This is a genomic window from Ornithinimicrobium sp. CNJ-824 (assembly GCF_001942405.1).
Classification (GTDB): Bacteria; Actinomycetota; Actinomycetes; order Actinomycetales; family Dermatophilaceae; genus Ornithinicoccus; species Ornithinicoccus kibberensis.
The window spans coordinates 1-56,417 of record NZ_MKKA01000055.1; the positions used below are offsets into that span (position 1 = coordinate 1).

General features: G+C 72.0%; 46 protein-coding genes, 4 tRNA genes and 6 pseudogenes (1 of these 56 running past the window's edge). 28 read left to right on the plus strand and 28 right to left on the minus strand.

Going from position 1 to position 56,417, the window contains the following annotated elements:
- The first annotated feature begins 997 nt into the window (after nucleotides 1–997).
- Both BJF81_RS12930 and BJF81_RS12935 read left to right on the plus strand, forming a co-directional pair.
- Entirely contained in the window at nucleotides 998–1,453 is a 456-nt protein-coding gene (locus BJF81_RS12930) for a hypothetical protein (protein ID WP_075958695.1), read from the plus strand.
- 102 nt (nucleotides 1,454–1,555) lie between these two features.
- Entirely contained in the window at nucleotides 1,556–2,215 is a 660-nt protein-coding gene (locus tag BJF81_RS12935; RefSeq protein ID WP_075958696.1) for an alpha/beta hydrolase, read from the plus strand.
- Nucleotides 2,216–2,532: 317 nt separating this feature from the next.
- On the opposite strand, the gene BJF81_RS21610 is transcribed toward BJF81_RS12935, so the two are convergent.
- Nucleotides 2,533–3,216 (minus strand): ImmA/IrrE family metallo-endopeptidase, encoded by a 684-nt coding sequence (locus BJF81_RS21610; RefSeq protein WP_083664216.1) that lies wholly within the window; start codon nucleotides 3,214–3,216, stop codon nucleotides 2,533–2,535.
- Entirely contained in the window at nucleotides 3,176–4,894 is a 1,719-nt protein-coding gene (locus BJF81_RS12945; protein WP_143780851.1) for an HD domain-containing protein, read from the minus strand. The genes BJF81_RS21610 and BJF81_RS12945 overlap by 41 nt, the downstream gene beginning before the upstream one ends.
- Before the next feature lie 1,214 nt (nucleotides 4,895–6,108).
- Here BJF81_RS12945 and BJF81_RS21615 point away from each other — a divergent pair.
- Complete coding sequence (locus BJF81_RS21615; protein ID WP_202817493.1) at nucleotides 6,109–6,432, plus strand: helix-turn-helix domain-containing protein; 324 nt, start codon at nucleotides 6,109–6,111, stop codon at nucleotides 6,430–6,432.
- Nucleotides 6,433–6,865: 433 nt separating this feature from the next.
- Nucleotides 6,866–7,087: a helix-turn-helix domain-containing protein gene (locus BJF81_RS12955; protein ID WP_075958700.1), complete on the plus strand. Its 222-nt coding sequence runs from the start codon at nucleotides 6,866–6,868 to the stop codon at nucleotides 7,085–7,087.
- On the opposite strand, the gene BJF81_RS12960 is transcribed toward BJF81_RS12955, so the two are convergent.
- The 3 genes from BJF81_RS12960 to orn all read right to left on the minus strand — a co-directional run bounded on the left by BJF81_RS12960 (nucleotide 7,084) and on the right by orn (nucleotide 9,207).
- Entirely contained in the window at nucleotides 7,084–8,268 is a 1,185-nt protein-coding gene (locus BJF81_RS12960; protein ID WP_075958701.1) for a tyrosine-type recombinase/integrase, read from the minus strand. The two genes, BJF81_RS12955 and BJF81_RS12960, sit on opposite strands and share 4 nt — an antisense overlap.
- Before the next feature lie 173 nt (nucleotides 8,269–8,441).
- Nucleotides 8,442–8,514: transfer RNA gene (locus BJF81_RS12965), tRNA-His, on the minus strand.
- Between the two features lie 90 nt (nucleotides 8,515–8,604).
- Nucleotides 8,605–9,207 (minus strand): oligoribonuclease, encoded by a 603-nt coding sequence (orn, locus tag BJF81_RS12970; RefSeq protein WP_075958702.1) that lies wholly within the window; start codon nucleotides 9,205–9,207, stop codon nucleotides 8,605–8,607.
- A 45-nt stretch (nucleotides 9,208–9,252) separates the two neighbouring features.
- On the opposite strand from orn, the gene BJF81_RS12975 reads away from it, so the two are divergent.
- Nucleotides 9,253–10,440, plus strand: a complete 1,188-nt coding sequence (locus BJF81_RS12975; RefSeq protein WP_083664219.1) for a PrsW family intramembrane metalloprotease — start codon at nucleotides 9,253–9,255, stop codon at nucleotides 10,438–10,440.
- Between the two features lie 3 nt (nucleotides 10,441–10,443).
- On the opposite strand, the gene cysM is transcribed toward BJF81_RS12975, so the two are convergent.
- Complete coding sequence (gene cysM / locus BJF81_RS12980; protein WP_202817494.1) at nucleotides 10,444–11,358, minus strand: cysteine synthase CysM; 915 nt, start codon at nucleotides 11,356–11,358, stop codon at nucleotides 10,444–10,446.
- Nucleotides 11,359–11,438: 80 nt separating this feature from the next.
- Nucleotides 11,439–11,514 (minus strand) — tRNA-Arg (locus tag BJF81_RS12985).
- A gap of 51 nt (nucleotides 11,515–11,565) precedes the next feature.
- On the opposite strand from BJF81_RS12985, the gene tyrA reads away from it, so the two are divergent.
- From tyrA to BJF81_RS13000, 4 genes and pseudogenes are all read left to right on the plus strand, one after another.
- Complete coding sequence (tyrA, locus tag BJF81_RS12990; protein WP_075958703.1) at nucleotides 11,566–12,702, plus strand: bifunctional chorismate mutase/prephenate dehydrogenase; 1,137 nt, start codon at nucleotides 11,566–11,568, stop codon at nucleotides 12,700–12,702.
- A 280-nt stretch (nucleotides 12,703–12,982) separates the two neighbouring features.
- A pseudogene (locus BJF81_RS21130) lies at nucleotides 12,983–13,057 on the plus strand (hypothetical protein); the annotation flags it as partial.
- Between the two features lie 215 nt (nucleotides 13,058–13,272).
- Nucleotides 13,273–14,505: an ABC transporter gene (locus BJF81_RS12995; RefSeq protein ID WP_237770238.1), complete on the plus strand. Its 1,233-nt coding sequence runs from the start codon at nucleotides 13,273–13,275 to the stop codon at nucleotides 14,503–14,505.
- Nucleotides 14,502–16,151, plus strand: a complete 1,650-nt coding sequence (locus tag BJF81_RS13000) for a YfjP family GTPase (protein ID WP_075958704.1) — start codon at nucleotides 14,502–14,504, stop codon at nucleotides 16,149–16,151. Before BJF81_RS12995 ends, BJF81_RS13000 begins: the two co-directional genes overlap by 4 nt.
- 33 nt (nucleotides 16,152–16,184) lie before the next feature.
- On the opposite strand, the gene BJF81_RS13005 is transcribed toward BJF81_RS13000, so the two are convergent.
- Nucleotides 16,185–16,574 (minus strand): DUF2237 family protein, encoded by a 390-nt coding sequence (locus BJF81_RS13005; RefSeq protein WP_075958705.1) that lies wholly within the window; start codon nucleotides 16,572–16,574, stop codon nucleotides 16,185–16,187.
- Between the two features lie 176 nt (nucleotides 16,575–16,750).
- Between BJF81_RS13005 and BJF81_RS13010 the strand changes: the two genes are divergently transcribed.
- From BJF81_RS13010 to BJF81_RS13020, 3 genes are all read left to right on the plus strand, one after another.
- Complete coding sequence (locus BJF81_RS13010) at nucleotides 16,751–17,272, plus strand: single-stranded DNA-binding protein (protein WP_075958706.1); 522 nt, start codon at nucleotides 16,751–16,753, stop codon at nucleotides 17,270–17,272.
- A 67-nt stretch (nucleotides 17,273–17,339) separates the two neighbouring features.
- On the plus strand, nucleotides 17,340–19,022 hold the full coding sequence (gene ettA, locus BJF81_RS13015; protein ID WP_075958707.1) for an energy-dependent translational throttle protein EttA: 1,683 nt from the start codon (nucleotides 17,340–17,342) through the stop codon (nucleotides 19,020–19,022).
- Nucleotides 19,023–19,114: 92 nt separating this feature from the next.
- Nucleotides 19,115–20,038, plus strand: coding sequence for a pseudouridine synthase (locus tag BJF81_RS13020; protein ID WP_083664240.1), 924 nt, complete (start codon nucleotides 19,115–19,117; stop codon nucleotides 20,036–20,038).
- 3 nt (nucleotides 20,039–20,041) lie between these two features.
- Here BJF81_RS13020 and BJF81_RS13025 read toward each other — a convergent pair whose 3' ends face one another.
- Nucleotides 20,042–20,251, minus strand: coding sequence for a hypothetical protein (locus BJF81_RS13025; protein WP_075958708.1), 210 nt, complete (start codon nucleotides 20,249–20,251; stop codon nucleotides 20,042–20,044).
- A gap of 58 nt (nucleotides 20,252–20,309) precedes the next feature.
- Between BJF81_RS13025 and BJF81_RS13030 the strand changes: the two genes are divergently transcribed.
- Entirely contained in the window at nucleotides 20,310–21,017 is a 708-nt protein-coding gene (locus BJF81_RS13030) for a hydrolase (RefSeq protein ID WP_075958709.1), read from the plus strand.
- Nucleotides 21,018–21,032: 15 nt separating this feature from the next.
- Here the strand turns inward: BJF81_RS13030 and BJF81_RS13035 are convergent, their stop codons facing one another.
- The 4 genes from BJF81_RS13035 to BJF81_RS13050 form a co-directional block, all read right to left on the minus strand.
- Nucleotides 21,033–21,884, minus strand: coding sequence for an acyl-CoA thioesterase (locus tag BJF81_RS13035; RefSeq protein ID WP_083664221.1), 852 nt, complete (start codon nucleotides 21,882–21,884; stop codon nucleotides 21,033–21,035).
- Between the two features lie 128 nt (nucleotides 21,885–22,012).
- Nucleotides 22,013–22,648, minus strand: a complete 636-nt coding sequence (locus BJF81_RS13040; protein ID WP_075958828.1) for a LutC/YkgG family protein — start codon at nucleotides 22,646–22,648, stop codon at nucleotides 22,013–22,015.
- Nucleotides 22,645–24,111, minus strand: coding sequence for a LutB/LldF family L-lactate oxidation iron-sulfur protein (locus BJF81_RS13045; RefSeq protein ID WP_075958829.1), 1,467 nt, complete (start codon nucleotides 24,109–24,111; stop codon nucleotides 22,645–22,647). The genes BJF81_RS13040 and BJF81_RS13045 overlap by 4 nt, the downstream gene beginning before the upstream one ends.
- 113 nt (nucleotides 24,112–24,224) lie before the next feature.
- Nucleotides 24,225–24,980 carry a (Fe-S)-binding protein gene (locus BJF81_RS13050; protein ID WP_075958710.1) on the minus strand — a complete coding sequence of 252 codons (756 nt, stop codon included), beginning with the start codon at nucleotides 24,978–24,980 and terminating at the stop codon, nucleotides 24,225–24,227.
- Between the two features lie 92 nt (nucleotides 24,981–25,072).
- Here BJF81_RS13050 and BJF81_RS13055 point away from each other — a divergent pair, with 92 nt between their 5' ends.
- Genes BJF81_RS13055 through BJF81_RS17655 form a run of 3 tightly spaced genes read left to right on the plus strand, consistent with a single transcriptional unit; the run spans nucleotide 25,073 to nucleotide 26,975 of the window.
- Nucleotides 25,073–25,822: a FadR/GntR family transcriptional regulator gene (locus BJF81_RS13055; protein WP_075958711.1), complete on the plus strand. Its 750-nt coding sequence runs from the start codon at nucleotides 25,073–25,075 to the stop codon at nucleotides 25,820–25,822.
- Nucleotides 25,819–26,322, plus strand: coding sequence for an acyl-CoA thioesterase (locus BJF81_RS13060; protein ID WP_083664223.1), 504 nt, complete (start codon nucleotides 25,819–25,821; stop codon nucleotides 26,320–26,322). Before BJF81_RS13055 ends, BJF81_RS13060 begins: the two co-directional genes overlap by 4 nt.
- On the plus strand, nucleotides 26,319–26,975 hold the full coding sequence (locus BJF81_RS17655; protein ID WP_075958712.1) for a hypothetical protein: 657 nt from the start codon (nucleotides 26,319–26,321) through the stop codon (nucleotides 26,973–26,975). The genes BJF81_RS13060 and BJF81_RS17655 overlap by 4 nt, the downstream gene beginning before the upstream one ends.
- A 342-nt stretch (nucleotides 26,976–27,317) precedes the next feature.
- Here BJF81_RS17655 and BJF81_RS21135 read toward each other — a convergent pair.
- Nucleotides 27,318–27,509: pseudogene (locus BJF81_RS21135) on the minus strand (ArsR/SmtB family transcription factor); the annotation flags it as partial.
- A gap of 57 nt (nucleotides 27,510–27,566) precedes the next feature.
- Between BJF81_RS21135 and BJF81_RS13075 the strand changes: the two are divergent.
- Nucleotides 27,567–28,868, plus strand: coding sequence for an MFS transporter (locus tag BJF81_RS13075; protein WP_342447145.1), 1,302 nt, complete (start codon nucleotides 27,567–27,569; stop codon nucleotides 28,866–28,868).
- 21 nt (nucleotides 28,869–28,889) lie between these two features.
- Nucleotides 28,890–30,236, plus strand: a complete 1,347-nt coding sequence (locus tag BJF81_RS13080) for a hemolysin family protein (protein ID WP_075958713.1) — start codon at nucleotides 28,890–28,892, stop codon at nucleotides 30,234–30,236.
- On the opposite strand, the pseudogene BJF81_RS13085 reads toward BJF81_RS13080, so the two are convergent.
- The 3 genes and pseudogenes from BJF81_RS13085 to BJF81_RS13095 form a co-directional block, all read right to left on the minus strand.
- Nucleotides 30,233–31,986 (minus strand): annotated as a pseudogene (locus BJF81_RS13085) (glycoside hydrolase family 13 protein). The gene BJF81_RS13080 and the pseudogene BJF81_RS13085 overlap by 4 nt on opposite strands.
- Before the next feature lie 90 nt (nucleotides 31,987–32,076).
- A complete protein-coding gene (locus BJF81_RS13090; RefSeq protein ID WP_075958714.1) occupies nucleotides 32,077–32,538 on the minus strand; it encodes a globin in 462 nt (153 codons plus the stop codon).
- A 51-nt stretch (nucleotides 32,539–32,589) separates the two neighbouring features.
- Nucleotides 32,590–33,486, minus strand: a complete 897-nt coding sequence (locus BJF81_RS13095) for a mechanosensitive ion channel family protein (RefSeq protein ID WP_075958715.1) — start codon at nucleotides 33,484–33,486, stop codon at nucleotides 32,590–32,592.
- Nucleotides 33,487–33,672: 186 nt separating this feature from the next.
- On the opposite strand from BJF81_RS13095, the gene malQ reads away from it, so the two are divergent.
- The gene (gene malQ, locus BJF81_RS13100) at nucleotides 33,673–35,808 is read left to right on the plus strand and encodes a 4-alpha-glucanotransferase (protein ID WP_075958716.1); all 2,136 of its coding nucleotides are present in this window, start codon (nucleotides 33,673–33,675) and stop codon (nucleotides 35,806–35,808) included.
- 296 nt (nucleotides 35,809–36,104) lie between these two features.
- On the opposite strand, the gene pepN is transcribed toward malQ, so the two are convergent.
- Nucleotides 36,105–38,675, minus strand: a complete 2,571-nt coding sequence (pepN, locus tag BJF81_RS13105) for an aminopeptidase N (RefSeq protein ID WP_075958717.1) — start codon at nucleotides 38,673–38,675, stop codon at nucleotides 36,105–36,107.
- Nucleotides 38,676–38,794: 119 nt separating this feature from the next.
- Here pepN and BJF81_RS13110 point away from each other — a divergent pair, with 119 nt between their 5' ends.
- Together BJF81_RS13110 and BJF81_RS13115 are read left to right on the plus strand one after the other, a co-directional pair.
- A complete protein-coding gene (locus BJF81_RS13110) occupies nucleotides 38,795–39,436 on the plus strand; it encodes a mycothiol-dependent nitroreductase Rv2466c family protein (protein WP_075958718.1) in 642 nt (213 codons plus the stop codon).
- A 51-nt stretch (nucleotides 39,437–39,487) separates the two neighbouring features.
- Nucleotides 39,488–39,954, plus strand: a pseudogene (locus BJF81_RS13115) (ribose-5-phosphate isomerase).
- A gap of 75 nt (nucleotides 39,955–40,029) precedes the next feature.
- On the opposite strand, the gene BJF81_RS13120 reads toward BJF81_RS13115, so the two are convergent.
- From BJF81_RS13120 to BJF81_RS13130, 3 genes and pseudogenes are all read right to left on the minus strand, one after another.
- Nucleotides 40,030–40,284, minus strand: a complete 255-nt coding sequence (locus BJF81_RS13120; RefSeq protein ID WP_075958719.1) for an antitoxin — start codon at nucleotides 40,282–40,284, stop codon at nucleotides 40,030–40,032.
- A 117-nt stretch (nucleotides 40,285–40,401) separates the two neighbouring features.
- A pseudogene (locus tag BJF81_RS13125) lies at nucleotides 40,402–40,959 on the minus strand (SIMPL domain-containing protein); the annotation flags it as partial.
- A gap of 74 nt (nucleotides 40,960–41,033) precedes the next feature.
- A tRNA-Gly gene (locus BJF81_RS13130) sits at nucleotides 41,034–41,104 on the minus strand.
- An 86-nt stretch (nucleotides 41,105–41,190) separates the two neighbouring features.
- Between BJF81_RS13130 and BJF81_RS13135 the strand changes: the two genes are divergently transcribed.
- Nucleotides 41,191–41,267 (plus strand) — tRNA-Pro (locus tag BJF81_RS13135).
- 71 nt (nucleotides 41,268–41,338) lie between these two features.
- Entirely contained in the window at nucleotides 41,339–42,745 is a 1,407-nt protein-coding gene (gene tig, locus BJF81_RS13140) for a trigger factor (protein ID WP_075958721.1), read from the plus strand.
- Nucleotides 42,746–42,836: 91 nt separating this feature from the next.
- Here the strand turns inward: tig and BJF81_RS13145 are convergent, their stop codons facing one another.
- On the minus strand, nucleotides 42,837–43,769 hold the full coding sequence (locus tag BJF81_RS13145) for a DMT family transporter (RefSeq protein ID WP_075958722.1): 933 nt from the start codon (nucleotides 43,767–43,769) through the stop codon (nucleotides 42,837–42,839).
- 147 nt (nucleotides 43,770–43,916) lie between these two features.
- Between BJF81_RS13145 and BJF81_RS13150 the strand changes: the two genes are divergently transcribed.
- The 3 genes and pseudogenes from BJF81_RS13150 (at nucleotide 43,917) to clpX (ending at nucleotide 46,683) form a co-directional block, all read left to right on the plus strand.
- Nucleotides 43,917–44,525, plus strand: coding sequence for an ATP-dependent Clp protease proteolytic subunit (locus tag BJF81_RS13150; RefSeq protein ID WP_075958723.1), 609 nt, complete (start codon nucleotides 43,917–43,919; stop codon nucleotides 44,523–44,525).
- A gap of 70 nt (nucleotides 44,526–44,595) precedes the next feature.
- Nucleotides 44,596–45,258: an ATP-dependent Clp protease proteolytic subunit gene (locus BJF81_RS13155; RefSeq protein WP_075958832.1), complete on the plus strand. Its 663-nt coding sequence runs from the start codon at nucleotides 44,596–44,598 to the stop codon at nucleotides 45,256–45,258.
- Nucleotides 45,259–45,413: 155 nt separating this feature from the next.
- Nucleotides 45,414–46,683 (plus strand): annotated as a pseudogene (clpX, locus tag BJF81_RS13160) (ATP-dependent Clp protease ATP-binding subunit ClpX).
- A 4-nt stretch (nucleotides 46,684–46,687) separates the two neighbouring features.
- Here clpX and BJF81_RS13165 read toward each other — a convergent pair.
- The 5 genes from BJF81_RS13165 to valS form a co-directional block, all read right to left on the minus strand.
- Nucleotides 46,688–47,227: a hypothetical protein gene (locus BJF81_RS13165; protein WP_075958724.1), complete on the minus strand. Its 540-nt coding sequence runs from the start codon at nucleotides 47,225–47,227 to the stop codon at nucleotides 46,688–46,690.
- Between the two features lies 1 nt (nucleotide 47,228).
- Nucleotides 47,229–48,611 carry a DUF58 domain-containing protein gene (locus BJF81_RS13170; protein WP_075958725.1) on the minus strand — a complete coding sequence of 461 codons (1,383 nt, stop codon included), beginning with the start codon at nucleotides 48,609–48,611 and terminating at the stop codon, nucleotides 47,229–47,231.
- Nucleotides 48,608–49,579 carry an AAA family ATPase gene (locus tag BJF81_RS13175; RefSeq protein WP_075958833.1) on the minus strand — a complete coding sequence of 324 codons (972 nt, stop codon included), beginning with the start codon at nucleotides 49,577–49,579 and terminating at the stop codon, nucleotides 48,608–48,610. Before BJF81_RS13175 ends, BJF81_RS13170 begins: the two co-directional genes overlap by 4 nt.
- A 573-nt stretch (nucleotides 49,580–50,152) precedes the next feature.
- Nucleotides 50,153–50,887: a DUF4129 domain-containing protein gene (locus BJF81_RS13180; RefSeq protein ID WP_075958726.1), complete on the minus strand. Its 735-nt coding sequence runs from the start codon at nucleotides 50,885–50,887 to the stop codon at nucleotides 50,153–50,155.
- A 9-nt stretch (nucleotides 50,888–50,896) separates the two neighbouring features.
- Complete coding sequence (gene valS, locus BJF81_RS13185) at nucleotides 50,897–53,614, minus strand: valine--tRNA ligase (protein WP_075958727.1); 2,718 nt, start codon at nucleotides 53,612–53,614, stop codon at nucleotides 50,897–50,899.
- A gap of 155 nt (nucleotides 53,615–53,769) precedes the next feature.
- Here valS and BJF81_RS20410 point away from each other — a divergent pair, with 155 nt between their 5' ends.
- Both BJF81_RS20410 and BJF81_RS13195 read left to right on the plus strand, forming a co-directional pair.
- A complete protein-coding gene (locus BJF81_RS20410) occupies nucleotides 53,770–54,522 on the plus strand; it encodes an alanine:cation symporter family protein (RefSeq protein WP_269087338.1) in 753 nt (250 codons plus the stop codon).
- Nucleotides 54,468–55,715 (plus strand): alanine/glycine:cation symporter family protein, encoded by a 1,248-nt coding sequence (locus BJF81_RS13195; RefSeq protein WP_269087339.1) that lies wholly within the window; start codon nucleotides 54,468–54,470, stop codon nucleotides 55,713–55,715. The genes BJF81_RS20410 and BJF81_RS13195 overlap by 55 nt, the downstream gene beginning before the upstream one ends.
- Before the next feature lie 122 nt (nucleotides 55,716–55,837).
- On the opposite strand, the gene BJF81_RS13200 is transcribed toward BJF81_RS13195, so the two are convergent.
- Nucleotides 55,838–56,417, minus strand: the final stretch of a protein-coding gene (locus BJF81_RS13200; RefSeq protein ID WP_075958730.1) for an FAD-binding oxidoreductase. The gene runs 791 nt beyond the window's last position; 580 of the gene's 1,371 nt are visible here — the last part of the coding sequence; its start codon lies off the right edge, out of view; its stop codon occupies nucleotides 55,838–55,840.

Genomic DNA, 56,417 nt, shown 5'->3' on the forward strand with positions numbered 1-56,417 from the left:
GCACAAGACCATCCTCGCCGCGCTCGACCTACCCGAGCCCCGCCGCTACCACGACTTCACCACGAGCTGACCGAGCAGCCCCCAGCCCGGCCCTGCGAAGTCCGGCCGGAAGCCTGTAGTAACACGACCCTCGCCCGCCCGAGGTCCACTATCCCGCGCCATCACTGGGAACCTCGCCGATCCGCATGCCTACTATCTGCGGAACTCCGGGTACGACCGGCGCGAACTCGACCGTTCCTGCTGCTCCCAGTGCTCCAGGCTGCATGCCTCGCTGCAAAAGTTCCAGTTCACAGACACGCCGCCGCAGTTCCGACATTCCGTCGTCCAGTCCTCAGAGTCATCTTCAGCGACACTTGATGCCTTGCGAAAAAAACCCACCCTTCCACCCTTCATTGGATCGCCAGATCGCTCCTGCCCAGTCGACGCCGACTCGGCACATCAGGTGCAGTTGCAGCCTATCTCCTATGCGCATCGCGTGCCCAGCATGCGAAGGCAGCACGCAAGTGGCCACCCCACCCACTAACTCTCCCAGATGCACGTCCTGCGGAGAGACAGCTTCCAGCGCCTGATGATCGCGCTCGGGCGGTCCCCATGCACCGCCATGCCCGGACCTCTACAGTCACCATATGACTTGTCCCACCTGTGGAGACTCTCTCATCGCGATGCGGAACGACGACCCCGCATACGGGCCGGCAGTGCTCTACTTCTGCGAGACCGCTGGCGCCGCCCACATCCCCTACGGATGGCAGCCTGAAAGCCGCCGCTGACCCCGTTTTAAGGTGAGGACGCAGCCTGTGCGCCAGCAACTCGAGGGCCCGCAGCGGCATTTCCGGATGGTTGCCGAGCTCGGCTGGAGTGACTACCCATAAGGGCGTGGAAAGGCGAAGGTCACCCCGGCGTCGTCCTGCGCCAGCTCCTACTGCTGAGCCTGCTGCCGTTCAAGCGCGCGTGGCGCCTCGTCCGCTAGTGTCCGTGTATGGCACGCAGGGTCGCAGTCGTGGGGTTGGCGCTGGCCGTTCTCGGCAGCCTTCTGATGGTGTGGGGACAACCCCCGTTGCGGGTCGCCCGTACGGTCCCGGTCGACTATCTCAGCAACTTCGTGCTGGCTTTATTGCCTATCGTCGGCAGGCTTCTTGCCTCGGTTGGGGCCGTGACGATCGCGTTCGCCGTGTTGATCAACGTCACCGGGCGATCACCTGTCACTGTACGTTCGAGACTGCTGCTCGTGGCGGGCTTTGCTCTTGTGCTCGTGGCGATGCTCGCTGAGGCGGGCCTGGTCTCGTACTTCATGAACGTTGATCGGATCCGCATGATGCTGGCCGTGGTGAGCGTTACAGCACTGGCACAGGCGGTGGGCGCCGCCCTGCTCTCGCTATGGCTGACCGGGCTCCTAACAGCGCATGTTCCCCTCGCACGTCAGCCCGTGGGAGCAAGGGACATTGCTGCTCGTTGACGAGTCCGCCGTGGAGGGGAAACTGGCCCGCCTTCGAGCGGACAGCGGCAGAACAGGGCGTGCCTGGGTGGATGACGAATGACTCGGACTACTGTCTCTTCAGTGAGGTACTACGTGCATGGAGCTGGTCGCTCTGGCGCGCAGGCATGGCCTGAGCAGGCGGCTGAGACGGCGGTCTTCGCCGACCACGGATCGGCGGGCAGCGCCGCCGAGAAGGCAGCAGCGGTAGGACAACAGGCACCCGCTACTCCCTATGCCGTCGTCGCTCATTCCCTTGGTGCCGTGATAACCGTGCTCGCCATGCGCGGGCACAACCTGTCTCCATCACACCTCGTACTCGTGGAGCCGGCACTTTACGACATCGCACGCGGGAACCCAGCCATTGAGGCGCACATCGAACCGATGACCCGTGCACGCGACAGGGCCAAGAAGGGAGATCTGTTCGGCTACTGGCAGATCGTCAAGCCGATGCTGTTCGGCAAGACCGCCACGGGCGACGCCTGGGATAAAGATCAAGAAATCGCGGCGCGGTTCGCCAGCTTGGAAGCGCCGTGGGGCCACCAGATCGACCCAGCCTTCGCCCGTTCCGTGCCGACTCTGGTCCTCACAGGTGGCTGGAACGACGAGTACGAGGCCATCGCCACGGTCCTCGCACAGGCGGGTGCGTCCACGGTGGTCCTCACAGGCAAAGACCACCGGGTCCAAGATCACCCTGACTTCCACGCGACCGTCGAAGCCTTCTTGGCAAGCAACCGCTGGTGACCGAACGCCGCCCCTCTGGGTGCGGCAAGGACGTGTCCATCAGCACCGCGAGACCCAGCAGGTGTAGCGCCCCGCGTGCTTCAGGCGGCAAAGTCGGACGAGCGTAGCCGTCCTCCACGCGGCAGTTCCGGATGCCACTGCTGCTTCGCGAGAGGCTCGCTGTTCGGCCAGTCTCGGGTGACGTTGATCGCCAGATCTGGAGACATTTACTAGTGGCTGCCTTGTTCCGCATATGTGCATGGCTGATGCAGCTCTTTTTGCAAATAGGCACTTGTCTACTTCTGGCCCCTCGGGCGCCCTTCAGCTTCGTTAGGAGATCAAAGTGAGGTGGACAGCACCACCAATTGACGATCCGCGCCAAGAGCAATTTCTCCCCGCGGAGGGCGACCTCCCTGGGCGCCTCTAAGCCTTTTCCCGCACGACCAGATGACCTCAACTGGGTCGCCGGCGTTATCCATACGCCAACATTCCACACGAACAGATGGCATCAGTTGGCAGACCCGTCTCGTAGCCGCCTCTACTGATGCATCACAACTTCGTGCCAACTCAATCAACCCCTGGGCGAGTGCGACTGGCGACCCCGCGAGTGGTACGTGCTCTTGAATTACGTTACGTGGAAAGAGTATCGCACCCGCCACGTAATCACTGGCGCGCTCCGAGCGCTGCGCGTCATAAGGAACCACATGGGGCCACGTATTACATATATGGTGGCCCAGTTCGTGGGCAATGCTGAATCGCTCACGGTGGGTAAACTCCGTAGGAGTTCCTCCACGCCAGGTGTCCTGGAGGAGGATTTCACCTTCCGCGGCGTTCAGCACCGCCTCGCCCGATGAGAGCTGTGATCGCCTTATAGCAAGTCCAAGGCGCAAGGCCATCGCCTGTAAATTGACTGGAGCTTCTTCGGGCCTGAGCATCCGAAGAAGTAGGTCCAGCGGCTGAAGGGGCGTTGCGCTCACGTTCTCAGGCTCCGTTAGGAAATAGTGCTGGCATCCCCGAAGCATAACGCGCCCATGGGGTGGATCGACTTCGAGCCGCAGTATCGTACTCGCGGTAAGTCCCCAGTTCGAGACCCCGCGCCCTGGCTACTCGCGCGCGGAGGTCTCGCCAATGTTCCTCATCGCTACTTGACCAGCGTTTCAGGGCGAGGAGCGCAACGTCTCGAAATGCCTGATTGGCGCGCATTCCCTTGAGTTGCGAGATGGCGGCGTTGCTGAGAAGGACCTCGAAGCGCTCGAGCGATTCGAAACGTTGCTGCTGTGAGCGAAAATACACGTCTATTATCGCTTCGACGGACGGGTCCGCCTTTTCTTCGTCCGCACGTCCCTCTTGGATGACCGGAAATGCGTCACCATCTAGGCGCAGCCACAAATTTGGGTCTTTATGCCCGGGCTTGACGCCACTGGAATATATCACGACGTCGCCCGGGACTAGGCCGAAGTCTGCTTCTAAACGACGCGCGAACGCTGTCCGCGGAGTTGCGCCAGACGGGCCGGAGAAGAGCTTCACTGCATTGCGGAACCGGTCGGGCTCATAACTGGGAGAAAGTGAGAACTCGGTCTTATGCAAACGACGCAGAACGATAAGATCGAGCAACTCCAACACTTGCTCGTGCTCCAACATGGTCTCGTCGTCAAGTTGAGGTGAAGTCGCGAGACGTCGTCGGATCACGTCGTCTACCAACCTCAACATGCCGTCCTCATCGGCATACTCAGAGCAGCTGAGCCTCTCAACCTCGGCCAGATCGATTTCCGCGAGAACGCCTGTGGTGGCAAAATGCCCGAGGACTCTATCCAACATTGCCGCAGAACTGGATTTTGCGGGATGTCTGTAAACCACTTGAGTCATCTCGAATCGACTCCCCAGTAGGGCAGCGACCGCAGTCGCAGCATCCTTCTTGTATCGACGTTGATAGCCGAGGTCTACTACAATCCTCGCCGCGGATTCGCCTGTGTTTTCGCCGGGAGGGATGCATGGGAGCAGGTATTGCAGCAGGCGCGGGTTGTATGACCCTGCTTCGATGCCTGAAGAATGTTGGTCCCGCCGTAGGTAGTCAATCACGTCTGCAGAAACGGGCCCGACAAGGAGTTCCCTACAGAGCCCGACCCGGAATCGCCCTTCGTCGTAACGACCGGGCTGGACTCTTGCATCTTTGGCTGTTAGCTCCAGAACCAGGTCAAGAACTTTCACACTGCGTCTGACCACTTTGCTGCGCACGCTGCCGTATGTCCTTTCGAGCAGTGTCTCAAGCGGCCAGCCCACAAGAAGGCGTTCGGAAACTTCGCTCATTCGTGGACGTTCTTGTGATAGTGGTCGATAGGATTCCATGCGGGCCACCAGACGCATCCGCTCCAAGGAGTCATGGCCCCGGAGCAAGCCCAACTCATCTTCGAGCGTGTGTCCGTACGGTAAGTGCCCGACGTCGTGAATCAAAGCGGCCAGCCGAACGAAGACGCGCTCCTCTTCGGTGAACTGACGCCCCAGTCGCCATGAAGACATAGGATAAGACTTCCGCGAATCAGCAGCAATGTTGGCATCCATTGAATCCATGAGCAGAGTCGCGGCCTGCAGGGTTCCCAACACGTGTGGGAAGCGCGAATGCTCGGCAGCCGGAAACACATGATTCGCACCGCCGAGCTGCGCGACGCGTCTCAATCGTTGGACGGCGGGGTGGTCATACACAGCCCTCTCTGCTGGACTGCACCTAATGAAGGAGTACGGAGGGAGCGCGATCTCCTCCACCGTGGCGTCATGGAGAAGCGGATCACCTTGGAGCTGGCTGCGTGCTCGTAGCGCTTTGCGCCGGCGCTGAGGGCATCGCGCCGTCCAGTGGGCACTTCCCGGGCAAGAGTAGGCTCCGGCATGCTCGCGACCTCCGTGGCGTAAGGTGTCCGACTGTAGTCACGCTACAGAGGCACGTCTATAACGTCGGCGCAGGCTCCCTGTTTCCCGGCGCGTCCACCGTCGGCCCTCGGCGTCAGCAAAACTGACTCGGACGCCAAAGAGCCGGGGGTTCACTCGGTCGGAGCCGTGAGCCGGGTGCTTGAAACGGAACTCCGTGCATTCTCCTGGTCCGATCCGCCAAGCAAGCGTCTCCTCGAGCGGCCAGGCCCCACTTGCGGCCGTGACCTGCACCTGCACGTCGAACACTGGTCGGGGGCCTCTGTTGTGAACTTGGACGCCAGTCTCGCTGCCAACGTAGGCGTCCACCTGACTAGCGTCTCGCCGACGTCTGTCACGCACTTGGTGCGCCAGCGTCACAACCGACACGAGGAGTGCTGCCAGCGCGAGGACGGCCAGGATCCAGTCAGGCCACGTACCGTAGGGCACGGTGGAAGGCGAAGACATGTCGTTCCCAACTGGTCGACGGGCCAGGAGTATGTCAATCTTGACATGACCGATCGAGGGGAGCAAGATGGGTTGGCAGTGGACCTCGCGGCAGCTGAGCGGAGGGGTGAACGTCATGGAGTCGGCTGTCTTGGCATGCATGGACCGCAGTGCAGACCAGGGCGGGTCGCGCAAGGCGGCAGGGCAGGCCTTCGTTGGTCACCTGGACGCCATTGCCCGAGTTGGACCAGCCGCGGCCATACCGACGCAGGGCGTTAGATGGTCGTACCTCGACGTCCCGCCCCCGCTCCAGCTGTATTGGGCGGTGGATCCGAGGTGTACGCGCCAGCTGTGCTTGGTCGCCCTCGATTGGCGCTGGTGTGACGACCAACCCAGCGGTCGCGCCAAGTCCCACGAAGAATGCATCGATGTCGCCGCCCGGCGCTTGACGGAGTTGCTCCCTTCTCAAGACAGGAAATGACATGTCCGGTCTCACCGATTTGATTAACAGGCACGGTTTGGACGAAGGTGAAGGCTCAGCGCAAATTCGCGCCGTTAGAGTGAGTCGGATGCTGGTCGAACACCTAGCGCGCCTGCGCGAGGAGGCGGGCGTCACCCAGGCGGCGCTAGCTCTCCGCATGGGAACAGACCAGGCGGCGGTAGCCAAACTGGAGTCTCACAGACACGACCCCCGCCTATCAACTGTGTTGCGCTATGTTGCGGCGCTTGGAGAACCGGGTAGCCAACTGCTAGGCCTTCTCGAAGGCGTCGCGGATGACCGCTCGGAGGAGGGCAGCGAACATAGTACGGATGGCCACATTCACCTACATGAGAAGAAGCCTCGCACCCGCCCGGGGATGATCCCAACTATCGCTCGTTCGCGTCGCCGATAGACACTGCTGAACGGTCATACGTATCTCGAACTACCGCCAAGAACTAGGGTCCAGCGTCTCGTTTGGTCAGCGACGTTTGCTCGAAGCCCCGGCTCGAACGCGGGGGTCCGTTCACGTCCGTCAAGTCGAGCTTCTGGCGCGACCCGTTCCACCGGCGTGGGAGGCGCGACGCATCCTGTCGCGGTCGCCGTGACATCCGCAACTTGGCGTGGCAACGATGTAGGGACCCTCGGCGCGCGCCGATCACCTACATATGCCTGAGGAGCGCGCGCTCATCGGCGTGACAGCGATGTACCGACCCTCGGCGCGCGCCGATCACCGACATATCCCTGAGGAGCGCGCGCTCATCGGAGGTTCCGGCCTCTTACGCACCGCGTACTCCTTGGGATCGTGCATGTGAGACCCTGGGTCGCTGTCAGCCGCTTTAGGAGGCATGAGCAGGCACACTTCCCAGGCGGGCACCGCACCCAAGCGACAGTTCGAGTCTCTCTCCCAGGCGGCCGAGCGGACCGGGCTAAGTACCTACACGCTCCGGCGCAGGATTGCGGACGGCCGGTTGCCGGCATACCGCAGCGGGTCTCGCATCATCCGGGTCGACCCTGACGACGTCGACAAGCTGCTGACTCGCATCCCGGCGGTCACCCGGCGCGGCTAGAGGGCGATCTGCTGGCTCAGCCGCTTGGTCAGGGCCCTGTCCCGAGCGGCGCTCGCGTGCTGGTACCGCAGGGCGACCGTGACATCTGTGTGGCCTCCTCTGTACAGCAGCTCTGCCAGAGTCGCCCCCTGCACGGCGTAGGCACTGAGTCCGGTGTGCCGCAGACTGTGGAAGTGGAAACCCGGCCGTCCCGCCTTGTCCCTGGCCTCCCGCCAGTGGCGGTCCAGCGTGGACTGGCTCACCCGTGTGCCTTTCGGACCGCATACGACGGGATCCGCGGCCTGTGGGCCAGTGAAGGTGTCGAGATGGTGGGCCAGGTCCGGTAGGAGCGCAGCCGGAATGGCGATGCTTCGTGTGCTGTCCGCCTTGGGTGGGGTCAGGGCCCCCGCCTGGCTGTTCCATTGTCGGCGTACGTGCAGGGTGGCCTGGTCAGGGTCCTCCAGGTGCTCGAGGTCGCGACGTTGCAGGCCGAGCACCTCACCCATCCGCAGCGCGCACCATGCGGCCAGTGGAACCGCGATGCGCAGATGCTCCGGCATGGCCTCGGTCAGCGCCCGCACCTCGTCAGGGGTCGCTACGTCCCCCTGCGCATCTTCGGGCCGGACGCGACGATGCTTGGGCACCTCTGGGAAGGAGAACGTCTGGAGGCCGCCGGCGCGTGCCTTCACGGCAGCGTTGATGCAGGACCGCAGCACGATCGCGCTGTTGGGGGCGACGCCGTTCCTGCGGGCACCCGCGTGCCGCTTGCTCGGCAGGCGGGCGAGCGCGGCCAGGTGATCGGCCACGAGATCGGTGGTGAGGTCGATGAGCCGCACGTCCCCGAGCTGGGGGAGGACGTGGTTCTTGAGCACGGACCGGTACGCGACGATCGTCCCCTTGGACCTGTCAGGATTGGCTTCAAGGGAGCGCAGCCACTGTTCCGACCATTCCCTCAGCGTCATGCTCTCTGCTGCGGCACGCTCAGCTTCGGCTCGCTGTGCGGCTCGACGGGCGGCGGGTGGTACGAAGATGCCTCGGGCGGCGTCGGCCCTGGCGATGCTCAGCGCAGCCTTGGCGTCGGTGAGCGTGTCGTAGACGCCCAGGGAGTGCGTCTTCCCGTCGTGGTTCATCCGGACCCGGTAGCGGCCGCGGAAGCGCACGATCCCCTGCGGCAGCTGACCCGTGCTCTGGCTGTTGCCCACAGTGCCCCACCTTCCGACACGATCCCGCGGTGTGTCAGCTGTGTGTCAGTTTCGTTGCTGGTACGAGCCTACTCGTGCTCACTCCTGCGCAACGCAAGAGACCCCGGATTCCGCGCCGTGACGCGAATCCGGGGTCTCACCTGCGGTGACGTAGATCACGTCAACGCACTACGGGTGAGTGACGGGACTTGAACCCGCGGCCACCTGGACCACAACCAGGTGCTCTACCAGCTGAGCTACACCCACCAAGGGGCTGCCCGCGACCCAGGGGGTCGGTGGACAACGCGGACCATCGTACCCCGTCGGTCGGGGTGCTCCGAATCGGTCCCGCGCTGCTCAGACCTCCCGCGTGTGCCGGGCGGCGATCTGCCGCAGCGTCGCGCTGTCCAGGCCCGGTGCGGGCGTGAACACCGCCTCGCGGTAGTAGCGCAGCTCGGCGATGCTGTCGAGGATGTCACCCAGCGCCCGGTGGCCCCCGGTCTTGGGCGGAGCGGCGAAGTAGGCGCGGGGGTACCACCGGCGGGCCAGCTCCTTGACCGAGGAGACGTCCACGATCCGGTAGTGCAGGTGGGCCTCCAGCTCGGGCATGTCCCGGGCCAGGAACACCCGGTCGGTGCTGACCGTGTTGCCGCCCAGGGGTGCCTTGCGACCCTCGGGCACGTGCTCGCGGACGTAGGCCAGCACCTGCGCCTGGGCGTCCTCGAGGGTGGTCCCGCCGTCCAGCAGGGGCAGCAGGCCGGAGCGGGTGTGCATGTCCCGGACGAAGTCGCCCATCTGCTCCAGCGCCTCCTGGGGCGGGCGGATCACCAGGTCCACCCCCTCGCCGAGCACGTTGAGCTCGCCGTCGGTCACGAGGCAGGCCACCTCGACCAGGGCGTCGGCCGTGGTGTCCAGGCCGGTCATCTCGCAGTCGATCCACACGATCCGGTCACCAGTCACGCACCTGAGCCTAACCACCCCGCGCCCGCCGGTAGATTCGCGCCCATGCTGCACCCACCCCATACCCCCTCCCAGGTCTCCGGCGACTGGCACGGGGTGATGACCGGGTTCGACCCGCACGGGCCGGTGCCGGCCAACGCCACCCGGCGCCCCCTGCTGCGCCGGATCCTGCTCGCCGGGGTCGTCGTCACCGTGTTCGGCCTCGCCGCGCTGGTCATGGGGCTGATCGTCGTGGACAGCCTGGGGCTGACCACCGCCGCGCTGGCGATGGTCACCTCCTCGCTGGCCATCGGCATCGTCGTGCCCACCTTCCTGTGGGTGGACCGGCTCGAGGGCGAGCCCGCCCGGCTGCTGTGGTTCGCCTTCCTCTGGGGCGCGCTCATCTCCACCCTGGGTGCGCTCCTGCTGAGCGCCACCGGTATGCAGTTCGTCGCCGGGCTGCACGAGGACCCGCTGGTCGTGGGGGCGGTCGTCGTGGCACCGGTCACCGAGGAGCTGCTCAAGGGCCTGGGGGTGGCGCTGATCTTCTGGCGGGCGCGCCGCGAGTTCGACGGGGTGGTCGACGGCATCGTCTACGCCGGGCTCGTGGCGGCCGGCTTCGCCTTCGTGGAGAACATCCTCTACCTGGGCACCGCCTACGCCGAGGCGGGGACGGCCGGGCTGGTGGGGCTGTTCGTCGTGCGCGGCCTGGTGAGCCCGTTCGCCCACCCGATGTTCACGGTGTGCATCGGGCTGGCCTTCGGGCTCATCGCGCACCGCCGCCGTTGGTCCTCGGCGTGGGTCGTGCTGGTGGGCCTGGCCGCGGCGGTCTTCCTCCACGCGCTGTTCAACTACAGCGCGGTGGTGGCGGCCGACGTCTACCTGCTGCTCTTCGGGCTGGTCCAGGTGCCGCTGTTCGTGGCCTTCCTCCTTCTGCTGCGGTGGGCGCGGCGGCGGGAGTCCCGGCTGATGCGCGACCACCTCACCGGCTACGGGATCAACGGGTGGTTCACGCCGGCCGAGGTCGCGATGCTCGCCGACGGTGGCGAGCGGCGACGGGCCCGCCGGTGGGCGCGGCAGGTGGGCGGGCGCCCGGCCGAGCGGGCGATGACGGCCTTCCAGGACGAGAGCGGCGAGCTGGCGATGGTGCGCAAGCACCTCAACGCCGGCGGGCCGGACGCCGAGTGGCTGCGCCGCGAACGGGTCCTGCTGGCGACGGTCGCCGAGCACCGTCGGGCGTTCGTGGGGCCCTGACGCTCAGGCGGGGAAGACGCCGCTGGAGAGGTACCGGTCGCCGCGGTCGCACACCACGAAGACGATCGTCGCCCCCTCGACATCCTCGGCCACCTGCAAGGCGGCCCAGCACGCGCCGGCCGCGGAGATGCCGCCGAACAGGCCCTCCTCGCGGGCCAGCCGACGGGCCGTCTCCTCGGCGTCGGCCTGGGTCACCTCCACGGTCCGGTCCACCGCCGACGGGTCGAAGATCGTCGGCACGTACTCCGGTGGCCAGGCGCGGATCCCCGGGATCTTGGCTCCCTCGGCGGGCTGTGCGCCGACGATCTGGACATCGGGGTTGCGCGACCTCAGGAACCGCGAGACCCCGGTGATCGTGCCGGTGGTCCCCATCGCGGACACGAAGTGCGTGATGCGTCCGTCCGTCTGGGCCCACAGCTCCGGGCCCGTGCCGTTCTCGTGGGCACGGGGGTTGTCCGGGTTGCCGAACTGGTCCAGGACCCGGCCTCTGCCCTCCCGCTCCATCCGCGTCACCACGTCGCGGGCCTCCTCCATGCCGCCCTGGGCCGGGGTGAGGACCAGGTCGGCTCCGTAGGCCTTCATCGTCCGGATCCGCTCGGTGGAGGCGTTCTCGGGCATGACCAGGACCAGGGGGTAGCCGCTGATCGCCGCCGCCATCGCCAGGGCGATCCCGGTGTTGCCGGACGTGGCCTCCAGCAGGGTGTCGCCGGGGGCGATCTCCCCTCGTTCCTCGGCGCCCCGGATCATGCTGATCGCCGGCCGGTCCTTCACCGAGCCGGCCGGGTTGTTGCCCTCGAGCTTGGCGAGCAGCACGTTGCCGCGACGTTCGTTCTCCGGCCCCGGAAGGCGCTGCAGACGCACCAGCGGGGTGTCGCCGATGACGTCCTCCATCGTGGGGTACTGCCCAGGGTTGCTCACCCGCGCGAGTCTACGGCCGCGGTCGCGTCCTGGCGCCGAGCATGTGGGCGTTCGGCGTGCAGGTCGGCCCGCCTGTCGGGTGGCGCCCCCGGCAGGACTCGAACCTGCAACCTACGGATTAGAAGGCCGGTGCTCTATCCATTGAGCTACGGGGGCAAGCCGCACCAGTGTAGGTGTCGCCTCCGTCCTCACCACTAGGATCCGGGCATGAGCCAGGACCCGGGGGCCGCGCCGCTGGCCGAGCTGCGCGCCCAGATCGACGAGGTGGACACCCAGCTGGTCGACCTGCTGGCCCGGCGGCTCGAGCTCGTCTCCCAGGTCGGCGAGGTCAAGGGCCGGCACGGCCTGCCCATCTACGCCCCCGACCGGGAGCGGGAGATGCTGGACGCCAAGCGGGCCATGGCGCTGGATCGCGGGGTGCCCCCCGACCTGGTCGAGGACGTCCTGCGCCGCTGCATGCGGGCCGCCTACACGCACGAGAAGAACATGGGCTTCACCCGGCAGCACCCGGACCTCGGCCCGGCGGTGGTCGTCGGCGGCGCCGGGAAGATGGGGGCGCTCTTCGCGCGCATGCTCACCCTGTCGGGGTATGACGTGCGCGTGGTCGAACGGGACGACACCCCCGAGCAGGTGGCCGCCGTGGTCGCCGACGCAGGGCTCGTCGTCGTCTCCGTCCCCATCCACGACACCGTCGCCTTGGTGCGCTCGCTGCCGCCGCTGCCCCGGCACTGCCTGCTCGTCGACCTGACCTCGACCAAGACCGAGGTCATGGCCGCCATGCTCGCGGCCCATCCCGGGCCGGTGCTGGGGCTGCACCCCATGTTCGGCCCCGACGTGGACAGCCTGGCCAAGCAGGTGGTCGCCGCCGTGCCGGGCCGCGACCCGGAGGCCTCGGCCTGGCTGCTGGACCAGATCCGGCTGTGGGGGGCCCGCGTGCACGAGATCGGCGCCGAGGACCACGACGCCCTCATGGGCCTGATCCAGGCGCAGCGGCACTTCTCCACCTTCGCCTACGGGTGGCACCTGGCCCACGAGGACCACGACCTGACCGAGCTGCTGGCGCTGTCCTCCCCGATCTACCGCCTCGAGCTGGTCATGGTCGGCCGGCTCTTCGCCCAGGACGCCGACCTCTACTACGACATCATCACCGCGTCCCCGGCGTCGGTGGCCCTGCTGGAGCGCTACCACGACCGGTTCGACGAGTGCCTGGACCTGCTGCGCCGCGGGGAGCGCGAGGAGTTCGTCGCCCGGTTCGCCGAGATCGGCGCCTGGTTCGGCGGTCACGCCGAGCGGTTCCTCACCGAGTCCCGGACGCTGCTGGCCCACGCGGACGCCAGCCGCTGACGCGGCCCCCGGTCCGCCGCCGCCAGGGGCGTTCCGGGCGGTTCCGGCGGTTCGCTTTGGTCGCACGACCGGGGCGGGGGAAACTAGCCGGGTGACCGACACGGATCCCGCTGCGCTGCTCGCTGCCGTCGAACGGCTGCGCGGCTCCGCGGACGCCCTGACCTTCCCGCTGGAGCTGGACGACGTCGGCGCCGCCCGCACGTCCCGCACCGAGCTGGTCGACCAGCTCGACGACTACGTCCTGCCGCGCCTGCGCTCCCTCGACGCGCCCCTGCTCGCGGTGGTCGGCGGGTCCACCGGGGCCGGGAAGTCCACCCTGGTCAACTCGGTCGTCGGCGAGCAGGTCACCGCCACCGGGGTCATCCGGCCGACCACGCGGGCCTCGGTGCTGGTCCACCACGAGCAGGACACCCGCTGGTTCACCGACAAGCGCGTGCTCCCGGGGCTGGCCCGGTCGCCGGCGACGGCGACGGCTCGGCCGGCACCGACGACCCCGGCTCGGTCCGCCTCGTTCCCTCCGACGCGCTGCCCGCCGGGCTGGCGCTGCTCGACGCCCCTGACATCGACTCGGTGGTCAAGGCCAACCGGGAGCTGTCCAAGCAGCTGCTCTCGGCCGCCGACCTGTGGCTCTTCGTCACCACCGCCGCCCGCTACGCCGACGCCGTCCCGTGGGACCTGCTGCGCGAGGCGGCCGAACGGGGGACCTCGGTGGCGATCGTCCTCAACCGGGTGCCCCCGGAGGCCCTGCAGACGGTGCGTGTCCACCTCGCCTCGATGCTGCGCGACCAGGGCCTGGGGCAGTCGCCGATCTTCACGGTCACCGAGGTCGACCTCGACGACGGGATGATCCCCCCGCAGGACGTCGAGCGGCTCCGCGGCTGGCTGCACTCCCTCGCCGGGGACGCCCGGGCCCGCTCGATGGTCATCCGCCGCACCCTCAGCGGCACCGTCGGCTCGCTCGCCGGCCGGGCCGGGGAGCTGGCCGAGGCCGGGCAGGCCCAGGTCGCGGCCCGGCAGGAGCTGGCGAAGGGGCCGCGCACGGCATACGCCGACGCGCTCGCCGGGGTCGAGCAGGGGGTTCAGGACGGCTCCCTGCTGCGCGGCGAGGTGCTGGCCCGCTGGCAGGAGCTGGTCGGCACCGGGGAGTTCCTGCGCTCGATCGAGGAGGGGATCGGACGCTTCCGGGACCGGATCTCCTCCTGGTTCTCCGGGAAGCCGGTCTCGGCCGAGCCGCTCGGGGACGCCCTGCAGTCCGGTGCGGCCGCCCTCATCACCTCCCACGGCCAGGTCGCGGCCAGCACCGCCGCCCGGTCCTGGAAGAACACGCCCGGCGGCGTCGAGCTGGTCGACCGCAACCCCGGGCTGACCAAGGCCTCGCCCGACTTCGCCGAACGCGTCGAACGACTCATCCGCGACTGGCAGGGCCAGATCCTGGAGATGGTGCGCGAGGAGGCCGGGTCGCGCCGCTCGACCGCCCGGTTCCTGGCCTTCGGGGTCAACGGCCTCGGCGTGCTGCTGATGATCGTCGTCTTCGCCTCCACCGCCGCCATCCCCACCGGTGCCGAGGTCGCCGTCGCGGGCGGGTCGGCCGTGCTGGCGCAGCGTCTCCTGGAGGCCGTCTTCGGCGACCAGGCGGTCCGGTCCATGTCCGTCAAGGCCCGCAAGGCGCTCATCGCCCGGGTCGAGGAGCTCTACGAGCAGGAGAGGGGCCGCTACGACGCGGTCCTGCAGGAGGTTCCGGTGACCGACGAGGTCGTGCAGGAGCTGCGGTCCGCCGCGGCCGACGTGGAGGCCGCCCGATGATCGGCCGTCGCCGCGGCAAGGAGCAGGCCGACGTCCCGCTCACCGACCGGGCCGACCGGCTCGCCTCCGCCGTCGACGTGGGCGGGAACCAGCTCGACCCCACGGCCGCCGACGAGGCCCGCGCCGTGGTGCAGCGGGTGCAGGAGCGGTGGGCGCTCAAGGGCGGACGCACCGTGGTGGCGCTCGCCGGTGCCACCGGCTCGGGCAAGTCCAGCCTGTTCAACGCGCTGGTGGGCGAGGACGTCTCGGTCATCAGCCCCCGCCGGCCCACCACCGCGGAGGCCGCCGCGGCCGTCTGGGGCGAGGAACCTGCCGGCGAGCTGCTCGACTGGCTCGGGATCCACAACCGGCACCAGGTCACCGCCACGGGCGACAACGTCGGGCTGGACGGGCTCGTGCTCGTCGACCTGCCGGACTTCGACTCCCGCGAGCTGCGGCACCGGGTCGAGGCCGACCGGATCCTGGAGCGCGCCGACGTCTTCGTGTGGGTCGCCGACCCCCAGAAGTATGCCGACGCGCGCCTCCACGACGACTACCTGCGGCCCCTGCGGCACCACGAGACGGTGATGCTCGTCGTGCTCAACCAGGTGGACCGCCTGCGCTCGCCCGAGGACGTCGACCGGGTGCGCGACGACCTGCGCCGGCTCGTGCGGGACGACGAGGCCGGGGACCACGAGGTCTGGACCACCTCGGCCCGCACCGGCACCGGGGTGGACGAGCTGCGCGCCCGGCTCGGCGAGGTCGTCGAGGCCCGCAACGCGGCCGAGGCGCGGCTGGTGGCCGACGTGCGCGCCAGCGCCGAGCAGGTGGGCGGTGGGGTCGCCGAGCAGACCCCCGAGTTCACGGAGGAGACCGACGACCGGCTGCACCGGGCCCTGCGCGACGCCTCGGGGGTGCCCGTCGTGCTCGACGCGGTGGAGCGCGACTACCGACGGCAGGCCCGCGCCCGCACCGGGTGGCCGTTCACCCGGTGGGTGGCCTCGCTGCGGCCGGACCCCCTCAAACGGCTGCGCCTGGGCGACGACTCGGCCGGCCCGACCGGGATCGCGCCCTCCGACGTCCGTGCGGTCCTGGGGCGTTCCTCGTTGCCGTCGCCCACCCCGGCCGCGCGGGCCAACGTCCAGCTGGCCACGCGGCAGGTCGGCGAGGACGCCGGCACCGGGTTGCCCGTCCGGTGGGCGGACGCGGTCGTGGAGGCCGCCAGCCCGGAGCAGGACACCCTCGCCGACGCCCTGGACCAGGCCGTCGTGGGGACGCCGCTGCGGACCCGCAACCCGGCCTGGTGGAGCGTGGTCGGTGCGCTGCAGCTGGTGGCCGCGCTGGTCGCGGTCGTCGGTCTGGGCTGGCTCGTGCTCATGGCCGTGCTCGGCTTCCTGCAGATGCCGGTGGACCCTCTCGCCTTCTCCTGGGGGCCCGTGCCGATGCCGCTGGCGCTGCTGCTCGGCGGCGTGGTCGTCGGGTGGCTGCTGGCCCTGCTGTCACGGGTGGCCGCGGGGGTGGGGGCCCGCCGCCGTCGCGCCCAGGTGGAGGAACGGCTCGACGAGGCCATCGACGAGGTGGCCTTCCAGCACGTCAGGCGTCCGGTGATGGCGGTCCTGGACCGGCACGAGAAGACCCGGCAGCTGCTGGAGCAGGCGGCCGCCTGACCTGGGCCGCCGCCGCGGCGCGCGCCCGGGAGGTCAGGCGAGGCCCGACAGGTCGTCGGGCACGTCCACGGCATACCGCCGCAGCAGGTCGAGCGGGACCACCTGCAGCACCGCCTCGGAGGTGCTCGCCAGGACGACCGGGGCCGCCCGTCCCGCCTGGGCGGACTGCAGCCACCTCACCGCCACCACGCACCAGCGGTCCCCGGGCCGCAGGCCGGCGAACCGCCACTCGGGGCGGGGGGTGACCAGGTCGTTGCCCAGCTCCTGCTGGGAGGCGAGGAAGTCCGCGGTCATCACCGCGCACACCCCGTGCACGCCCACGTCCTCGGGCGTCACCTCGCACCGGCCGGACCGGGTGAAGCCGGTGACGGGGTCGGTGCCGCACTCCTCCAGCGGCCCGCCGAGGACGTTGAGCAGCTCCATGGGGCGATCCTGCCATCCTGCCCCTGCCCACACCCCGCCGAGGCGTCCGGCCGTGGTCCACAGGCCGTCGGCCGACGCTTCCGCAGGTGCCGGACCGCCGCCGACGATGAGGGCTCAGCCCGCCGGCCGGCGGGCCCGACACGGAGGGGAGTCGCACCATGGTGGTGGACAGCAGGATGACGCTCAGCGGGAACCTGACCCGCGACCCGCAGCGCCGGATCGGCAGCCGGACGGGCGAGCCGTTCGCGGTCCTGGCGATGGCGGTCAACAGCCGGCGCTTCGACCGGGAGACCAAGCAGTGGGTGGTGACCGGCACGACCTACTTCGACCTGCTCTGCTGGGGACGGACGGGCGCCAACGTGCTGGCGAGCCTGCACAAGGGCGACCCGGTCGTCGTGCACGGCCGCTTCCGGCTCAACGAGTGGTCGAGCGAGAACGGCAGCGGCGTCAACGCCACGATCGACGTCGACTCGATCGGACCGGACCTGACCTTCGGCACCGCCCCGTTCACGCGGGGCAGCGCGAGCTACGGGCTGGAGCGCGTCGAGGAGTACAACCCGGGGGAGCCGGAGGACGCGCGTCCCGACCGGGAGGCCCCGCCCGCCCAGGAGGAGGACGACGACCTGGCGGACCTCGCCGACCGGGACGGGGTGCTCGACGACGAGGCCGCCGCGGAGGTGCTGGCCCGGTCGGCCTGAGCGTCGCCGGTCCCGGCGGCCCCGGAGGATTCGGAGGCCGTCGGGGCCGACGGATACCCTGAGCGGCATGGCCGAATTCATCTACACCATGACGCGTGCCCGCAAGGCGGTCGGCGACAAGCTGATCCTCGACGACGTCACGATGTCCTTCTACCCCGGCGCGAAGATCGGCGTCGTGGGCCCCAACGGCGCCGGCAAGTCGACCATCCTCAAGATCATGGCGGGCATGGACCAGCCGTCCAACGGCGAGGCCCGGCTCAGCCCCGGCTACTCCGTCGGCATCCTGCTGCAGGAGCCGCCCCTGAACGAGGACAAGACCGTCCTGGGCAACGTCGAGGAGGGCGTGGGGGAGATCAAGGCCAAGCTGGACCGCTACAACGCGATCTCCGAGCAGATGGCCGACCCGGACGCCGACTTCGACGCGCTCATGGCCGAGATGGGGCAGCTGCAGGAGGAGATCGACCACGCCGACGCCTGGGACCTCGACGCCCAGCTGGAGCAGGCCATGGACGCGTTGCGGTGCCCGCCGCCGGACGCCGACGTCACCGTGCTCTCCGGTGGTGAGCGCCGCCGGGTCGCCCTGTGCAAGCTGCTGCTCAGCAAGCCCGACCTGCTGCTCCTCGACGAGCCCACCAACCACCTGGACGCCGAGTCGGTGCAGTGGCTCGAGCAGCACCTGGCCGTCTACCCCGGCGCCGTCCTGGCCGTGACGCACGACCGGTACTTCCTCGACAACGTCGCCCAGTGGATCGCCGAGGTCGACCGTGGCCGGCTCTACCCCTACGAGGGCAACTACTCCACCTACCTGGAGAAGAAGCGCGAGCGGCTGGCCATCGCCGGCAAGAAGGACGCCAAGCTGGCCAAGCGCCTGGAGAAGGAGCTGGAATGGGTCCGCTCCAACGCCAAGGCCAAGCAGACCAAGAACAAGGCCCGCCTGGCCCGCTACGAGGAGATGGCCGCTGAGGCCGAGAAGACCCGCAAGATGGACTTCGAGGAGATCCAGATCCCACCGGGTCCCCGGCTGGGCAGCCAGGTCATCGAGGTGACCGACCTGCGCAAGGGCTTCGGCGACCGGGTCCTCATCGACGGCCTGTCGTTCACCCTGCCCCGCAACGGCATCGTCGGCGTCATCGGGCCCAACGGCGTCGGCAAGACCACGCTCTTCAAGACGATCGTGGGTCTCGAGGAGCCGGACGACGGCACCGTGAAGATCGGCGACACCGTGAGGATCTCCTACGTCGACCAGTCCCGCGAGAACATCGCCCCCGAGAAGTCGCTGTGGGAGGTCGTCTCCGACGGGCTCGACTTCATCCAGGTCGGCAACGTCGAGATCCCCTCGCGGGCCTACGTCAGCCAGTTCGGCTTCAAGGGCCCGGACCAGCAGAAGAAGGCCGGGGTGCTCTCCGGCGGCGAGCGCAACCGCCTCAACCTGGCGCTGACCCTCAAGGAGGGCGGCAACCTCCTGCTCCTGGACGAGCCCACCAACGACCTCGACGTGGAGACCCTCGGCTCGCTGGAGAACGCCCTGGAGGCCTTCCCCGGCTGCGCGGTGGTCATCAGCCACGACCGGTGGTTCCTCGACCGGGTCGCCACCCACATCCTGGCCTACGAGGGCACCGAGGAGGACCCCGCGGCCTGGTACTGGTTCGAGGGCAACTTCGGCGCCTACGAGGAGAACAAGATCGAGCGTCTCGGGGCCGAGGCGGCCCGACCGCACCGGGTGACCTACCGCAAGCTCACCCGCGACTGACGCGCGACGGGCCCCGCCGGTCCATGGCACGCCGACGCAGGCCCCGGCCCCCGCTCCCTCCCAGGGAGGGGCTGGGGCCTGCGCGCGTGCGGATGCCGGCCCGGCCGGGCTGCTCAGCGGAGCACCAACGCCGGGACTGCTCCGCGGAGCACGACCGCGGGGACTGCTCCGCGGAGCACCCCCGCACCGTCGTGGAGTTCCTCGTCGCGGTGACGGGCGACGAGGACGGGGTATGCCGTCGCGTCCGGGCGGGGGAGGTCCTGCTGGGCGACGGCACCCGGGTCGGCCCGGCCACGCCCTACCGGCCGGGCGCCAGCGTCTACCTCTACCGGGACCTGCCCGAGGAGGTCGTGGTGCCCGGTGAGCCGACGGTCGTGCTGCACGACGAAGAGACCGGGCTGCTGGCCGTGGACAAGCCGCCCTTCCTGGCGACGATGCCACGCGGCTCCCACGTGGCGCAGACGGCCGTGGTGCTGCTGCGCCGTCGACTCGGCCTGCCGGAGCTCTCGCCGGTGCACCGCCTCGACCGGCTCACGAGCGGCGTCCTGCTCCTCACGACGCGGGCCGACGTCCGCGGTGCCTACCAGCGGATGGTGCAGGAGGGAGGGCTGACCAAGACCTACGATGCGCTGGCGCCGACGGCGGAGCACCTCGACCTGCCGACGGTCGTGCGCGACCGGCTCGTCAAGCGCCGCGGGGAGCTCCAGGCCGCCGTCGAGCCGGGGGAGCCCAACGCCGAGACGCTCGTGGAGCTCGTCGGCACCGTCGCTCCCGGCGTCGGTCGCTACCGGTTGACCCCTCGGACCGGGCGGACCCACCAGCTCCGGGTCCACCTCGCCGGCCTGGGCGTCCCGATCCTGGGCGACCCGCTCTACCCCGTGGTGCGCGAGGTGCCCGCCGACGACTTCTCCCAGCCGCTGCAGCTGCTGGCGCAGGAGGTCAGGTTCACCGACCCCGTGAGCGGGGCCGAGCGGCACGTCGTCTCCGGGCGGACCCTGCCGTTGCGCGGTGCGTGAGCGTCAGCCCCGCCCCCCGGAGGCCCGCCGCCCGCCCAGCATCCCCAGGACCGGCGATCCCGCACCCAGCAGGAAGCCCAGGTCGTACCAGTTGCCCGCCCGGTCGGGGTCGTAGACCGGGAACCGGTCCCAGGCGCCGAAGACGTGCGCGACGAGCACCACCCAGGCCGTGATGCCGTTCCAGACGCCCCACAGCAGCTCCTGCCACCACATCGCCCTCGCCTCCCTGGCCCCCGGCCGGACACCGGGTCCCACGCCTAGAGTGGCACACATGGCTGCCGCCGAGGCCTGGAGGCTGTGCGCGACCTGCGGGGTGGAGAACGACCTCGACGAGGACACCTGCGCGATCTGCGCCGACGAGCGGCAGTACGTCCCCGCCGGCGGGCAGCGCTGGACCACCCTCGCGCAGCGTGCCGCCGAGGGCTTTCACGTCGAGATCACCGAGGTGGAGCCGGACTGCTACGCGCTGCACGCCGTGCCGCGGGCCGACGTCGGGCAGAGCGCGATGCTCGTGCGCACCCCGCACGGCAACCTGCTGTGGGAGGTGCCCGGCCACGTCGACGAGGCCGACCGGGAGTGGGTGCGGCGGTGGGGCGCGGACGGTGAGATCACCACGTGGTCCGAGCCGTTCGACGTGCTGCCGGGCATCCGCGTGCTCCAGCCCGGGGGCCACTTCCCCGGCAGCAGCGTGGCCGTGTGGGTCGCGGGTGCGGAGGGCCGGGGCGTCCTGCTCTCCGGCGACACCTGCAAGGCGGTCCCGGACGCCGGGTGGGTGAGCTTCATGCGGTCCTTCCCCAACCTCATACCCCTGTCCGCCGCGGTCGTGACCCGGGTGGCGGACACCCTCGCCGGCCTGACCTTCGACCGGCTCTACGACAACTTCGGGCTGCAGGTGCCCACGGACGCCAGGGACGTGGTGCGCCGGTCGGCGCAGCGGTATGCGGCGTGGGTCGGCGGCGACCACGACCACCTGACCTGAGCGCGGAGGACGAACCTACTCCTTGAGCCGGACCATGCCCTCCTGGGCGACGGTCGCCAGCAGCGTGCCGTCCGCGGCATACATGTGCCCCAGCCCCAGCCCGCGGCCGGACTGCGCCGAGGGGGAGGACTGGGTGTAGAGCATCCACCCGTCCACCCGCGCGGGGCGGTGGAACCACATCGCGTGGTCCAGGCTCGCCGGCCGCAGCCGCGGGTCGCCCCAGCCGACGCCGTGGCGGCGCAGCACGGGCTCCAGGAGGACGTAGTCCGAGGCGTAGGCCAGCACGGCCGCGTGCAGCAGCGGGTCGTCGGCCAGCTCCCGCTCCACCCTCATCCAGACCGACTGCTCACCGGGCCCGGGCTCGGCCGGCCCGAGCAGCAGCGGCTCCACGTGGCGCAGGTCCAGCGCGCGGGTGCGCGCGTTGTGCCGGGCGACCGGGTGGTCGATCCGCCCCAGGATGTCGCGGTCCGAGCGCAGCCCCTCGGGGCCGGGGACCTCCGGCATCGGCAGGTGGTGCTCCATGCCGTCGGCGGGCTCCTGGAAGGAGGCGGTCAGCGACAGCAGGATCCGCCCCTCCTGCAGGGCGTGCACGCGGCGGGCCGAGAAGCTGCGCCCGTCGCGCATCCGCTCCACGACGAACTGGATCGGCCGACGGTCGTCGCCCGGGCGCAGGAAGTAGGCGTGCAGGCTGTGGATGTGCCGTTCCTGCGGGGTGGTGTCGGTCCCGTCCTCGACCGTGGCGACGGTCCGTCCGGCCGCGACCACGGCCTGCGCGAGCACCTGCCCGCCGAAGACCCGCCCGTGCGCCTGGCGCTGGCTCTGCCCCAGGAAGATCTCGCCCTCGGACGCCCCGAGGTCGACGGCCATCCCCTCGGCGCCGCGGCCCGGATCGTCGTCGACCCCTCCCAGGTGAGGTCGAGGACGTCGAGGAGGGCGTCGATGGGGTCGTGCAGGGGTGCGTCGGTCACGGGCAGGAGCCTAACGGTCGCGCCCGCCTACCCGACGACGATCACGTCGAGGTTCCGCGGGCCGTGGACCCCCTCGACCCGGTCCAGCTCGATGTCGCTGGTCGCGCTCGGGCCGCTGATCCACGTCATCGGACGGGTGGCGTCCAGCCGCCCCAGGGACTGGGGTACGTCGTGGACGACCTGGTCGACGCCGACGACGCAGACGTGGTGGTCGGGCACGAGCGAGAGGGCCCGCCGCCCCTGGTCGTCGGCGTGGTCCAGCACGATGGTGCCGGTGGTGGCGATCCCCACCCGGCAGGCCGTGACGACGGCCGCGACCTCGTCGAGCTGGTCGGCCGTGAGGGCCGAGTCCGGCCGTAGCTCCACGCCGTCCTCGGCCAGCCCGGCCACCCACGAGGCGTCCAGGCCGGAGGGGACGACGACCGAGCGCGACCCGCGGCGGCGCAGGGCGTCGGCGACGGCGGCGGCGACCTCGTCCGGCCCGCACCGGACCACCTCCGCCCGGTAGTCGGCCACGTTCTCGACGAACAGCTCGACGGTGGCCTGCTCGCTCTCGCCCTCCTCCTGGATCACCGGGACCTCGCCGCGGTGACCCACCGGGGTGCTCACGTCGGCCGTCGCGGCGCGCAGCCGGCCCAGGATCTCCTCGCGTGCGGTGCTCATGCCGTCCTCCCGTCCGTGCCGGTCCCGTCCGTGCCGGTCCCGTCCGTGCCGGCCCCGTCCCCGTGGGTGCGCCGCCACCACTGGCGGAAGGTCTCCTTCGGCGGCGTCGGCACGTCGCGGGCCTGGGCCCAGGCGCCCAGCCCGGGCACCGTCCGGATCGTCCGGTCACCGAGGAGCCGGCCGCCGACCGTCGCGGCCCGCTGGGCGGCCTCCAGCCGCCGGTGGTCGGCGAAGGTCCACGCGGCGGCCTTCATGCCGAGCGCCTCGACCGAGCGGCCGGAGGCCTCGTCGACCACCTGGGTGCGCAGGTGGACGAGCAGGGCGGGGATGTCGATGCGCACCGGGCAGGCCTCGAAGCAGGCCCCGCACAGGCTCGAGGCGTAGGGCAGCGACTTGTCGACGTCCGAGCCGGTCCCGCGCAGCTGCGGGTTGAGCACCGCGCCGATGGGGCCGGGGTAGACCGAGCCGTAGGCGTGCCCGCCGGCCCGTTCGTACACCGGGCAGACGTTGAGGCAGGCCGAGCAGCGGATGCAGCGCAGGGCGTCCCGCCCGACCGGGTCGGCGAGCACGTGGCTGCGGCCGTTGTCGACGAGCACGACGTGCACGTCCTGGGGGCCGTCGCCCGCGTGCACACCGGTCCACATCGAGGTGTAGGGGTTCATCCGCTCGCCCGTGCTGGACCGGGGCAGCAGCTGCAGCATGGTGCCGAGGTCGGCGAAGGTGGGCAGCACCTTCTCCACCCCGACGACCGAGATGAGCGTCTCGGGCAGGGTCAGGCACATGCGGCCGTTGCCCTCGGACTCCACGACGACGAGCGTGCCGGTGTCGGCGACGGCGAAGTTGGCCCCCGAGACGGCGACCTTGGCCCGGAGGAACTTCTCCCGCAGGTGCAGCCGCGCGGCCTCGGCCAGCCTGGCCGGCTCGTCGCTGAGGTCCTCGGGCGCCGGCCGGCCGACCTCGCCCATCTCGCGCAGGAAGATCTCGCGGATCTCGGCCCGGTTGCGGTGGATGGCCGGCACGAGGATGTGGCTGGGCCGGTCGTGCCCGAGCTGGACGATCAGCTCGGCCAGGTCGGTCTCCCAGGCGTGGATCCCGGCGGCCTCGAGGGCCTCGTTGAGCTCGATCTCCTGGGTGGCCATCGACTTGACCTTGACGACCTCGTCGGCGTCCCGCTCCTGCACCAGGCCCACGACGATCCGGTTGGCCTCCTCGGCATCCCGGGCCCAGTGCACGGTCGCACCGCGGGCGGTGAGGTTCTCCTCCAGCTGCTCCAGGTAGTGCGGCAGGTGGTGCAGCACCTCGTCCTTGGCGGCCGCGCCCGCGACGCGCAGCTCCTCCCACGCCTCGACCTCGGCCACGACGGCGGCCCGCTTGCCGCGGATCGTGGCGGTGGCGTGCGCGAGGTTGCGTCGCTGCTGGGTGTCGGCCAGCGCGGCCTTCGCCGCGGTCTGGAAGGAGGGCATCCCCAGGAAGGTGGCCGAGGTCCGCTGCAGCGGAGCGGGTTCGTCGGGGTATGCCGTGGGGCCGGCGCCGACGTCGCCGGTGGGGGGCGCGCCGTGGTCGGCGGGGGAGGTGCTCATGCCGGGTCCTCCTCGGTCGAGGCCAGGATCTGGGCCAGGTGCAGGGTGCGCACGCCCGAGCGTTGGCGCCCCAGGATGCCGCCGATGTGCGACAGGCAGGAGTTGTCGCCGGCCACCAGGACCTCCGCACCGGTCTCCCGCACGTGCCGGGCCTTGTCCGAGCCCATCGCGATGGAGGTGTCGGCGTTCTTGACGGCGAAGGTGCCGCCGAAGCCGCAGCACTCGGTGGCGTTCGGCAGGTCGACCAGGTCGATGCCGCGCACCTCGCGCAGCAGCCGCAGGGGGCGGTCGCCCACGTGCAGCATCCGCAGCGAGTGGCAGGTGGGGTGGTAGGTGACCCGGTGGGGGAAGTAGGCCCCGACGTCGGTGCGCCCCAGGACGTCGACGACGAACTCGGACAGCTCGAGCACCCGGGGGGTCAGCTCCTCGACCGCGGTGACCAGGCCGCCGTCCCCGGAGCGACGGGCGAGCATGGCGTGCTGGTCGCGGACCGAGCCCACGCACGAGCCGGAGGGGGCGACCACGTGCTCGTAGCGCTCGAAGACGTCGACGAACTTCCGCACGAGGGGGACCGCCTCGTCGGCATACCCGGTGTTGGTGAACATCTGGCCGCAGCAGGTCTGCTCGCGGGGGAAGACCACCGTGCACCCCAGCCGCTCCAGCAGCGTGACGGTGGCCCGGGGGGCCTCGGGCCACATGGTGTCGTTGAAGCAGGTGGCGAAGATCGCCACGGTGGGGCCCTGGCTCGTCATCGAGTCTCCCGGTAATGGTCTGACCATTGGAATGGACCCGAGGCTAGGGCTAGACTCCCCGTTCGTCAAGACGTCCGGGCAGGGAGGTTGGGGTGAAGGCACGCGCGGCGGCTCCCGGGGGTCCCGCCGCGCCCCGCGCCTACGAGACGGTGGTGGCCTGGGTCGAGGAGCGCATCCTCGACGGGCGGCTCCAGGTCGGCGACCAGCTGCCGGCCGAGCGCGACCTGGCCGCGCGCCTGGAGGTCAGCCGCGCGGTCGTCCGCGAGGCGGTGCGCAGCCTGCAGGCGCAGGGCGTGCTGGCCCCGTCGGTGGGGGCGGGCCGGGCCGGGGGCACCCGGGTCAGCGCCCTGCCCTCCGGGGCGATGACCCGCCTGCTGCGGCTGCACGTGGCCCTGGCCCACTTCCCCCTCGACGAGGTCGTCGAGGTCCGGACCGCGCTGGAACGGCTCTCCGCCCGGCTCGCGGCCACCCGGGCCACGGACGCCGACCTGGCGCTGATGCGCTCCCACCTGGAGCAGATGCGCACCGCGACCGACCGGAAGGGCTTCAACGACGGCGACACGGCCTTCCACGTGGGCCTGGCCCGGGCCGCGGGCAACGGGCTGGCCGCCGACACCACCGAGGCGATCCGCGAGGCCCTGCGCCGCCCGCTCATGGAGCGGTTCACCGCCCTCGACGAGGAGACCTACGCAGACCTCGTCCAGGACCTGGACCGCGAGCACGAGACGATCCTCGAGGCCGTGGCCACCCACGACCCCGCCGCCGCGGAGGTGCTGGCCGAGGCGCACGTGCGGACCGCGTGGCGCCGGCTGCGGGGGTCGGCCGCCACAATGGCCCCATGACCGCCCGACCCGAGCCCGCCGCCGCCGTCCCCCTGCCCGACGTCCCGGAGGCCGCGCGGATCTACCCGGTCCCCGTGCGCTGGTCGGACATGGACGCCTACGCCCACGTGAACAACGTGCAGTACCTGCGGTTCTTCGAGGAGGCCCGCGTGCTGGCGTTCAAGGACTGGTTCGGCGCCGAGCGCGACCTCATCGACGAGGGCATGCTCGTGGTCTCCCAGGCGATCGACTACCTGCTCCCCATGGGCTACGCCTACGCGCCGGCCCGGGTCGCGGTGTGGTGCAGCGACGTGGGGGCGGCCTCCTTCGAGCTGGGGTATGCCGTGGGCGGCCCCGTCGGGGACGACACGGTCTACGCGCGGGGCCGGGTCACGCTGGTCGCCTACGACCTGGCGGACCAGCGGCCCCGCCGGCTGGGCGCGCCGGAGCGCGACGCGCTCGCCGCGGTCGCCGGGCCTCCTCCCCTGCTGCGGGGCGACCGGCGCAGGGGGCGCGCGTGAACGGGGCGGCCCGGGGCACCGTCCTGCGGTTCGCGGACGGCGAGACCGTGGCCGACCTGGCCACCTACGCCGGGCGGGCGCTGACCCTCGACGAGGACGGGGCGGTGCGGCTGCAGGCGCCCGGCCGGGTGCTGGCCGCCTGGGTGTGCGTGCTGCCCGGCCAGGGGCTGACCCGGGCGGGCACCGTGCTGGGGCTGCGCACGATGCCGCTGGCCGACGAGCACGACCTGGACGCCACGGTGCCCCTGCGGGGGCTGACCGACCGGTTCGCCCGCCGGTCGGCCACCGGCGACGCGGGGACCGAGCTCGACGTGCCGCCCACCACGGTCTCCCCGTCCTGGACCGCGCTGACCCCGCCACGGGGCGGGTGGGAGCCGGCGGGACAGGTCCCCGTCGCCGACCTGGTCGACGCCGCGCGCCAGGGCATCGCCGAGGTCGCCCAGGGCACGCCGGACGGCGCGGGGGCCGCGGCCGTGGCCTCGCTACGGGCCCGTGTCTGGGGGCGCGAGCTGGCCGCCGGCGTGCCCGCAGGGGCCGGCCTGGCCGTGACCTCCCTCGGCTTCGCCCGGGACCTGGACGGCGCCGCGACCGTGCACCGCAGCGGCCCGTGGACCCGCGTCAGCCTGCCGGCCGGCCACGTCCTGTGTCGCTGACGGTCGGGGCGCGCCGTGCCCCGGGGCGCGGGGGGCCTCGGGGTGCAGCGCGACGAGCAGCGACCAGGGCTCGGCGGCAGGGTCGCGGGGGCGCTGGGAGAACTCCTCCAGGAGGGCGTGCAGCCTGCGGCGCAGCTCCTCGAGCTCCTCCGGCGGCAGCCGCAGGCCCAGCCGGGTGAGCTCGCGGTCGGCCTCGGGGACCGGGGCGATCTCGGCGAGGAAGGTCTCGACGAGGGACGACGAGCCGGTCGGCGTGCGCACCTGCCACGACCTCCCGGTCGCCCGGTAGGGGATCTCCCGCGCCCCGCGGCGCCCCCGGCGCGCGGGCAGCGCCTCGAGGAAACCTGTGTCGACGAGGGTGCGCACGTGGTGCAGGGCCGTGGCCGGGTTGAGGTCGAGGGCCGCGGCGATCTCCCGGTTGGTCAGCGGCTCGTCCAGCGTGATCCGCAGGATGCGAAGCCGGACCGTCGAGGCCAGGGCCCGGGCCTCCGCGTCGGTCGCGTCCCGGCGCTCGGGGACGGTGGCGGGCGGCATGGCGGCAGTGTCCCACGAGTGATTGACAAATCTCAATCGGTGGCGGACGATCGGCCGGTGACGATCCCGGCGGACGCCCCGCGCCGATCCCTGTGGCACCACCACGACTTCCGCCAGCTGTGGCTGGGGGACACCGTCTCGGTGTTCGGCGCCCAGTTCGTCGGCCTGGCGATGCCGCTGATGGCCGTGCAGGTGCTCGGCGCGGACGCCTTCCAGATGGGGCTGCTCGCCGCGCTGGAGTCCCTGGCCTTCCTGCTCATCAGCCTGCCGGCCGGTGCCTGGGTCGACCGGTGGCGCAAGAAGCTGGTCATCGTCCTCGGAGACCTGCTGCGGGCCGCCCTGCTCCTCACCCTGCCCCTGGCCTGGCTGCTCGACGCGCTGACCATGGGCCAGCTCTACGCGGTCGCCTTCACCGTCGGCTGCATCAGCGTCTTCTTCGACGTGGCCAACCAGTCCTACCTGCCGCAGATCGTCGACGGCGACCAGATCGGCGAGGGCAACGGCACGCTGCAGGCCAGCCAGCAGACCGCGGGGGTCGTCGGCCCGGCCGCGGCCGCGGGCCTGGTCCGGCTGGTCGGCTCACCGCTGACGATCGCCGTCACCGCGGTCTGCATGGCGCTCTCCGCGCTGTTCGTCAGCCGGATCCGGCGCCGGGAGGAGCCCTCCGACCCCGCCACGCGGCGTCCCCTGGTCACCGAGGTCCGGGAGGGTATGGCGTTCGTGCTCGGCCACCCGCTGCTGCGGCGGGTCGTGTCCTGCACGGGGCTGTCCAACCTCGCCTCGTCGGCCGTCTTCGGGCTCTTCGTGCTCTACGCGGTCCGCACCCTCGGGCTGGCGGAGACGACCCTGGGCCTGGTGCTGTCGGTCGGCGCCGTGGGCGGGCTGCTGGGCGCGGTCAGCTCGGGACGGTTCGCCCGGCTCGTGGGGGAGGGACGGGCCATCCCCGTCGCGGCCGTCGTCAGCGGGCTGGCCATGCTCTCCACCCCCCTGGCCAGCGTCCTGCCGCCCGTGCCCACCCTGCTCGTGGGCGGCTTCGTCACCTCCTGGGGGGTGGTCGTCTACAACATCGCCCAGGTCAGCTTCCGCCAGCGGCTGTGCCCGCGTCCGCTGCTGGGGCGGATGAACGCCTCCGTCCGGTTCCTCGTGTGGGGGCCGATGCCGGTGGGCGCGTTCGCCGGCGGGCTGCTGGGCCGGGAGCTCGGGGTGGTGCCCACCCTGTGGATCTTCGCCTCGGTCGCGGTCCTGGCCGCCCTGCCCGTCCTGCTCTCCCCGCTCCTGGGCATGCGCACCCTCCCGCGCGAGCTCGACGCGCTCGCCGAGGGCGGCCCCGGCGCCGCCGCGGACGGTCCCCGCCCCTGACCCACGCCATACCCTCGGTCCATGGACACCGCCCTGCTCACCAACGTGCTGCTCGTGCTGCTCTTCGTCCTCGTGGGCGGGGTGTTCGCGGCCACCGAGATGGCGATCGTCTCGCTGCGGCCATCCCAGGTGGACGACATCGAGCGCTCCGGGGGACGGGGCCGCCGGACCGCGGCGCTGGTCCGCGACCCGAACACCTTCCTCTCCGCGGTGCAGGTGGGGGTCACGGTGGCCGGCTTCTTCTCCTCGGCCTTCGGCGGTGCCACGATCTCGCCCACGGTCTCGGTGGGGCTGCAGCGCCTCGGGCTCGACGAGACGCTGGCCGACCCGCTGTCCCTGGTCCTGATGACCCTGCTGATCGCCTACCTGTCGCTGGTGCTCGGCGAGCTGGTGCCCAAGCGGCTGGCGATGCAGCGCTCGGCGGGGTTCACCCGCGTGCTGGCCCCTCCGCTGGGGGTCTTCGCCCGGCTGCTGCGCCCGGTGATCTGGCTGCTGTCGGTCTCCACCAACCTCGTCGTCCGGCTGCTCGGCGGGGACCCGGAGGCCACCAACGAGCAGATGACCATCGAGGAGCTGCGGCGGGTCGTCGAGGACAACCGCGACCTGCGCCCCTACAGCCGGCAGATCCTGCGCGACGTCTTCCGGGCCGGGGAGCGCACCCTCGGCGACGTGCTCCGGCCCCGGCCGGACGTGGAGTTCCTCGAGGCCGACCGCACCGTCGAGCAGGTGGAGGACCTCGTGCGGCGGTCCAGCCACAGCCGTTTCCCGGTGACGGGGGAGTCGACCGACGACGTCCTGGGGTTCGTGCACATCCGCGACCTGCTGACCATCGACGACGACCGGCGGGCCGGCGTGCGGGTCGGCGACGTCACGCGCCAGATCACCGCGCTGCCGGTGAGCAAGCCCGTGCTCGCCAGCCTGCACCTGCTCCAGGAGACCCAGCAGCACCTTGCGCTGGTCGTCGACGAGCACGGCGGCACCGAGGGGATCGTCACCGTCGAGGACCTCGTCGAGGAGCTGGTGGGGGAGATCTACGACGAGTACGACACCGAGCCCGACCCCGAGGACTCCCTCGTGCGCGCCGACGGCATCCTGCGGGTCTCCGGCGGGCTCATCGTCGAGGAGCTCGAGGACGCGCTCGACGTGCACCTGCCGCGGGGCGGCTACGAGACGGTGGCCGGCCTGGTGCTCGCCCGCCTGGGCAGGATGGCCGCCGAGGGCGACGAGGTCCGGGCCGGACCGGTGCTGCTGCGGGTCACCGCGATGGAGGGTATGCGGATCCGCGAGGTCCAGGTGCGCCGTCCCGCCGACCCCGACGGGCAGGAGGGGCAGGGAGGGCAGGACGGCGACCGGGACGAGGGGCGTTAGGCCAGCCAGACCGTCGTGTCCTGCGGCAGCCGCCCGTCCTCGAGGCGGCCGCTGGCGACCAGCACCTCGAGCCCCTCCGGCAGGTCGAGGAGGTCCTCGCCGAGGTTGGCCACGACGGTGACCGGCCGGCCGTCCTCCCGGGCGTGCGGAGGGCCAGCACGTCCGGGCCCCAGCCGCCCTCCCAGTGCAGGCCGCCGACGCCCAGGTCGTGCTCCCGGCGCAGCCGCAGCAGCGTGCGGTAGAGCTCGAGGGTGGAGGAGGAGACGCCCTCCTGGCGGTCCGCCGCCAGCGGGCCGTAGAGCAACGGCTGGGGCAGCCAGCTGCGCGGTCCGGGGCCGAAGCCGTAGGACGGCTCGTCGGCCACCCACGGCAGCGGCACGCGGCACCCGTCCCGGCCCAGCTCGACGCCCGCGGTGCGGTGGAAGGCCGGGTCCTGGCGGAGCCGGTCGGGCAGCGCCGTGTGGTCCGGCAGGCCGAGCTCCTCGCCGTTGTAGACGTAGGCCGAGCCCGGCAGCGCCATCATCAGGGTGGTCGCGGCCCGGGCACGCCGCAGGCCGAGCACCGGGTTGGGCTGCTCGGAGCCGGCCCCGATCCCGTTCGGGCGGGGGGACCCCACCGGCAGCCCCAGCCGGGAGGCGTGCCGCACGACGTCGTGGTTGGACAGCACCCAGGTCGTGGGGGCACCGACCTCGTCGGCAGCGCGCAGCGAGGTGTCGACGACCTCCCGCACGTCCTCGGCCCGCCAGGACATCTCCAGGAACTGGAAGTTGAACGCCTGGTGCATCTCGTCCGGCCGCACGTAGCGCATGGTGCGCTCCTGGCTCGGCAGCCACGCCTCCGCGCACAGGATGCGGTCCTGGTCCGGGTCGCCGGAGGGGTTGTACTCCTCGAGCACCCGGCGCCACCCGCGGTAGATCTCGTGGACCTCCTCCTGGTCCCACATCGGGCCCAGCTCCTTGGTCCGCGGGTCCGTCGTGGCCGGCTCACCGGCGTCCTCGGTCCCGTCCTCGCCCTGGTCGCCGAGCATCCCGGTGCGCACCGTCCAGTCGGGCAGCCCCTCGGCCTTGACGAGGGAGTGGGCCACGTCCACCCGGAAGCCGTCGACGCCCCGGTCCAGCCAGAACCGCAGCACGTCGTGGAACTCCTCGACGACCTCGGGGTTGCGCCAGTCCAGGTCGGGCTGCTTGTCGTCGAACAGGTGCAGGTACCACTGGCCGGGGCTGCCGTCGGCCTCCTGCACCCTGGTCCAGGCGAGCCCGCCGAAGACGGACTTCCAGTTGTTCGGCGGCTCGGAGCCGTCCGGGCCCGACCCGTCGCGGAAGACGTAGCGGGCCCGCTCGCGGGAACCGGGCCCGCCGGCCAGCGCCTCGCGGAACCACGCGTGCTCGTCGCTGGTGTGGTTGGGCACCAGGTCGACGAGGACGCGGATCCCCAGCTCGTGCGCCCGGGCGATGAGCTCGTCGGCGTCGGCGAGCGTCCCGAACAGGGGGTCGACGTCGCGGTAGTCGGCCACGTCGTAGCCGGCGTCGGCCATCGGGGAGACGTAGAAGGGGCTGAGCCAGACCGCGTCCACCCCCAGGTCGGCCAGGTAGGGCAGCCGGGAGGTGACCCCGGGCAGGTCGCCGATCCCGTCGCCGTCGGCGTCGGCGAAGCTGCGCGGGTAGACCTGGTAGATCACCGCGTGCCGCCACCAGGGCGCCGAGTGGGGGATGGGCTGGTGCGGGTCGGCGGGGTCCGGCGGTTCGGGCAGGTGGTGCGCGGGGACGGAGGGGACCGGGGAGCTCTGGTCGCAGTCACGGGCCACCAGCGTAGGTGGTGGCGGGGTCGGTCCGGCCCCCCCTCAGCCGGCGGCGGTGCCGCCCGGGCGGTGGTCCTCCTCGAAGGAGTTGACCATGGCCTGGGCGGCGTGCGCCACGTAGGCCCGCAGCTGCTCCTCGTCGAGGGGGGAGAGCCGGTCGGTGATCGTGTCGATCGCGGCGTTCATGTGGTGCAGCCACCGGTCCCGCTGCGTGGGGGTCACCGCGAACGGCGCGTGCCGCATACGCAGCCGGGGGTGGCCCCGGCGCTCGGAGTAGGTCGTCGGACCGCCCCAGTACTGCTCGAGGAACATCCGTAGGCGGTCCTCGGCCGGGCCCAGGTCCTCCTCGGGGTACATCTCCTTCAGCGGCGGGTCGCCGGCCACGCCCCGGTAGAACTCGGCCACGAGCCGGCGGAAGGTGTCGTGCCCGCCGACGCGCTCGTAGAAGGTCTGCTGGGGGACGAGGCGCTCGCCCGTCCCGGTCGGCTGATGCTGCTGGCTCACACCCGCCAGTGTCTCAGGTGCCGGAGCCCGCCGGGACGACCCCGGGGGCCCTCAGGAGGGCTGCCCGCCGCCCCAGGGGCTGATCGTCGGGCCCCGCACGCCGGCCTCGTCGAAGGCATGCTTGGCCCGCTCGCGGATCTCGCGGGGGATGGCGAACTGCTCGCCGGGACGGGTCTTGGCGAAGATCCGCATCGTCATCGTGCCGCCGGAGACCGACTCCACGCCCGCCACGGTGGGGGTCTCCAGGAGCCGGTCGGCCCAGGCGGGGTCGTCCGCGGTCTCGGCCACGACCCGGGAGAGCAGCTCGGTGACCCGGTGCGGGTCCTCGTCGTAGGCGACCGGCACGTCGATGGTCGCCACCGCCCAGCCCTGGCTCTTGTTGCCGATCCGGACGATCTCGCCGTTGCGGATGAACCAGACCACCCCGCTGGCGTCCCGCAGGCGGGTCACCCGCAGGGTCACCTCCTCGACGGTGCCCACGGCCTCCCCGGTGTCGACGAGGTCGCCGACGCCGTACTGGTCCTCGATGATCATGAAGATCCCCGACAGGAAGTCCTTGACGAGCGACTGGGCGCCGAAGCCCAGGGCGACGCCGCCGATGCCCGCGGAGGTCAGCAGCGGGGCCAGCGGCAGGCCCAGGTCGGCCATGACCGTCAGGATGGCGATCGTGGCGATGACGAACGTCGAGGCGCTGCGCAGCAACGAGCCCATCGTCAGGGCGCGCTGCCGCCGTCGCTCCCCGGCGTCGCCGGGCCGGCGGCCACCCACGAGCCGCTCGATGCTGCTCCGCTCGTGGTCGTCGGCCCGGGCCACCGCCGTGTCCACCAGCGACCGGATCGCCCGGTGGACCAGCCAACGCACCACGACCGCGGCGAGCAGCACGCCGACGATCCGCAGCGGCGCGCCCAGCAGCCAGGTCGCCACCGCCTCCCAGCCGGGCCAGGTCATCGGAGGGTCACCGTGCGCAGGGGTCCGGTCGTGTGCATGGCCCCCATTAAAGAGGTTCCGCCCGCCCGCACGGTTCGGCGCACGCCGCCGGGCCTGACAAACTAGGTCGGGCACCCGTGTGCCCGTCCGCCCCGGATCCCCCGCGCGGTGCCACCGCCACGCCGCGTTCGTCGAAAGGTCGTCCTCGTGACCGAGCTGTCCCCCCGCCTGTCCGCCCTCGCCGAGGCCTACGGCGTGGCGACCGAGTTCTGGGACTGGCAGGGGCGCCACGTCCAGGTCTCCGCGGAGACGGTCGGTGCCGCCCTGGCCGCCCTGGGCGTGCAGGTCGCCGACGAGGCGGACGTCGAGGCAGCCCTGGCGGAGGTCGACCGCCGGCCCTGGACGCGGGTGCTGCCGCCGGTCGTGGTCACCGGCCAGGGCCGGCGCCCGGAGGTGCCGGTCCACGTGGCCGAGGGGGTTCGGTTCGAGGCCAGGGTCGTCCTCGAGGACGGCCACGTCCACGAGGTCGGGACCCTCGAGGGGGACGGGCGGCCCCGTGCGACCCGTGAGCTCGACGGCGTGACCGTCGTGCGGGTCCCGCTCGACCTGGGCGAGGACCTGCCCCTGGGATGGCACACGGTCGAGGTGGCCGCCGGCCGCAACGTTCGCCGGATGCCGCTGGTGGTCACCCCCGCCCGGCTGGAGCTGCCCGAGGTGCTCGCGGAGGAGGGCTCCCAGAGCTGGGGGCTGATGACCCAGCTCTACGCCATGCGGTCCGACGAGTCGTGGGGCATCGGCGACCTGGCCGACCTCGGCGACGCCGGTGCGTGGGCGGCCGGCCTGGGTGCCGACTTCGTCCTCGTCAACCCGTTGCACGCGGCGGAGCCGGTCCCGCCGATCGAGCCCTCGCCCTACCTGCCGACCAGCCGCCGGTTCGTCAACCCCCTCTACATCAGGGTCGAGGACGTGCCGGAGGTGGCCTACCTGTCCGCGGCCGAGCGCCAGCTGGTGGAGTGGCACGCCGACGACGCCAAGCGCTACCTCGACCTGGACCTCATCGAGCGGGACGCCGTCTGGATGGCCAAGGAGGCGGCCCTGCGGATGATCTTCCGGCAGCGCCGGTCGCTGCGGCGGGCCCGCGCCTTCCACGCCTTCGTCGAGCGCGAGGGGCAGGGGCTGGTCGACTACGCGACCTGGTGCGCGCTGTCCCAGGTGCACGGCACCTGGTGGCGCAGCTGGCCCGAGGAGCTGCAGGACCCCCGGGGGGCCGCGGTCGAGGCCTTCCGGGAGAAGCACGCCGACGAGGTGGAGTTCCACTGCTGGCTGCAGTGGATCCTCGACGACCAGCTGGCGCGGGTGCAGCGGGACCTCGTCGACACCGGGATGTCCATCGGGCTGATCTCCGACCTGGCCGTGGGCGTGCACCCGGACGGGGCGGACGCCTGGGGCCTGGGCGACGCACTGGCCCGCGGCGTGACCGTCGGCGCCCCGGCGGACCAGTACAACCAGCTCGGCCAGGACTGGAGCCAGCCGCCGTGGCGGCCCGACAAGCTCGCCGAGCTGGGCTACGCCCCCTACCGCGACATGGTGCGGGCCGCGCTGCGCGACAGCGGCGGGCTGCGGGTGGACCACGTCATCGGGCTCTTCCGGCTGTGGTGGATCCCGCAGGGGCGCAAGCCGTTCGAGGGCACCTACGTGCGCTACGACCACGAGGCCACCATCGGCATCCTCCTGCTGGAGGCCCACCGGGCCGGTGCCGTCGTCGTCGGGGAGGACCTGGGCACCGTCGAGCCGTGGGTGCGCGACTACCTGCGCGACCGCGGGGTCATGGGCACCTCGATCCTGTGGTTCGAGCGGGACTGGGAGGGCGACGGCGGGCTGCTGGAGCCGCAGGAGTGGCGCGAGCTGTGCCTGGCGACCGTCACCACCCACGACCTGCCGCCGACGGCCGGCTACCTCGAGGGGGTGCACGTCGAGCTGCGCCACCGGCTGGGGCTGCTCGACCGGTCGCTGGAGGAGGAGCAGGCGGCCGACGCCGCCTCCCGTGACGAGGTCCTGGCCGACCTGCGGCGGCGCGGCCTGCTGCGCGAGGGTGCACCGGTGCCCGAGCAGGTCGAGGCGCTGCACGCCTTCCTCACCCGCACCCCCGCCAAGTTGCTGGGCGTCAGCGTCAGCGACCTCGCGGGCGACAAGCGGGTCATCAACCAGCCCGGCACCGACGAGGAGTACCCCAACTGGCGGGTGCCGCTGGCCGGTCCGGAGGGGCACGCGGTGCGGCTGGAGGAGCTGTTCACCTGGCGCTCGGCCCGCCGGCTGGCCCGGACGGTCGACCAGGGGCACTGAGCCAGGAGCGTCGGACCCAGGAGCACCGGGCCAAGGAGCACCAGGCCGCCGGGGTCGTCCTTCCACGGCCGTGCATGTGCAGGAACCGTGCCCTGGCCCGCGACACGCCGCAGCGCTGACGGCACAGTGCGCGACACGCCGGGGCTGGTCGGCCGGTGGTGCGCGACACGCCGGAGCCGGTCGACCGGTGGTGCGCGACACGCCGGGGCTGGTCGGCCGGGGCGCCGGGCAAGTAGGGGGGCCGACGACGGAGGGCCTGCGGGGGCGTTCCCCGCAGGCCCTCCGTGGTCCCGGTCTCAGCGCGCGGCGTCGACCGCCTGCGCCCGGAGGGCCCGGGCCACCGCGTCGCGGTTCTCGGCCACCGTGCGGCGCAGCGAGTGGGAGACGTCGGGGTGGCTGTCGAGCCACTCCTGGGTCGCGTCGCGCAGCGCGGGGGTCGCGACCGCCAGCGGGTAGAACCCGGTGGCCAGCGACTCGGCGATGTGGTGGGTGCGCTCGGACCAGACCTGCTCGACCACGGCGTGGTAGCGCTCGACGTAGGGCTCCAGCAGCGTCGCGTCGTGCACCCAGCCCCAGCCCAGCGCCATCGCGGCGAGCACGGAGTTGGACAGGCCCTGCTGCTCGACGGCGGCCACCCACGCGGCCTCCTTGGCCTCGGGGGTCGGCAGGGCCGCCCGGGCCCGGGCCGCCTTCTCCCGTCCGGTCGCGGTGTCGTCCCGCCGCTGCTCCTCGGCGATCCGGTCCTCGTCGGCGGCCCCGGCCGCGGCCAGGGACGTCAGCAGCGTCCAGCGCATGTCCTGGTCGAGCTCGAGCCCGGCCAGCTCCTGCCCGCCGGAGAGCAGCCCGTCGACCCGGGCCACGTCCTCCTCGGAGCGGGCCAGCGCCGCCCAGGCGGTGACCAGCTGCAGCTGGGCGTCCCCGCCCGGCTCGGCGCCCTCGGCGGCGGCACGCAGCCCCGCGGCCAGCTCGGCGACGACGTCCTGCCGGTGCGACTCGGCGGTGTAGGTTTTCGCCGCCGTCGTCACCTGCTGCACGAGCACCCGCAGCAGGGTCGAGTCGGTCTCCCCGGGCAGGGCCCGCAGCACCAGACGCACGTAGTCGGTGGCCGGCATCTCGCCGTCCCGGGTCATGTCCCAGGCCGCGCCCAGCACCAGCGAGCGGGGCAGCGACTGCTCGAAGTCGCGGACGTGCTCGAGCGCGGTCCGCAGCGAGACCTCGTCGAGGCGGATCTTGGCGTAGGCGAGGTCGTCGTCGTTGACCAGCAGCAGGGCCGGGCGGGGTCGTCCGGCCAGCTCGGCCACCTCGGTGCGGTCCCCGTCGACGTCCAGCTCGACGCGGTGCGTGCGCACCAGCCCGCCGTCGACGAGGTCGTAGCAGCCCACCGCGAGGCGGTGGGGGCGCAGCGTCGGGTGCTCCTCGGGGGCGGTCTGCTCGATCACCACCGAGGTCATCGTCCCGTCCTCGTCCACCTTGACGTGCGGGGTGAGGGTGTTCACCCCGGCCGTCTCCAGCCAGACCTTCGACCACTGCCTCAGGTCACGGCCGCTGGTCACCTCCAGCTCGGCCAGCAGGTCGGCCAGGGTGGTGTTGCCCCACGCGTGCCGGGCGAAGTAGGCGCGCAGGCCGTCCCGGAAGGCCTCCCGCCCAACGTAGGCGACCAGCTGCTTGAGCACCGAGGCGCCCTTGGCGTAGGTGATGCCGTCGAAGTTCACCTCCACGGCGGCCAGGTCGACCATGTCGGCGGCCACCGGGTGGGTGGAGGAGAGCTGGTCCTGCTTGTAGGCCCAGGCCTTCTCCGCGGTGCCGAAGGTGGTCCACGCGTCGGTCCACTCCGTCGCCTCGGCCTGGCAGGTGGTGGAGGCCCACTCGGCGAAGCTCTCGTTGAGCCACAGGTCGTCCCACCACCTCATCGTCACGAGGTCGCCGAACCACATGTGGGCCAGCTCGTGCAGGATCGTCAGCGCCCGTCGCTCGACGATGGCCTGGGTGACCTTGGACCGGAAGACGTACTGCTCGACGATGGTCACGCACCCCGCGTTCTCCATCGCACCCATGTTGTACTCCGGCGTGAAGATCTGGTCGTACTTGCTGAACGGGTAGGCCTGGTCGAACTCCTCCTCGAAGAAGGCGAAGCCCTGCTTGGTCACCGTCAGGATGTTGTCCGCGTCCAGGTGCGGCGTCAGGCTGCGCCGGCAGAACACGCCGAGGGGGACCTCCCCGGCCCGGGTGCTCACCGAGTCGCGCACCACGTCGTAGGGCCCGGCCACGAGCGCGGTGATGTAGGAGCTGATCCGCGGCGTCGCGGGGAACTCCCACCGGGCCACCTCGCCGCCGTCGACGTTCGCCGCGTCCGGGGCGGGACCGGGCTCGGGGGTGGGCTCGTTGGAGACGACCTGCCAGTGGGCCGGTGCGGTCACGGTGAAGCGGAAGGTGGCCTTGAGGTCGGGCTGCTCGAACACCGCGAACATCCGGCGGCTGTCCGGCACCTCGAACTGGGTGTAGAGGTAGACCTCCCCGTCGACCGGGTCGACGAAGCGGTGCAGGCCCTCCCCGGTGTTCATGTAGCGGCCGGTCGCGTCGACGGTCAGCTCGTTCTCGGCCTGCAGGTCGGGCAGGGTCAGCCGGCCGTCCGTCCAGTGGGTCTCCGGGTCCAGGGCACGGCCGTTGAGCACCGCCGACTCCACCGACGCGGCGACGAGGTCGATCCAGGTCTGGGCGCCCGGCTCGGTGCAGGCGAACCGCACCGTCGTGGTGGTCCGGAAGGTCTCCGGGCCCGCGGTCAGGTCCAGCGCCACGTCGTAGGACTCGGTGGACACGAGCAGGGAGCGGGCGCTCGCCTCGTCGCGGGTCAGGTTGGTGCCGGGCATGCAGGACCTCCTGGGGGTCGTCCGTCGGGTTCCGCGACGCTGCACGGGGCACATGCGGGTATGCCGTGCCACCGGGGGCGGGTGCCCGCGGCGCCGCGGAGAACTGAGACGATGGTGCCATGACGACCACCACCGCACCCAGCCGCACCAGTGCCGAAATGTTCTTCGACCCCGCCTGCCCCTGGGCGTGGATGACCTCCCGCTGGCTCGAGCAGGTCGAGCAGGTCCGCGACGTGGACGTCACCTGGTCGGTGATGAGCCTCTCGGTGCTCAACGAGGGACGCGACCTGGACCCGGACTACACCGCCATGCTCGAGCGGACCTGGCTGCCGGTGCGCACGATCGTCGCCGCCACCCGGGACCTGGAGGACAAGGAGGCCAACGCCCTACGCAAGCGGATGTACGACGCCTACGGCGAGCGCATCCACCTGCAGGGGCGGGGCACCGACGACCTGGAGCAGGTCACCGTCGAGGTGCTCGCCGAGCTGGACCTGGACCCGGCCCTGGCGCAGGTCGGCGGCACCGACGCGGTCGACGAGGACCTGCGGGCCAGCCACCAGCGGGCGATGGACCTCGTCGGCGACGACGTCGGCACCCCGGTCGTGGCGGTGCAGGGCGTGGCCTTCTTCGGCCCGGTCGTCACCCCGGCCCCCAAGGGCGAGGACGCCGGCCGGCTGTGGGACGGCAGCCTGCTCGTCGCCGGCACCCCGGGGTTCTACGAGCTCAAGCGCACCCGGACCAAGGGCCCCGACTTCGGCTGAGCCCACGGCATACCCCCTCCCCACCCGACCCCACCGACCCCAGGAGCTCCCGTGCGAGTCCACATCGGCGGCGACCACGCCGCCTACGAGATGCAGCGAGACCTCGTCGCCTGGCTGACCGAGCAGGGCCACGAGGTCGTCGACCACGGCCCGGCCGGCTACGACGAGCTCGACGACTACCCCGTCTACGTCCTGCGCGCCGCCGAGGCGGTGGCCGCCGACCCCGGCTCCCTCGGCGTGGTGCTCGGCGGCTCCGGCAACGGCGAGCAGATGGCGGCCAACAAGGTCACGGGGATCCGTGCGGCGCTGGCCTGGTCGCCGGAGCTGGCCACGTTGTCGCGGCAGCACAACGACGCCCGCGTCGTCTCCCTCGCGCCCGCATGCACTCCCTGGAGGAGGGGCGGGCCATCGTCAGGGCCTTCCTGACGACCGGGTTCTCCGGCGAGGAGCGCCACCAGCGGCGGATCGACATGATGACCGCCTACGAGGCCGACGGGACGCTGCCCCCGCTGCCCTGACCGGCGCACCCGGGAGTGCCCGGCGCAGCGCGAGGCCCCCGCACCAGTTCGGTGCGGGGGCCTCGTCGTCCGTCGTCAGGCCTTGTCGGCGTCGGAGCCGGCGTCCCCGCCGAAGTCGTCCTGCTTGCCGTCCATGCCGTCCAGGTGGTCGCGCACGGCGTCGCCACCCTGGTCGATCTGCTCGCCGTACTTGCCGCCGGTGCGCTCGTCGGCGAACTCGGTGCCGCGGTCGATCCCCTGGTCGATCCTGTCCGAGTGCTGGTCGACCGCGTCGGCCACCTTGTCGTCGTGCTTGCCGAAGGCGTCCTTGGCCTTGTCCATGAAACCCATGGTGCTGTCCTTCCTGCTCGGGAGCGGCCGCCGTGGGGCGACCGGTGCACCTCCCACCCCAGCACACCCCTGGGGGTGGTGTCGACCGGAGCGGCGCCCCTGGGCCGGCGACGGGCCTCAGCCGCGCAGCTCCCAGACGACCTCGACCACGGCGACGACCGCGAGGTCCTCGGCCGCGACCACCGGCCCCGCGGCCAGCGCGGTGCGGGCCGCGGCGACCGGCAGGGGGGAGGGCCCGGTGGCGCCGGGCTCGATGATCGCCCGGACGGCGCCGAGGTGGCGGCCGGCGAGGGCGGCGTACTGCTCCGCCCGCACGGCGGCGTCGGCGAAGGCCTGTTCGCGCGCCCGACGGTGCAGGTCGGAGGGGTCGGCCACCTCGTGCCGCAGCCCGTCCACCCCCAGCGCGTCACCCACGACGTCCACCAGCCGTTGGACCAGTTCCCCGGCCGAGGTGGGGTCGCCGGTGCGCACGTGGAGCGACTGGGAGGCGGTGTGCCCGCGCTGGTGGCCCTGCTCGTGCCGGGGGTGGACTCCCAGCCCGGAGGTCCGCACCGGCAGCCCGGGGACGGCGTCGTGGCAGGCGTGCGAGGCGCGGGTCAGCGCGGTGAGCGCCTCGCCGACCGACGACCCGTTCGCCTGCAGCCGCAGGTCCAGCACCAGGCGTCCGGGCGGCCGGTCGCCCTCCCCGTGCCGGTGACCCGCACGGTGCCGTCGTCCTCGGAGGCGTCCATGCCCTCAATCTACGCGCGAGCGGGTGACGGGAATCGAACCCGCGTAGCCAGTTTGGAAGACTGGGGCTCTACCATTGAGCTACACCCGCGTGGCCCCCGGCCGCACGTGCACGGGCCGGGTGGGCCGAGCAGATAGTCTAGCCCTCTGTCCTCCGTGCTCGGTGCACCGGGACCACGGGGTATGGCGCAGCTTGGTAGCGCGTCCGCTTTGGGAGCGGAAGGCCGCCGGTTCGAATCCGGCTACCCCGACCACCTAGCATGAGGTGAACCGTTCCGTGGTGCCCTGGGCACCGCATACCCCCCAACCCTCTGGAGCACCAGCAGTGAAGAGCGCTGTCGAGAACCTGTCCCCGACCCGGGTGAAGCTGACCGTCGAGGTCTCCGCCGCGGACCTCAAGCCCCACCTGGACGCGGCCTACGCCGGCATCGGGGCCCAGGTCCAGGTCCCTGGCTTCCGCAAGGGCAAGGTGCCCCAGCGGATCATCGACCAGCGCTTCGGTCGGGGGACCGTCGTGCAGGAGGCGGTGAACGAGGCGCTGCCCGAGCTCTACGGCCAGGCGATGGCCGAGCACGACCTGACCCCGCTGGGCCAGCCGGAGGTCAACTTCACCGAGCTGCCGCTCCAGGACGGCCAGGAACTGAAGTTCGAGGCCGAGGTCGACGTGGTCCCCGCGTTCGAGCTGCCCGACTTCTCCGGCATCGAGGTGCAGGTCGACCCGGCCACGGTCGCCGACGACGACGTGCAGACCCGGCTGGACGCCCTGCGCGCCCGGTTCGGCACGCTCAAGCCGATCAAGCGCAAGGCCAAGACCGGCGACCACCTGACCATCGACCTGTCGGCGACGATCGAGGGCGAGGAGGTCGACTCGGTCACGGGCGTCTCCTACGAGATCGGCTCCGGCACCATGCTCGAGGGCCTGGACAAGGCGCTGCGCGGGACCAAGACGGGGGACACCGTCGAGTTCACCTCCCCGCTGGCCGGCGGCGACCGCGCCGGCGAGGTGGCCGACGTGACCGTCACCGTCACCGCCGCCAAGGAGCGCGAGCTGCCCGAGCTGGACGACGAGTTCGCCCAGCTGGCCAGCCCCCACGACACGATGGAGGAGCTGCAGGCCGACCTGCGCGCCCAGGCCGAGCAGGCCGCCCGCTTCGAGCAGGGCGTCGCCGCCCGGGACAAGGTCCTGGACCAGATGCTGGCCATGGTGGACATCCCCGTCCCCGAGTCGCTCGTCGAGGCCGAGGTGCACCGTCACCTCGAGGGCGAGAACCGGCTCGAGGACGACACCCACCGCGCCGAGGTCACCGAGTCCACGACCAAGGCGATGCGCACCCAGTTCCTGCTCGACAAGATGGTCGAGCGCGACGAGGTCGACGTCGACCAGGGCGAGCTCATGGAGTACATCATGATGACCGCCCAGCAGTACGGCATGAACCCCCAGCAGTTCGCCCAGCAGATCGACCAGCAGGGCCAGGTGCCGGCGATGGTGGCCGAGGTCGGCCGCCGCAAGGCGCTCGCCTCGGTCCTGGAGGCCGCCAAGGTCACCGACACCGACGGCAACGTCGTCGACCTGGACGCCATCGAGGGCTCCGACGAGGAGGGTGACGAGGACGACGACCCCGAGGACGGCGACCTCGACGTGCTCGACGACGTCGAGGAGCTCGAGGACGTCGAGGAGCAGGCCGAGGAGGTCGACGCCCCGGCGGAGGACGACGAGGCGGCCAAGGCCTGACCGGCCCCACCTGCGTGCGAAGGGCCCCCGACCGGACCGGTCGGGGGCCCTTCCCGCGTCCGCCGGGTCCCCGGCCCCTCGGCCGGGTCGGTCAGCGGCCGACCGGTGCCGCCTCCGCCACGGCGACGGCGGGGCGCTCGCTGCGGCGCTCGTGCCAGGACAGGGCGACCACGGTGGTCAGCACCAGGGCCATGCCCAGCCACTGCGACGCCTCGGGCCGGGTGCCGAACACGAGAACGCCCACCAGTGCCGCCGTGAGGGGGAAGGCCAGCTCGGCCAGCGTGGCCCGGGAGGCAGGGGTGCGGCCCAGCGCCTTGTAGTACAGGACCATGGCCGCCAGGCCGGGCACGAGCGCGAGCAGCAGCAGGTCGGGCAGCGCGTCCCGCCCGAGGGCCAGGGGCGTCCCGGTGGCCCCGGCGACCGCGAGCAGGGTGGCCAGCCCGACGGCGAAGCGCAGCGCCGTGAGGTCGAGGAAGCGCAGCTCCCGGCTGGCGGCCCGCCCCAGGACGGTCCCGGCGGCCCACAGGCACGCGGCCCCGGTCGCCAGCAGCGCCGCCCGGGCCGAGTCGGCCCGCACGGCCAGGGGGTCGGGGAAGGAGAGCAGCCAGGCGCCCAGCAGGGCCGGGACGAGGAAGAGCAGGTAGCCGCCGCGGAGCCGCTCGCCGAGCAGCAGGGCCGCCAGGCCGACGGCCACGAGGGGCTGCAGCTTCTGCAGCACCTGCGGGGTGATGGGGTCGCCCACGGCGAAGGCGGCGGTGAACAGCACCGTGGCCAGCGCCGAGCTGCCCGCGCCCACCACGAGGACGGACACCCGGGTGCGCACGCTCGCCGCCAGCAGCCGGCGCACCGCGGGGACCAGCCAGGGCAGGAGCAGCAGGGTGAGGACGAGGTGCTCCCACAGGACCACCGTCAGCGCCGGGTACTCACGGGCCAGGGGGCCTCGCCAGAGGGCCGAGAGCCCCCACAGGGAGGCGGCGAGGGCGACCAGCCAGGTGCGGTCGCCAGGAGTCTGCGGGGCGGTCACGGGGGCTACCCTCCCACGGCTGCGGGGGCCTTGTGCGCTCAGGGCGAACACGGCGGACCCGCGGGAGTGCCCGGGGCGGGGCGGGCGTAGGGTCACTGAGAAGACGACGGCCGCCCGACGGCATACCCCGACGAAGCGAGGGACCACATGACCCAGGAGACCAGCATGGCCGAGCGCCCGGCTCCCGGCCTGGACGACCAGATCTACAACCGGCTCCTCAAGGAGCGGATCATCTTCCTCGGCTCGGACGTGCGCGACGACAACGCGAACGCGATCTGCGCCCAGCTCCTGCTGCTGTCCGCGGAGGACCCCGAGAGCGACATCTGGCTCTACATCAACTCCCCGGGCGGATCGGTCACGGCCGGCATGGCGATCTACGACACGATGAAGTGGATCCCCAACGACGTGGCCACCGTCGCGATGGGCCTGGCCGCCTCCATGGGCCAGTTCCTGCTGTCGGCCGGCACGAAGGGCAAGCGCTACGCGACGCCGCACGCCCGCGTCATGATGCACCAGCCCTCGGGCGGCATCGGCGGCACGGCCTCCGACATCAAGATCCAGGCCGAGCAGATGCTGCACATCAAGAAGCAGATGGCCGAGCTGATCGCCGAGCACACCGGGCAGGACGTGGAGCAGATCGAGAAGGACTCCGACCGCGACCGCTGGTTCACGGCGGCCGAGGCCAAGGAGTACGGCTTCGTGGACCACGTCTACGAGCGCTCCGAGGACGCCCCGGGCGAGCAGCCCACGTCGTGACCGGCGCCAGAGACGAGAAGAGAGAGCTGACATGACCCAGCACCACCACCCCTACGCCGGTCGTGCCTGGATGGGCGACGCGCCCGCGCGGCCCGTCGGCGGCTCGGCGCCGCCCGCCCCCGGCAGCCGCTACATCCTGCCGCAGTTCGAGGAGCGCACCTCCTACGGCACCAAGCGGCAGGACCCGTACACCAAGCTGTTCGAGGACCGCATCATCTTCCTCGGCGTGCAGGTCGACGACGCGTCGGCCGACGACATCATCGCCCAGCTGATCGTGCTGGAGTCCCAGGACCCCGACCGGGACATCCTCATGTACATCAACAGCCCCGGTGGTTCGTTCACCGCGCTGACGGCGATCTACGACACCATGCAGTACATCAAGCCGGACGTGCAGACGTTCGTCGTCGGGCAGGCCGCCTCCGCCGCGGCCGTACTGCTCGCGGCCGGTGCGCCGGGGAAGCGCTTCGCGCTGCCCAACGCCCGGGTGCTCATCCACCAGCCGGCCCTGGCCGGCGGGGACTACGGCCAGGCCTCGGACATCGAGATCCAGGCCAACGAGGTGCTGCGGATGCGCACCTGGCTGGAGGAGACCTGGGCCAAGCACTCCGGCAAGACGGTCGAGCAGGTGCAGAAGGACATCGAGCGGGACAAGATCCTCACCGCCGCCGAGGCCAAGGAGTACGGCCTCGTCGACGAGGTGCTGTCCTCGCGCAAGGCGTCGCTGGGGGACTGACCCTCCGGCCGGCCCCGGAGCCCGTCGCCCCCGCCGGGGCGGCGGGCTCCGTCGCGTGCGGGCCGTTGCGCTGACAGCGGACGGGGCGCAACACGCGTATGCCGTGAGCAGAATGAGGCTGTGCCCGGAGGGTCCGGCAAGGTAGCGTCGGGGCCATGGCACGCATGGGTGAGAGCAGCGACCTGCTGAAGTGCTCCTTCTGCGGGAAGAGCCAGAAGCAGGTCAAGAAGCTGATCGCGGGCCCGGGCGTGTACATCTGCGACGAGTGCATCGACCTGTGCAACGAGATCATCGAGGAGGAGCTGGCCGAGTCCAGCGAGCTCGGCCTGGGCCAGCTGCCCAAGCCGCGCGAGATCTTCGACTTCCTCCAGGAGTACGTCGTCGGGCAGGACCCCGCCAAGCGGGCCCTGGCCGTGGCGGTCTACAACCACTACAAGCGGATCCAGGCCGGCGAGGCGCCCGCGGCGACGACGCGTGGAGATCGCCAAGTCCAACATCCTGCTCATCGGCCCTACCGGGTGCGGCAAGACCTACCTGGCCCAGACCCTGGCCAAGATGCTCAACGTCCCGTTCGCCATCGCCGACGCGACGGCGCTCACCGAGGCCGGCTACGTCGGCGAGGACGTCGAGAACATCCTCCTCAAGCTCATCCAGGCCGCGGACTTCGACGTCAAGAAGGCCGAGACGGGCATCATCTACATCGACGAGATCGACAAGATCGCCCGCAAGAGCGAGAACCCCTCGATCACCCGGGACGTCTCCGGGGAGGGCGTGCAGCAGGCGCTGCTGAAGATCCTCGAGGGCACCGTCGCCTCGGTGCCGCCGCAGGGCGGGCGCAAGCACCCGCACCAGGAGTTCATCCAGATCGACACCGCCAACGTGCTGTTCATCGTCGGCGGGGCGTTCGCCGGGATGGAGAAGCTCATCGAGGCCCGCACCGGCAAGCAGGGCCTGGGCTTCGGCGCCGAGCTGAGGTCGGCCAAGGACGTCGGCGAGCAGTTCGGCGACGTGCTGCCCGAGGACCTCATGAAGTTCGGGCTCATCCCCGAGTTCATCGGCCGGCTCCCGGTCATCACCACGGTCTCCCCGCTCGACCGGGACGCACTGGTCAACATCCTCACCGAGCCGCGCAACGCCCTGGTCAAGCAGTACCAGAAGATGTTCGAGATCGACGGTGTCGAGCTGGAGTTCAGCGACGACGCCCTCGATGCGATCGCCGACCAGGCGCTGCTGCGCGGCACCGGGGCCCGCGGGCTGCGCGCCATCCTCGAGGAGGTGCTGCTGCCGGTGATGTTCGACGTCCCCTCCGACGAGGAGATCGCCAAGGTCGTCATCACCAGCGAGGTCGTGCGCGAGAACGTCAACCCCACGATCGTGCGCCGCGAGGTCACCCGCAAGCGGCAGCAGCGCAAGGAGAGCGCCTGACCGGTCAGTCCCTCGCGGTGCGCCGCAGGTAGACGACCAGGCCGCCCACCACGGTGGCCAGCCCCACGATCCCCGGCACCACCCCGAGCCCCTCGGGGGCGGGACCGTGGACGACCAGGCCGGCCGCGGCCCACACCACGGCGGTGACGAGGGCGACCACACCCGTGCGCACGGCATACACCCGCAGGACCGAGGACGGCAGCGGGGCCTGGCCGGGCACGGACGCGGCCAGCGCGGCCGCCGCGTGGACGAGCAGCAGCCCCCACGCGGCGGGCAGCAGCGCCCAGTGCCAGGGGCCGGGGACCCCGGCCCACCAGGACGCGACCCCGAAGACGGCGAGGACGACCGGCATGAGCGTGGTCGGCTGGTAGACCACCAGGGCCCCCAGCACGAGGATGCCGGCCCACGCGACCGGTCCGCCGCCGCCGGCGAGCGCGAGGGAGAGGGCGAACAGGCCGGCGCCGAGCAGCGCGACCAGGCGCACCCGCAGGTGGGTCGGGTGCGCGGACCGCAGGTCGGCCCAGGAGGCGAGCAGCTCGGCCACCTCAGACCCCCACCCGGCGGCCGCGGTGGGCCAGCTCGCGCAGCACGACGTCCAGGCTGCCGGGTCCCAGCCACGGCACGACCGCCACGCCCTGGGCCCGGATCGCCCGGATCTCCCGGTCGCGCTCGAGCATGCGGATGCGCCAGGCGGTCCGGGCCAGCGGGTCCCGGTCCAGGGCGGCGACGACGCCGCCCTGCTGCGGGTCCACGAGCGCGTCGACGACCACGACCGACAGGCCGCGGGCGGCCAGGGTGGCCGCCTGCGTCAGCGCGTCGGGGGAGACGAGCGCGGAGACCATGACGACCAGCGTGCCCTCGCCGACCCCGAGGTGGACCCGGCGTGGGTCGGTCTCCTCGGCGACGGCGGGCACGACCCGGCTGAGGGTGTCGAGGATGCGCACGCCGTGGCGCCGGCCGGTGCCGGTCGGCACGGTGAGGGGGGTGCGGGCCGACAGCACCCGCAGGCTGACGCGGTCGCCCTGCTGGAGGAAGTGCTCGCAGACCGCGGCCGCGGCCCGGACCGAGCGGTCCAGCGAGCTGGCCGGACCGTCCGTGCCGCCGGAGGTCCCCAGGTCGTAGTGGGCGTCGACGAGGACCGCGACGTGCGTGTCCTGGTCGGCATAGCTGGCCGTCACGTGCAGCTCGCCGGTCCGGGTGGAGCGCGGCCAGTGGATGCGACGCAGCCGGTCACCGACCTGGAAGGGCCGCAGGGAGGCGAACTCGCTGCCCTCCCCGGGCCGGGAGGAGCGGTGCGCCCCGACCAGGCCGCGCGGGTGCGGGGCGGGCGCCGCGCTGTCGAAGGCGGCCGGCTGGGGGAGCACCGGCAGGGTCAGCGGGTCCAGCGGCACCGGGCCCCACCGGTAGGAGCCCCAGGCGCCGACCGCCCCGACCTGGACCGGCCCGATGCGGCGTCGTCCCCACCGCGTGGGCCGCAGGCCCAGGACGAGCCGGCGACGGCCCTCGACCGTCGGTCCGGCCGCGTCGAGGACGGTCCCGACGCCCGCCCCCTCGGGGGCGTGCGGGTCGTCCCGCGGGCGCCCGTGCCGGGCGGCCCCCGGCCCCACGCCCCGGAGGAAGGGGGCCGGCGCCGACGCCGCGGCCAGCACCTCCGCGCCGGGCACCGGCTCCACCTCGGCCACGGCCAGCACCTGCTCGCCCTCGCGCACCTGGCCGTGCGAGAGGGCCAGGGCGCGGCCCGGCAGGCGCTCGGGGCGGGTCGCCAGGCTCCAGGCCAGCACGACGGCGAAGGGGGTGGCCAGCACGACGAGGTCCGGCCGGCGCCACAGCAGGGCCACCGGGGCGGTGAGGACCACGACGGCCAGGCAGCGCAGCAGGGCGTGCGTGGGCGCCCAGCGGTCGCGGCGGGAGGAGGACACGGTGGTCACTCCGCGGCGACGGTGGAGGCTCCGGTGCGCGAGCCCGGCACGGGGACCTGGCCCAGGGCGGCGTCGACGACGGCGGCGCCACCGGTGTCGGACATCCACAGCTCGGGCTTGATCGAGATGCGGTGGTCGAGGACCGCGTGGGCGACCGCCTTGACGTCCTCGGGGGTGACGTAGTCGCGGCCCGCCACGACGGCATACGCCCGCGCGGTGAGCATGAGGGCCAACGACCCCCGCGGGGAGGCCCCGACGAGCACCGCCCGGTGCCGTCGGGTCGCCGCGGCCAGCTCGACGCAGTAGCGCGACACGTCGTCCTCGACCGGGACCGTCTCGACGGCGGACTGCATCGCCGCCAGCCCGTCGGCGTCGGTCACCGCCGCCAGGTGCTGGTCCTCGGTCTGCCGGGCGATCCGCCGCCGCAGCACGTCCCACTCCTCCTGCGGGCTGGGGTAGCCGAAGGAGACCCGCATGAGGAAGCGGTCCAGCTGGGCCTCGGGGAGGGGGTAGGTGCCCTCGTACTCGACCGGGTTGGCCGTGGCCAGCACGTGGAAGGGCTGGGGCAGCGCGAAGGTCTGCCCCTCGACGGTGACCTGGTGCTCCTGCATCGCCTCCAGCAGCGCCGACTGCGTCTTCGGCGGCGTGCGGTTGATCTCGTCGGCCAGCAGCAGCCCGGTGAACAGCGGGCCGGGGCGGAAGGCGAACTCGGCGGCCCGCTGGTCGTAGACGAACGAGCCGGTCAGGTCCGACGGCAGCAGGTCGGGCGTGAACTGGGCCCGGGTGAAGTCCAGGCCGAGGGTCTGGGCGAACGAGCGCGCGGCCAGCGTCTTGCCCAGGCCGGGGTAGTCCTCCAGCAGGACGTGCCCGCGGGCGAGCACGGCGGTGAGGACGAGCGTCAGCGCCTCGCGCTTGCCGACGACGGCCTGCCCGACCCGGTCGAGGACCTGCTGGGCCCGACGCGACACGCTGGCCAGGTCCGGCGTGCTGGCGCCGGGCGGCGGCGTGCTCGGGGCGGCGGCGGACGGTGGGGGCTGGTCGGTCACAGCTTCTCGATCCCTTCGACGGCGGTCTGCAGCGTCCCCCGCTTCGCCGGCGCGTCCCGGACGGGGGGGTGGTCAGGTAGGCCCACAGCTCGGGCCCGGTCAGGGCCCTGGCCTCCTCGGGATGGGTGGTCAGGTCCACGCCGTGGTGGGCGCGGAGCCGCTCGGCGGCGAGGTCGACCAGGACGGCGTGGACGGTGTCGGGGCGGTCGTCCCGCTCCAGGGCGTCCCGGAGGTCGCGGCGCAGCCGCACCAGCCGGTAGTCCAGCGCGGCCGGGGCGATCGCCTCCTCGCGGGGGGTGGAGGCCCACCAGGCCGGTTCGACACCGTGGCCGGTGCGTCGGAGCGCGGCCAGGAGCAGCCCCAGGGCCGCCCCGGCGAGCAGCACGACGGCCACGACCTCGGGCAGGGTATGGGGCAGCGCACCGACGAGGTACAGGAGCGTCCCGAGGGCGAGGACGGCGACGACGGAGGACAGGAGCGTCCGCCGGAGGCGGTGGCCGCCGCTCACCGGTCCGCACCCGCCGCGTCGGCGTCGGCGGCCGCGGAGGCGGCCTCCTGCTCGGCCAGCGCCCGCCGGCGAAGGTCGGCGTGGATGCGCTCCAGGGCGTCGACGGCGGCCCGGCGCTGCTCCTCGGTGACGGGGTGGCGCGAGAAGCGGGCCTCCCGGTAGGCCTCGGACAGGTCGATGATCGCCGCGGGGTCCACCTGCCAGCGGCCGAGCACCCGGGTGGTGAGCTCGGCGGCGGTCTCGGAGGGGTCGGTGGACAGGCCCGAGCGGTCGACCGCGTCCTCCAGGGCGACCCAGCAGGCGACGATCGCGTTGCGCGGGTCGCCCTCGGTCAGCGCCCGGTAGCGGACCTCCTCGCCGCTGGCGTCCAGCAGGGCCAGCAGCTCCTCGTCGGGCTCCTCGACGGGGTCACGCTCGCGCCGGTCCCGTCGCAGCAGGGCTCGCAGGACCAGGAGCACCCCGGCCACGACGACGGCGGCGTAGAACAGCAGCACCAGGTCGATCACCCGCTCGGCTCCCTCCGGTGCCCCTTCCGCATCGGTGATCTCGTCCCCGGGCTGCTCGACGGAGACCAGGTCCGGCAGCTCAGGCAGCCTGATCGGGGGCGGGCCCCAGGTGCCCTGGGGCTGGGCGACGAACGAGGACCCCTGTCCCGACCCCCACAGCAGGAGGACCAGGCCGGCCACGGTCAGTAGGACCGCGACGACGGTCGACCGGCTGCCCCTGCGCATCCGGTCAGCCTAGTCGGCGTCCTCCGTCACGAGCGCGACGTCGTGCACCGCCAGCTCCTCGGCCTCGGCCAGCTGCAGCTCGCCGGTGACCTTGCCGGCGGCCCGCAGGTCGCCGGTCGCGGCGCGCAGCCGCTCCAGGTCGGCCCCCGGGCCGGTCAGCGTGGCGGCCGAGATCTCCGTGCGCATCTTGACCTTGGCCTCAGACTTCGCGCGTCGCAGCCCGCTGAGCGCCTGGCCCACGACCGTGAGCAGGCCGGAGTCGCCGTCCGCGGCCCCGCGGAGCTCCTCGACCGTCGGCCAGGGCTGGACGTGGACCGAGGAGCCCTCCTCGTGCCACCACGACCAGACCTCCTCGGTCGCGAAGCACAGCACCGGCGCCAGCAGCCGCAGCTGGACCGACAGGGCCAGCCGCAGGGCGGCCCGTGCCGACAGGGTGGCGGGGGCGGGGCCACCCTCGTCCGCCGACCCGTAGGCCCGCTCCTTGACCAGCTCGAGGTAGTCGTCGCAGAAGGTCCAGAAGAAGCTCTCGGTGACGTCCAGGGCGGTGGAGTAGTCCCAGTTCTCGTAGGACGTGGTGGCCCGGCGGACGACGTCGGCCAGGGCGGCCAGCATCGAGCGGTCGAGCGGCTCGGTGACGAGCGAGGCGGCGTCGGCGGGGGCGCCGTCCGGCCCCTCGGGCAGCTCGCCGAAGGACAGGGCGAACTTGCTCGCGTTGAGCAGCTTGATCGCCAGCCGGCGGCCGACCTTGACCTGGCCTGGGTCGTCGATGGTGTCCACGCCGGGGCGGGCGGCCGCGGCCCAGTAGCGCACCGCGTCGGTGCCGTGCTGCTCGAGCATGCCCAGCGGGGTCGTCGCGTTGCCCTTGGACTTGGACATCTTCTTGCGGTCCGGGTCGAGGATCCAGCCGTTGATGGAGGCGTCGGTCCACGGCAGCGAGCCGTGCTCGTGGTGGGCCCGCACGACGGAGGCGAACAGCCAGGTGCGGATGATGTCGTGCCCCTGGGGCCGCATGTCGAAGGGGAAGACCTTGGCGAACAGCTCGCTGTCGTTGCCCAGCTCGCCGTCGGGCGCGCCCGCCACCGGCCAGCCCGAGGCGATCTGCGGGCTGAGCGAGGAGGTGGCCCAGGTGTCCATGACGTCGGGGTCGCCGGTGAAGCCGCCCGGCTGGTCGCGCTGGTCCTCGGTGTAGCCGTCCGGCACGTCGGTGGCCGGGTCGACCGGCAGCCGGGACTCGTCGGGGACCAGGACGGTGTCGTGGTCCACCTCCCCGTCCGCGTCGACGGCGTACCAGACCGGGATCTGGACTCCGAAGAAGCGCTGGCGGCTGATCAGCCAGTCCCCGTTCAGGCCGCCGACCCAGTTGCGGTAGCGGCTGCGCATGAAGTCGGGGTGGAAGCGCAGCTCCTCGCCGCGGGCCAGGAGCTCCTCGCGCAAGTCCTCGTCCTTGCCGCCGTTGCGGATGAACCACTGCCGGGAGGTGACGATCTCCAGCGGCTTGTCGCCCTTCTCGAAGAAGTTGGCCTTGCGCTGGGTCTTCTGCGGCTCCCCGTCCAGGTCCCCGCTCTCGCGCAGCGCCGCGACGACCGCCTCCCGCGCGGCGTGCGTGGTCCGCCCGGCCAGCGCGTCGGCATACAACGCCTCGCCCGGGCCGCCGGCGACCCAGTCGGGGGTCTCGGCCTGCAGACGGCCGGACCGGGTGATCACCGAGCGGGTCGGCAGCGAGAGCTCACGCCACCACATCACGTCGGTCATGTCGCCGAAGGTGCAGCACATGGCGATGCCGGCGCCCTTGTCGCTCTCGGCGGCCTCGTGCGCGAGCACCGGGACCTCCACGCCGAACAGCGGCGAGCTCACCGTGGTGCCGAAGAGGTGCTGGTAGCGCTCGTCGTCCGGGTGGGCGACCAGCGCCACGACCGAGGGGATCAGCTCGGGGCGGGTCGTCTCGATGTGCACCGGACCGTCGGTGCCCTGCCCGACCGGGTGGAAGGCCACCCGGTGGTAGGCGCCCGGGTAGTCGCGGGCCTCCAGCTCGGCCTGGGCGACCGCCGTCTGGAAGGTGACGTCCCACAGGCCGGGAGCCTCGGAGGAGTAGGCCTCGCCGCGGGCCAGGTTGCGCAGGAAGGCCTGCTGGGCCACCGCCCGGGACCGGTCGTCGATCGTGCGGTACTGCACGGTCCAGTCCAGGGACAGGCCGAGCCGGCGGAAGGTGTCCTCGAACGCCTGCTCGTCGATGACGGTGAGCTCCTCGCAGAGCTCGATGAAGTTGGCGCGGCTGATCGGCACCTGGTTGGCGGCCTTGCTGCTCCTGGCGTCCCCGCCCCGCTGCGGCGGGGTGAACCCGGGGTCGTGGGGCAGGGTGGCGTCGCCGCGCACGCCGTAGTAGTTCTGCACGCGGCGCTCGGTGGGCAGGCCGTTGTCGTCCCAGCCGATCGGGTAGAAGACGTGCTTGCCGGTCATCCGGTGGTAGCGCGCCAGGCAGTCGGCCTGGGTGTAGCCGAAGACGTGCCCGATGTGCAGGCTGCCCGAGGCGGTCGGGGGAGGGGTGTCGATCGCGAAGATCTGGCCGCGGTCGGCCGCCAGGGCGGCCTCGCGGTCGAAGGTGTTCGCCCCGCGCTCACGCCATACCTGGACCCACCGGTCCTCCAGCCCGTCGACGGACGGACGCTCCGGCAGCTCGGCCGGGCGCGGCAGGGCGGTGCGCTCAGGTGGTGTGCTCATGGCGGACATTGTCCCAGACCCGCAGCGGTGCTCCGAGGTGCGCGGGCACCAGAGGTGGTCAACGACGGGGGCCGGTCCGCAGGTTCCGTGACCCAGGTCACGTTTTGGTCAAGATCGGCCGATGTCGTTGACCGTGGGACGACGCGGCGTGGACTGTGATCTCCATGTTTGCCAACAGAGCCATCCCGACATCGGTGGTCGAGGACCCGCAGTGGGTCACCGACATCGAGACCACGGTCGACAGCGCCTTCACCAGCGTGACGAAGTGGTCCGGCGAGATCATCTTCTTCACCCTCCCCGGGATCCCGCAGATGCCCTTCGTGGTGATGTGGCTGATCGCGGCCGCGATCATCATCACCCTCTACCTGGGCTTCATCCAGTTCCGAGGCCTGAAGACCGCGTACGAGACGATCCGCGGCCGCTACTCCAGCGAGGACGACCCCGGCGAGATCCCGCACTACCAGGCCCTGACCTCGGCCGTCTCCGGCACCGTCGGCCTGGGCAACATCGCCGGCGTCGGTGCGGCGGTCACCCTGGGTGGCCCGGGCGCCACCTTCTGGATGATCCTGGCCGGCCTGTTCGGGATGGCGACGAAGTTCGCCGAGTGCACCCTGGGCGTGAAGTACCGCGAGATCCGCGAGGACGGCACCGTCTCCGGCGGCCCGTTCAAGTACCTGCCCGTCGCCTTCGACAAGCTGCCCAAGGTCCTCTCGGTCGGGCTCACCGGCCTTTTCGCCTTCGCCATCCTCTTCTTCGGCGTCGGCGGCGGCAACATGTTCCAGGCCAACCAGACCTACTCGCAGGCCGTCACGGTCCTCGACCCCGACGGCACCGGCTGGCTGTCCTCCACGACCGGCGCCTGGTGTTCGGGATCGTCCTGGCCGCAATCATCGGCGCGGTCATCATCGGCGGGATGAAGTCCATCGGCCGGGTCACCTCGACGCTGGTGCCGCTCATGGGTGGCATCTACATCCTGGCCTGCCTCGTGGTCATCCTCACCAACCTGGGCAACGTCATCCCCGCCTTCGGCGAGATCCTCTCCGGGGCGTTCACGCCCGAGGGCGTCACCGGCGGCTTCGTCGGCGCGCTGGTCGTCGGCCTGACCCGTTCGGCCTTCTCCAACGAGGCCGGCCTGGGCTCGGCCCCGATCGCGCACTCCACCGTCAAGACCCGTCGCCCGGTCTCCGAGGGCTTCGTCGCGATGTTCGAGCCGTTCATCGACACGGTCGTGATCTGCACCATGACCGCGCTGACGATCGTCATCGCCGACACGACCTTCTACAACGACGCGCGTGACTTCACCTTCGAGGACGGGGACCGCTACGACCCCGACTACGGTGTCTCCGGCGTGGCGATCACCTCGAGCGCGTTCGGCGAGCAGATCAGCTGGTTCCCCGCCGTGCTGGCCGTGGCCGTGGCGCTGTTCGCCATCTCTACGCTCATCACCTGGTCCTACTACGGCCAGAAGGCGTGGAACTACCTGTTCGGCGACACGCACACCTCGACGACGATCTACCGCTTCGTGTTCCTGTTCTTCACCATCTCGGGCACGCTGCTGACCTTCGGCCAGGTGCTGGCGTTCGCGGACAATTTCCTGTTCGTCTGCGCCTTCGTCAACCTGCTGGGCGTCTACATGCTGCTGCCGGTCATCAAGAAGGAGATGAACGACTACCTGGCCGACCGCAAGAGCGGCCTGCTGGCCGAGCTGGGCCTGCCGGACGCCGAGAAGACCCGGCCGATCTCCGAGCTGGCCGGTGAGAACCAGATCCTCGACGCCTCCGGCCGCAACCGGGTCGCTGCGGGTGTCTCCGCCGAGGACCTGCGCGCCAGCACCGGCGCGAAGATCAACGAGGAGGGCGCCCACCACATCGTCACGGGCGACCCGGACGACGACGGCTTCGGCCTGGGCGCCGCGACCGACCCCTACCCGCCGCCGCACCTGCGGCGCAAGGGGCGGCACGAGCAGGTGGCGGACCCGGACGACAACGGCTTCGGCCGCGGCGGGGCCACCACGCCGACCGAGCCGCCCCACCGCCAGCCGCGGGGCCGCCACGAGGCGGACGGCGACCCGGACGTCCACCCGGACGTCGACGGCGACCCGCGCACCTGACCCACAGGGCCGCGGACGACCCGCACCACCGGCGAGGGGCCGGGAGCACATGCTCCCGGCCCCTCGTCGTGCGTCCGGCCTCGGGATCGCGGCCGGCGGGCGTGCCCGGCCCCGGCGGCCGCTCAGGCGACCCCGCGTCCGGGGTTCATGACCCCCAGGGGGTCGAAGAGCGCCTTGACGGCCCGCTGCCGTCCCACCTCGGCCGGGCCGAGCTCCTCCGCCAGCCACGGCACCTTGAGCGACCCCACGCCGTGCTCCCCGGTCAACGTCCCCCCCAGCTCCCACGTCGCCCGGACCACGTCGTCGAAGGCCCGCTCGGCCGCCGCACGGCTCGCCGGGTCGTCCCGGTCGTAGAACAGCGACGGGTGCAGGTTGCCGTCGCCCGCGTGGCCGGCGCACGTCGTCTCGATCCCGTGCCGCTGCCCGATGCGGTGCACCGCGGCCACCAGGTCCCCGAGGCGCCCCACCGGCACGCACACGTCCTCGATGATCCGGTCCCCGCGCCGGTCCAGCGCGGGGTTGAGCACCCGGCGTCCCTCGAGCAGCAGGTCGGCCTCGGCACGGTCCTCGGCCACGGCCACCTCGGTGGCGCCCGCGGCCGCCAGCGCCACGGCATACCCCTGCACGTCCTCCGCCGCGTGGCCGGGCCGGTCGGACTGGACGAGCAGCACCCCGGCGGCGTCGGCGGGGTAGCCGTAGTCG

What these genes read in the sequence shown, in the direction of transcription:
- BJF81_RS21615 (WP_202817493.1), top strand. Translation starts at nt 6,109, where the DNA reads ATGCTGGTCGAACACCTAGCGCGCCTGCGCGAGGAGGCGGGCGTCACC.
- BJF81_RS20410 (WP_269087338.1), top strand. Translation starts at nt 53,770, where the DNA reads ATGTTTGCCAACAGAGCCATCCCGACATCGGTGGTCGAGGACCCGCAG.
- BJF81_RS13045 (WP_075958829.1), bottom strand. Translation starts at nt 24,111, where the DNA reads ATGCCCTCCTTCCAGACCGCGGCGAAGGCCGCGCTGGCCGACACCCAG.
- ettA (WP_075958707.1), top strand. Translation starts at nt 17,340, where the DNA reads ATGGCCGAATTCATCTACACCATGACGCGTGCCCGCAAGGCGGTCGGC.
- BJF81_RS12975 (WP_083664219.1), top strand. Translation starts at nt 9,253, where the DNA reads ATGCTGCACCCACCCCATACCCCCTCCCAGGTCTCCGGCGACTGGCAC.
- valS (WP_075958727.1), bottom strand. Translation starts at nt 53,614, where the DNA reads ATGTCCGCCATGAGCACACCACCTGAGCGCACCGCCCTGCCGCGCCCG.
- BJF81_RS13110 (WP_075958718.1), top strand. Translation starts at nt 38,795, where the DNA reads ATGACGACCACCACCGCACCCAGCCGCACCAGTGCCGAAATGTTCTTC.
- pepN (WP_075958717.1), bottom strand. Translation starts at nt 38,675, where the DNA reads ATGCCCGGCACCAACCTGACCCGCGACGAGGCGAGCGCCCGCTCCCTG.
- BJF81_RS13120 (WP_075958719.1), bottom strand. Translation starts at nt 40,284, where the DNA reads ATGGGTTTCATGGACAAGGCCAAGGACGCCTTCGGCAAGCACGACGAC.
- tyrA (WP_075958703.1), top strand. Translation starts at nt 11,566, where the DNA reads ATGAGCCAGGACCCGGGGGCCGCGCCGCTGGCCGAGCTGCGCGCCCAG.
- BJF81_RS13000 (WP_075958704.1), top strand. Translation starts at nt 14,502, where the DNA reads ATGATCGGCCGTCGCCGCGGCAAGGAGCAGGCCGACGTCCCGCTCACC.
- BJF81_RS13050 (WP_075958710.1), bottom strand. Translation starts at nt 24,980, where the DNA reads ATGACGAGCCAGGGCCCCACCGTGGCGATCTTCGCCACCTGCTTCAAC.
- BJF81_RS21610 (WP_083664216.1), bottom strand. Translation starts at nt 3,216, where the DNA reads ATGCTTCGGGGATGCCAGCACTATTTCCTAACGGAGCCTGAGAACGTG.
- BJF81_RS13180 (WP_075958726.1), bottom strand. Translation starts at nt 50,887, where the DNA reads ATGCGCAGGGGCAGCCGGTCGACCGTCGTCGCGGTCCTACTGACCGTG.
- BJF81_RS13155 (WP_075958832.1), top strand. Translation starts at nt 44,596, where the DNA reads ATGGGCGACGCGCCCGCGCGGCCCGTCGGCGGCTCGGCGCCGCCCGCC.
- BJF81_RS13040 (WP_075958828.1), bottom strand. Translation starts at nt 22,648, where the DNA reads ATGAGCACCGCACGCGAGGAGATCCTGGGCCGGCTGCGCGCCGCGACG.
- BJF81_RS13095 (WP_075958715.1), bottom strand. Translation starts at nt 33,486, where the DNA reads ATGACCTGGCCCGGCTGGGAGGCGGTGGCGACCTGGCTGCTGGGCGCG.
- BJF81_RS13020 (WP_083664240.1), top strand. Translation starts at nt 19,115, where the DNA reads ATGCCGGCCCGGCCGGGCTGCTCAGCGGAGCACCAACGCCGGGACTGC.
- BJF81_RS13010 (WP_075958706.1), top strand. Translation starts at nt 16,751, where the DNA reads ATGACGCTCAGCGGGAACCTGACCCGCGACCCGCAGCGCCGGATCGGC.
- BJF81_RS13035 (WP_083664221.1), bottom strand. Translation starts at nt 21,884, where the DNA reads ATGGCCGTCGACCTCGGGGCGTCCGAGGGCGAGATCTTCCTGGGGCAG.
- BJF81_RS13060 (WP_083664223.1), top strand. Translation starts at nt 25,819, where the DNA reads ATGACCGCCCGACCCGAGCCCGCCGCCGCCGTCCCCCTGCCCGACGTC.
- BJF81_RS12955 (WP_075958700.1), top strand. Translation starts at nt 6,866, where the DNA reads ATGAGCAGGCACACTTCCCAGGCGGGCACCGCACCCAAGCGACAGTTC.
- BJF81_RS13005 (WP_075958705.1), bottom strand. Translation starts at nt 16,574, where the DNA reads ATGGAGCTGCTCAACGTCCTCGGCGGGCCGCTGGAGGAGTGCGGCACC.
- BJF81_RS13150 (WP_075958723.1), top strand. Translation starts at nt 43,917, where the DNA reads ATGACCCAGGAGACCAGCATGGCCGAGCGCCCGGCTCCCGGCCTGGAC.
- BJF81_RS13080 (WP_075958713.1), top strand. Translation starts at nt 28,890, where the DNA reads ATGGACACCGCCCTGCTCACCAACGTGCTGCTCGTGCTGCTCTTCGTC.
- BJF81_RS13025 (WP_075958708.1), bottom strand. Translation starts at nt 20,251, where the DNA reads ATGTGGTGGCAGGAGCTGCTGTGGGGCGTCTGGAACGGCATCACGGCC.
- BJF81_RS13030 (WP_075958709.1), top strand. Translation starts at nt 20,310, where the DNA reads ATGGCTGCCGCCGAGGCCTGGAGGCTGTGCGCGACCTGCGGGGTGGAG.